The organism is Burkholderia sp. 22088 (assembly GCF_052045915.1).
GTDB lineage: Bacteria > Pseudomonadota > Gammaproteobacteria > Burkholderiales > Burkholderiaceae > Burkholderia > Burkholderia cepacia.
The window spans coordinates 278,843-336,079 of sequence record NZ_JBQEPY010000001.1 but is presented as its reverse complement, the minus strand read 5'-3'; the positions used below and the strand labels follow the sequence as shown (position 1 = coordinate 336,079).

Here is a 57,237-nt window from a genome sequence, read left to right as displayed (position 1 = left end):
GACGGCAGCGCGCGAAATGCATAAAGCCGGCTGAAGCGGAACGTGCGGTCCGCGTAGGCCGTATTGCCCACGTTCGATTGCGCCTGGTAGTCGCCGCGAAAGCGCCATGCATCCCAGTTCGCGCCAACCGTCCCGTAGGCCTGGATCGAATTCGTTTGCCCGCCACCCGTGCCGAAGTTGCGGTTCGTGTTCGCGATCACGCGATAGTCGAGCATCGCGCCGGGGATCCCTTCCGACCAGCGCTCCGGCGGCAGGTAGGTCGTATCGTTGAACTCGAGCGCAGCCTGCGGAATCGTGATCTTGAGCCGCCCGTCGCTTTTCAGGTAGCGCACGGTCGCCCCCTCGATCGCGCCGAGATCGACGCAACGTCCGCCCTGGAAGCGCGGCAGGTCCTTCGCGAGCGACGGCTTCAGCCCGAACTGCGCGACAAGTTCCGGGCGCAGGCACGGTTTGCCGGCCCCCGACGCGTCGACGGCGATGAACTCGATCGCCTGCAGCCCGTAGAACAGGTCGTTGACCTGTACGTCGAGCATGTACTCGCCGGGCAGCGTGAAGTCCGCCTGCGAGAACTGCGACAGATCGACGTTGTTCGAGCCGTCGATGCTCAGGAACGACGAATTGAATTCCGTCGCATGGCTCTGGCTGCCGACAACCAGCACGGAGACGCAAAGGAAGGAATGTCTGATTCGCACGCGGCGCTACCGGAAGTCCAACGAAGGGGGAAATGAGGAAATACGAACGAGGAAGGGTGCGCGCACCCTTCCCCGGTACAGCGGCTTACTGGTAGCGGACGGTGAAGTTCGCCACGCCTTCGGCGGTACCCGGCGTCACGCCGGCTGCGGTCGCTTCGTACATGGCCGCGAAGCGTGCGACGTTCGTGCCGTTTTGCAGCACGGTCGGTGCCTTCTGCTCGGCGCCGTTGTCGAGGTATTCGCCCGACGCTGCCTGCAGGCGGATGCCGACGTTGGTTGCCGAACCGATCGTGGCGAGCAGCTTCGGCTGGCCCGCGCTCGACGTACCCGTGAACGTGAAGTACGCGTTCTGCGCGACGCTCGTGTCGCAGTCGGTCAGCTTGATGTCGAAGTTGGTCGGCGTGGACTTGTCGCCAGCTTGCTTGAACACGTTGGTCGGCACCTTGCCGAGGTTCACGGTCTGGTTGACCGAGCCCGAATCGATGCCGCATGCGCCCGCGACGATCTCGCCCGTGAAGTTGATCGTGCCGGTGCCCGCTGCGAAGGCCGAGGTCGACAGGGCCGCGAATGCGACAGCGGTCAGGATGGATTTTTTCATGACGTTTCCCGAAAGGACTGCAAATGGAATAGATGACGTGGCGGACTCAAACGGTAGCGCGTGGTGGCTCCCGTCCGTCACGAGGCGGCATTATCGAGATAATCGTGAAAGTTTTCTGTAAATCATTGTCAAATGCATCTGACAATGTTCGATTTACCCCTCTAGATCCGCACTATTTCTCGTCAATTTTCAATCCCGGAATTTTTATCCGCAGTCCTTTTTTATTCTTCGGAAACAATTGAAGATTAAGGATATTTTCGATCGATAGCCACAACCTCCCCGCACACCCTTTCTGGCATTGGCTCCGGCAAATCATCCTCGAAAAGGACAAAACATTGTCCAGAGCCGCCATCGTTGTCCGACGACAACGCCAATATCAAATCATTTTCAACAAACAGGAAATTAACCGGCGATTCAATCAATGCAATTTTTTCGCGCAAACGATTGCGACATGAATACAAACGTTTTACCGCGACACTTTGCCGCCCTCATTATTTCCGATATAGGATTAATTCGTTTGTCAATTCCGGATCGTAAATCGCACGCATGAGCGGTCGCCGGAACCCGACATCGGGACCGCATCGCATGGGAGAAAGAAGGCAAAATGACCCGCACACGTTTGCGCGGAATTGCGACACGAGCGGTCGCAAGACGACGGCTGTTCCGCAACGCGCACGCGTGCGTTGCCGCAGGATGAAAAACGTCCCGGCCGGCCTGTCGATGGGAAAAGATATCGCTGGAACCAGCGGTATGGATCGAAGGAAGCGGCGGCAGCACGTCGAAACGTACCGCCGCCGTCATGCCGCCCGACGCGCTGCGGCGTCAGGCGACGGGCATTACGCGGAAGCCGCGGCCTCCGCCGACGCCGGCGACCAGCCGCCGCCGAGCGCGCGGTACAGCGCGATCGCATTCGCGAGCCTGAGCTGCTTGAGCCGGATCAGTTCCTGCCCCGACTCGTACGTGCTGCGCTGCGCGTCGAGGAGTTCGAGATACGTCGCGACGCCGCCCGCGTAGCGGCGTTCCGCGAGCTTCAGCCGCGCGCCGTCGGCCGCATACACGTCCTGCTGCGCGGCGAGCTGGCGATCGATCCAGTCGCGCGCGGCGAATGCGTCGGCCACTTCGCGGAACGCGGTTTGCACCGTCTTCTCGTAATCGGCCACCGCGATGTGCTTGCGCGCGTTCGCGACGTCGAGGTTTGCGCGGTTGCGTCCGCCCGCGAAGATCGGCAACGTGATGCGCGGCGCGAACGTCCACACGCTGGTGCCGCCGGCAAACAGGCTCGAGAACGCATCGCTGACCGAGCCGTAGTCGCTCGTCAGCGTGATGCGCGGAAAGAATGCCGCGCGCGCGGCGCCGATCTGCGCGTTGGCGGCCTTCAGCCGCGCCTCCGCCTGCCGGATGTCCGGCCGCCGTTCGAGCAGCGCACTCGGTGCGCCGGGCGCCACGGGCGCGATCGACAGCCCGTCGAGCGCGGTCGTGTCGCCGGGCACGTTGCGCGCGAAGTCGCCCGCGAGCAACTGCAGCGCCCGCACCGACTGCGCATGCTCGCGCTGCAGCGCGGCCTGCGATGCGCGCGCGGATGCCACCAGCATCTCGGCCGAGCGCAGCTCGATCGCGTCGCTCGTGCCGGCCGCATAACGACGCTGCGTGAGCGCGGCCATGCGTTCGCGCGCGTCCAGCGTGCGCTGCGCCAGCGCGAGCTGCTCGTGCAGCGAGCGCTCCGACACGTACGCGCCCGCCACGTCGGCGATCACGCCGATGCGCACCGTGCGTTGCGCGTCGGCCGTCGCGAAATACTCGGCGAGTGCCGCGTCTGACAGGCTGCGCACGCGGCCGAACAGGTCGAGCTCGTACGCGCTGACACCGACGCCCGCACGATACAGCCCGCTGATCGCGCTTTCGCGCACGACCGGGTCGTACTGGCGCGCACGCTCATAACCCAGATTCGCATCGACCGACGGCATCAGGTCCGCGCGCTGCACGCCGTACAGTGCGCGCGCTTCCTCGAGCCGGCCGGCGGCGACCCGAAGGTCGCGGTTGTTCGCGAGCGCCGCGTCGATCCACGCCTGCAGCGCGGCATCGGTGAAGTACGTGCGCCAGTCGTCGAGCAACGCGGCATCGGCGGGCGATGCCGCGGCCGCCGCCGGCGCGGCACTGCCGTCGACCGGCGCATAGGTCGCCGGCACGGGCGCCGCCGGCCGCTCGTAACGCGGTGCGAGCGTGCAGCCGGCCAGCGCGAGCGCGGCGGCCAGCGCAACCTGAACCCGCAGCGCTGCCTGTGCATTCAGCGCAAACATCATTGAGAACCCTCCATCGCCGCCGGCTGCGCTCCGCCGCGCCGGCGCGGGCCGACGTCGAACAGGCGGCCGACGATCACGAAAAACAGCGGAACGAGGAACACCGCGAGCACGGTCGCCGTGATCACGCCGCCGAGCACGCCGGTGCCGATCGCCATCTGCGCGCCGGACGCCGCGCCCGACGCGAACGCGAGCGGCAGCACGCCGACGCCGAACGCGAGCGACGTCATCACGATCGGCCGCAGCCGCAGGCGCGCGGCCTCGAGCGCGGCGTCGACGAGCGACATGCGCTGCGCGACCAGGTCCTTCGCGACTTCGACGATCAGGATCGCGTTCTTCGCGGACAATCCGATCGTCGCGATCAGCCCCACCTTGAAGTAGATGTCGTTCGGCATCATCCGCAGCGTGACGCCGAGCACCGCGCCGATCAAGCCGAGCGGCACGACCAGCATCACCGCGAACGGAATCGACCAGCTCTCGTAGAGCGCAGCCAGCGCGAGGAACACGACGAGCACCGACAGCGCGAACAGCATCGGCGCCTGCGCGCCCGACAGCCGCTCCTCGAACGACTGCCCCGACCACGCATAGCCGGTGCCGGCCGGCAGCTTCGCCGCGAGTTGCTCGATCGCGGCCATCGCCTCGCCGCTGCTGTGGCCCTGCGCGGCCGAGCCGTTGATCGTGAACGACGGAAAGCCGTTGTAGCGCGTGAGCTGCGGCGGCCCGAGCGTCCAGTGCAGCGTCGTGAACGCCGCAAGCGGCACCATCTCGCCATGCGAGTTGCGCACGCGCAGCTTCTTCACGTCGTCCGGATCGAGCCGGTGCAGCCCGTCGGCCTGCACGATCACGCGCCGCACCTGCGTGCCGTGCATGAAGTCGCCGATATAGTCGGAGCCGAACATCACCGCGAGGGTCGTGTTGATCTCATCCATGGACACGCCGAGCGCGGACGCCTTCGCGCGATCGATGTCGAGCTTCAGCTGCGGCGCGTCCTGCGTGCCGGCGAACATCAGGTCGGTCAACGCGGGATCCTTGCGGCCCGCCCCGAGCAGCTGCTCGCGCGCGGCGCTGAACGTCGCGTAGTCGAGTCCGCCGCGGTTCTGCAGCCGGAAGTCGAAACCGCTCGACGAGCCGAGATCGGGCAGCGCCGGCGAGTTCATCGCGAACACCGTCGTGTTCGGCGTGCCCGCGAAGCGCTCGTTGATGCGCGCGACGATCGCCTGCACGTGCGCGTCCGCGGCCTTGCGCTCCTTCCAGTTCTTCAGCGTGACGAAGATCATCCCGCCGTTCGGCCCTTCGCCGTACAGGTTGAAGCCGCCGAGCGCGAACGTATACGCGGCCGGCTCGTCGTGGCGGATGTACGACTCGACTTCCCGCACGCTCTGCATCGTTTCCGCGAGCGGCGTGCCTTGCGGCCGGATCACCATCACCATGAAGTTGCCCTGGTCCTCGTCCGGCAGGAACGCGGTCGGCAGTTGCGTGAGCATCAGCCCCGCGGCCGCGGTCAGCGCGCCGTACACGACGAGCCAGCGCACCGGCTTCTTCAGCATCTTGCCCACGCGCGTCGCGTAGCGCTGCGTCGAACGCGCGACGAAGCGGTTGAACCAGCCGAAGAAGCCGCGCTTCTCGTGATGTTCGCCGGACACGGGCCTGAGCAGCGTCGCGCACAGCGCGGGCGTGAGCGACAGCGCGAGGAAGGCCGAGAAACCGATCGACACCGCGAGCGACAGCGCGAACTGCCGGTAGATGTTGCCCACCGCGCCGCCGAAGAACGCCATCGGCACGAACACCGACGTCAGCACCACGGTGATGCCGACGATCGCGCCGCTGATCTGCTTCATCGCCTTGACGGTCGCGTCGTACGGCCCGAGCCCCTCCTCGACCATCAGCCGCTCGACGTTCTCGACCACGACGATCGCGTCGTCGACGAGGATGCCGATCGCGAGCACCATCCCGAACATCGTCAGCACGTTGATCGAGAAGCCGGCCGCATACATCACGCCGAACGTGCCCGCGAGCGCGACCGGCACGACGAGCGTCGGGATCAGCGTCGCGCGCAGGTTCTGCATGAACAGGAACATCACGAGGAACACGAGCACGCCGGCCTCGATCAGCGTCGTGACAACCTTGTTCATCGACACGCGCACGAACGACGACGTCTCGTACGGGATCTGGTACTTCACGCCCGGCGGGAAATACGCGGACAGCTCGTCCATCGTCGCGCGCACGCGCTTCTCGGTGGATACCGCGTTCGAGCCCGGCGCGAGCTTGATGCCCATCCCGGTCGCGACCTTGCCGTTCACGTACGACGGGTAGTTGTAGTCGTTGCCGCCGAACTCGACGCGCGCGACGTCGCGCAGATACAGCGCGGAGCCGTCGGCCTGCGTGCGCAGCGCGATCGCGCCGAACTCGGCCGGCGTCTTCAGCGGCGCATCGGCGAACACGGTCGCCGCGATCGGTGCGCTGGCCGGCACCGCGGTGCGGCCGATGTCGCCGATCGTCACGCGTGCGTTGTGCGCGCGCACCGCCGACGCGATATCCGACGCGGTGAGGCCGTGCCCGGCCATCTTCACCGGGTCGGGCCAGATCCGCATCGCATATTCGGCGCCCCAGAACTGCACCCGGCCGACGCCGTCGACACGGCGCAGCGCCTGCACGACGTTCGCCGACGCATATTCGCCGAGCTGCACGTCCGTCATCCGCCCGTCGTCGGATGTCAGCGACACCACGAGCTGGATGTTGTCGGCGGCCTTCTCGACCTGGATGCCGTCGCGCCGCACCGGTTCCGGCAGCCGCGCATCGACCGTCTTCAGCCGGTTCTGCACTTCGACGGCCGCGAGATCGGCGTTGACGCCCTGCTTGAACGTCAGGTACAGCGACGCCGCGCCGGCGCTGCTCGTCGCGGACGTATACATCAGCCCCGGCGCGCCGTTCATTTCGCGCTCGATCAGCGCGGTCACCGATTCCTCGACGACCTGCGCGGATGCGCCCGGGTACGTCGCATAGATGCTGACGACGGGCGGCGCGATGTCCGGGTACTGCGCAACGGGCAGCGAGCGGATCGCGAATGCGCCGCCCAGCATGATGAAGATTGCGATCACCCACGCGAAGACGGGGCGATCGATGAAGAAACGTGCCATGGTGGTGTGGTGTTAACCGGTCAGGTTTGACGGGCGGCCGCCTGCGAAGCGGCCGCTGCCGGCGCCGCTTTCGACGGCGGCGCCTTCTCGACGGGCTTGACGGCCGTATCGGGCGCGAACTGCGCGGCATCGTCGACGATCACGCGCTCGCCGCCCGCGAGGCCGCGCGTGATGCGCCAGTCGTGGCCGCTCATCTGGTCGGCGGCGACCTCGACGTCCTTGACCTTGCCGTTCGTGCCGACCACGCGCACCGACGTGCGGTCGGCCGTGCGCAGCAGCGCATCGCGCGGCACGAGGATCGCCCGCTGGTCGACCGCCGTGTCGAGCGCGATCCGCACGTACGCGCCCGGCAGCAGTTCGCGCTCCGGATTCGGGAACAGCGCGCGCATCGCGACGGTGTCGGTGGTCGGATCGACCGCGAGATCGCTGAACAGCAGCTTGCCCTTCAGCGGATACGCGGTGCCGTCGGCGCGCAGCAGCGTCACCGTGATGTCGTGCTGCGCGATACCCGTCGCGCGCCCGCTCTTCACCGCCCGGCGCAACGCGTCGACGTCGGCGGCCGGCTGCGAGAAGTTCACGTAGATCGGGTCGAGCTGCTCGACGGTCGTGAGCGGTGTCGCCTGGTCCTGGCCGACGAGCGCACCCTCGGTCACGAGCGCGCGCCGTGCGCGGCCCGCGATCGGCGCGGTGACCGTCGCATAGTCGAGCTGCAACTGCGCCCGTGCGAGTTCCGCCTTCGCGGACGCAACGTCGGCCTTCGCCTGCGTGTCGCCTGCAACGGCCTCGGTGTGGTCGCGCTCGCTCACCGCGCGATCGCGCACGAGATCGTCGTAACGGCGGCGCTTGTCGCTCGCCGCGAGCGCGGCAGCCTGCGCCTTCGCGAGCGCCCCCTGCGCGGCGTCGCGCGCGGCCTTCAGCGGCGCGGGATCGATGCGGAACAGCACCGCGCCCTGCTTCACTTCCTGGCCTTCCTCGTAGGTGCGTGCGGTCACGATGCCCGCGACCCGCGCGCGCACTTCCGCCTGCCGATATGCATCGAGCCGGCCCGGCAATTCGACGGTCATCGGCACGGCCGTCGGACGCACCGTCACGACCGTCGCCTGTTTCGCGGCCTCCGGCGCGGTGTCCTTGTCGCCCTTTCCACATCCGGCCAGGGCCAGCACGGCCGCCAGCGCGAACGGCGCCAGCCGGTGGCGCAACAGGGAGCGATTGTTATTCATATGTGACCTCGGATCGTTCGCCGCCGATACAATGCGGCGGCTCAGGGTGGCCGATTATAATCAGTCACGACTGATTAAATACACGCCACTTCAATCTGACCGTCACACTGTCTCAATAAAACGACAGCGAACTGTAAGGAATTTCAGGACATGGCCCGCAAGACCCGCGAAGAATCGCTCGCCATCAAGCACCGGATCCTCGACGCCGCCGAACTCGTGCTGCTCGAGAAAGGTGTCGCGCAAACCGCGATGGCGGATCTCGCCGAGGCCGCCGGGATGTCGCGCGGCGCCGTCTACGGCCACTACCGCAACAAGATGGAAGTGTGTCTGGCGATGTGCGACCGCGCGTTCGCGCGCACGTCGGAAGGCTTCGACGCGGGCGACGGGCTGCCGCCGCTCGCCACGCTGCGGCGCGCCGCCTCGCACTATCTGCAGGAATGCGGCGAGCCGGGCCCGATGCAGCGCGTGCTCGTGATCCTCTATACGAAGTGCGAGCAGAGCGAGGAAAACGGCGCGCTGCAGCGCCGCCGCATGTTGCTCGAATTGCAGATGCTGCGGATCACGAAGGCGCTGCTGCGCCGCGCGATCGCGGCCGGTGAACTCGCCGCCGATCTCGACGTGCACCTGGCCGCCGTCTATCTCGTGTCGCTGCTCGAAGGCGTGTTCGCGTCGATGATCTGGACCAACCGGCTGCGCGGCAACCTGTGGAACGACGCCGAGGCCATGCTCGACGCCGGCTTCGACACCGTGCGCACGTCCGCCGCGTTGCGCGGCCGCGCGCACAAATTGCCGGACTGACGAAATTTGTCGTAATAAATGCTGATTTAACCCGATTTACCGCACTGCGAAACGAATGAGCTGACCCTCTTTAAAATTTTTAACGTTGCGCGGAACACCGGTAGACTGGCGCTGTCATCTTTCTTTAGCGTCTTCGTGATAACCGGGTTCGACCCGGTATGCACGCCGCCGTTCGAAGCGGGCCCGCCCCGCGCGTTGGGTCGAACGGAAACGACACAGGCCCCTGGCGGGGCCTGTTTTGTTGCACGCCCGCCGCCCGCCCCCGTCGCCGCCCGACGGATGTGCCGCCGGCGGCCCCTGCCCACACCCCTTTGAACCGCTTTCCTGGATGTGGACACCTTGGTCAAGTCTGCCGCTACCCCTGATGCTTTCGCGCCCGGCCGCGCGCAGCGCGTCGTGCGCGCGCTCGTGCCGGCCGCCGTGCTCGGCGCCCTCGCCGCACTCGGCCTCGCCGCGCTGCCGGCCGTGTCGCAACTGCCGGGCGCCGTCGACTCGGGCACGGCCGCGCTGCCGCAGCGCGTGCTGTCCGACACGCCGTTTCCCACCGCGCAGCATTTCGTGACGAGCGAGCTCGCCCGCACGATCGGCGAGCGCAACGATTCCGACGAACACCGCGACCGCAGCCAGCAGCCGGGCCTGTTCGCACCGCTCAGCGCGCACCGCAACGACATGCTCGGTTATGCGAACCTGTTCCAGTTCGCGGCCCCCGAAAACCGGCACGGCATGCGCGCGGGCGACATCGAGCTCACGCTGTCCGATACCCTGAACCGTCTCGACGTGCCGCCCGAGGTGCGCATCCAGCTCGGCGATCTCGTCAGCGGCAAGGTCGCGATGCGCGCGAGCGCGCAACGCGGCGACTACTACCGCGTCGCGTTCGATACGAACGACGGCACGCCGCGCCTTACCGCGCTCGAGCTGCGCGTCGCGGGCCGCACGTTCGGCGCGATCTGGTTCCGCGCGCCGGGCGCCGAGCACGGCGCGTACTACGCGCTCGACGGCTCGCCGCTCGAAGCCGCCGCATTCACGATGCCGGTCAAATGGACGCGCATCAGCTCGTTCTTCGGCGAGCGCGTCCATCCGCTGTCGCAGGCGATGGCATTCCACACGGGCGTCGATCTCGCCGCGCCGACCGGCACGCCCGTCGACGCGGCGGCCGACGGCGTCGTGTCGTTCGTCGGCACCGATCCGGGCGGCTACGGCCGCTACGTGATCGTCGATCACGCCGACGGTTACTCGACCTATTACGCGCACCTGTCGGCGTTCGCGCACGGTCTCAAGACGGGCGAAACCGTGAAGCAGGGCCAGCGCATCGGCTCGGTCGGGATGACCGGCGCCGCGACGGGCCCGCACCTGCACTTCGAGGTGCGGGTCGCGAACAACCCGGTCGACCCGCTCGTCACGCTCGCGAGCGCGCAGACGGCGCTGTCCGACATGCAGCTCACCGCATTCCGCCAGGAAGCGGCGCAATGGCGCTTCCGTCTCGCGTCGATCAATACGGCGCCGTTCGCGTTCGCGCAGAACGACGGGCCGCTGTGGGGCGATTTCGCGACCGACACGTCGACGCTGCGCGCGGTCTTCAATACGCACTACGCCGCGTCGTGACGCACCGGCCGCCCGCCGTCGCTCGACGAACAGCGGCGCGCGGCCGCCCCTCCCCCTTCCTTGTGTGTGCTGCCCGCCGGGCCCGACCAGCCCGGCGCGTTGTCCGCCGCGAAGATTCCGCGACACTGCCGCCTCACCGGCACGTCGATGCGGCCGCGGCTCGCCGTTACCGCGCCGGTTCCGTGTACTCGGCCGCCGCGTCCGCGGCGCGTTGCGCGCGCGGGCGGCGTGACAACAGCCAGCGTGCCGCGCCGTCGAGCGACGTACACAGCACCAGGTAGATCAGCGCGACGAACAGGAAGATCTGCGCCGGATACACCATCAGCCGGTTGTTCACCTGCGTCGCGACGAACGACAGTTCAGGCACGCCGACGATATAGGCGAGCGACGTGTCCTTCACGAGCGCGACCCACTGATTGATGAACGACGGCGTCATGATCCGGATCGCCTGCGGCAGCAGCACGTAGCGCACCGTCTGCCAGCGCGTGAGACCGAGCGACAGCCCGGCCTGCCATTGCCCGTCGCCGGCCGCGACGATGCCCGCATGCACCGCGTGCGCGAGATACGCGCCGCCGATCAGCGCGAGCGCGCACACGACCGTCGCGAGCCCCGGCACGTCCATGTGCAGCAGCACGGGCATCAGGAAGTAGGTCCAGAAAATCAGCATCAGCACGGGAATCGCGCGGAAGAAGCCGATGAACGCGAGCAGCAGCACGCGCGCGGGGCCGCGCGCGAGCGCCATGGCAACGCCGAGCGCGATGCCGAGCACGGCCGATGCAACGGCAGACGCGATCGCGAGCAGCAGCGACAGCGCGGCGCCGCCGAGCGGCCCCTCCGGGAATGCGCCGACGAGCAGGTACGGCAGATTGGCGAGCAGCAGCGAAAAATCCATCGTCAGCGCCCCGCTCCCAGCCGGTCGCGCCATTGCGTCGCCGCATACGCGCCCGCTTCGATCGCGGCCACCGCCGCGACGTACAGCACGGTCGCCACGCCGAATGCGGCGAAGGTCTTGAACGTTTCGGTCTCGACCTGCCGCGATGCATACGACAGCTCGGCCACGCCGATCGCCATCGCGAGCGACGAGTTCTTCACGAGATTCATGTACTGGCCGAACAGCGGCGGCAACGCGATGCGCACGGCCTGCGGCAGCACCACGTAGCGCAGCGACTGCATCGGCGTGAGGCCGAGCGCGGCCGCCGCGTCGTGCTGCGCGCGCCGCACGCCGCGCAGGCCGGCTTCGCATTCCTCCGCGACGAACGCGGCCGTATACGCGCTCAGCCCAACCCAGCCCGCGACGAATTCGAACGACGGCCATGCGAGCGTGAACGGACCCATGCTCAACACATGGCGCGCGTTCAGCCATGCGACCCACGTGTCGGGCAGCAGCGACGCGACACCGAAATACCAGAACAGCAACTGCACGAGCAGCGGCGTGTTGCGGAACGTGACGACGTACGCGGCTGCCACCGCGCGCGGTGCCGTGCCGCGCGCATGCCGCATGACCGCGAGCAGCAGACCGCCGGCGGTCGCGGCGACGGCCGACGCGGCCGCGAGACCGAGCGTCAGCAGGAAGCCCTGCCAGAGCCAGGACAGATATTTGGGAGCCAACCCGAGCATGCTGTGTTGCGGGCGCGAAGCGCGCGATCGGAAGAAAACGGAAAGCGCCGCGAGGCCGGTGATCCGGCCGGTCGCGGCGCGCGTGCGATGCGGATCAGGTCTTGTCGCCGATCCGGAAGATGCGCGTGAGCGGCGTCTTCGTCGTCGGCCCGAACCATGCGTCGTAGATCTGCACGGCGCGGCCGTTCGCCTCGAGCCCCTTCAGCGTGTCGTTGACGAAGCCGAGCAGGCGCGTCTCGCCTTTCGGCACGCCGACGCCCATGTAGTCGTTCGAGATCGTGAACGCCGGGATCTCGTAGTTCTGCTTGTCCGGCACGTTCGCGAGCAGGCCGATCAGCTTCGGGCCGTCCTGCGTGATCGCCTGCACGTTGCCGGCGCGCAGCGCGGCGAACGCGAACGGCGTGTCGTCGTACGCGACGATCGTCGCCTTCGGGAATTTCTCGCGCAGCGTGATCTCGTTGGTCGTGCCCTTGTCGGCGCCGACGCGCAGCCCGTTCAGCTGGTCGGCCGATTTCAGCACGCCCTTCTTCGCGAGAAACTGCTGGCCCGACGAGAAATACGGAATGCTGAAGTCGACCTGCTTCGCGCGCTCGTCGGTGATCGTGAAGTTCGCGAGCACGAGATCGACCTTGCCGGACGTCAGGAACGGAATGCGGTTCGCGGGGTTGGTCGGCTGGAGCTGCAGCTTCACGCCGAGCTTGTCGGCGAGCGCCTTCGCATAGTCGACGTCGAGACCGACGATGTGATTGCTTTTGCCGTCGACATAGCCGAACGGCGGGTTGCTGTCGAACGTCGCGACGCGCAGCACGCCGGCCTTCTTGATATCGTCGAGACGGTCCGCATGCGCGACGGTGCCTGCGGTAATGAGCGCAGCCCCGACGAGCCACGTAGCGAGAGTGTGGATTTTCATGAGCACGACCTGATTTGTTATGAAGGCCGCCGCGGATCGCGCGGCGGCCCGGTTCGAAGAACATCGCGACGGAGTGTGTCGTCGCGAAGCCGCTAACGTATCAGCGCGTGCGGCGAATCCGAACCAACAAATGGTGCTTTGCTCAGCGGGTTTCGTGATGAGGCTGGCGGCGCGGTCACGCGCCGTCAGCGCCCTCTTCCCCGTCCGCGGACGCCGCACACAGGAATTCGCCTGCGTCCGTGTCTTGCAGATAATCGAGCGAGCGGTCCATGCTGAGGAACGACAGCGTGCCCGCAGCGCCCAGTGCGTAGAGCGTGCGATGGTCTGGCGCGAAGATCACCTGCGACACGCCGCCCGCCACCGGAAATTCGCCGACCGTTCGGCGGGTCGCCACCTTGATCACGCGCATCGGCGAACCGTCGTACGCGGTCACGGCGATCAGCTTGCCATCATCGCTGCCGTCGAAGCTGTGTGCCGAAGTCTGGCAGACCGGATAGGTCTTCAGCGACGCCAGGCTCGCCGGGTCCACCCATTTGACCGACGACGCGCCGTAGAACCATGTTCCCGCGCCCGGCGCGCCCGGTTCCGCCCGGATGAAACCTGCATCGAGCGGATACGAGCGCAGCGGCTCGTTCGTCGACGTATCGAACGCGACGATCGTGCCTTTCTGCATCGCGTTGACATTCAGTTGCTTGCCGTCCGGCGACAGCCACATCGACAGTGACCGCCCGAACTCGACGCCCGCCCCGTCGCCATCACCCAGTTTCAGCGTCGCGACGACCTGCGGCCAGTGCGTAATGCTGACGACGGACACCGTATCGTCGACGCCGTTCAGCACGTAGAGCCTGTCGTGCGATGCCGATGCGACGATCGCACGCGGAAACCGACCGAGCACCGCACTGTCGACGATCTTGCCGCTCGCCAGATCGATACGTACGACGCTGTCCTCGCGCATCGACGTCACATACGCATAGCGCTCATCCGGGCTGACAACTACTCCGCTCGCGCCGCGGCCGCGGCACATGTTGCTTGGACAACCGTTGAGCCCCGTCTTGAATGGCTCGCCGGCAATCGTTTGGACCACCGTGCGCTTGTCGACGTCGACGACGACGAGCGTGTTCTCGTCGTTGTCGGTGATGTACAGGCGCTTGCCCGACGCTCCCATGACCATTGCATAGGTACCCTTGCCGACCGGGACGACCGTGCCTGCGGCCAGTTCCGCGGACACGGGTGCGGCGCGATGCTGCTCGTCCTCGTGGATCTGCTCGGCGATCGTGTCCGCATCGCGCTTCGCCTGCTGCCGCGCGTCGTCCTGCGCACGCTCGCGATCCACGGCCGTGCGTAGCTCCTGCAGTTCCGCGCTGCCCGCGCGCTGCGCCGCAAACAACATCACGCCGCTACCCAGCACCGCCAGCGTGACCGGCAGCACCGCGCCACGCAGCGAAGCGCCCGAAGGACGAAAACCGTACAGTATCCAGCCGGCGACGAAACCCGTGACGACACCGCCAAGATGCGCAGCCTGGTCGATACCGGAAATGAAGAATCCCGACGCCAGGTTGATGGCGATCACCTGGGCCACCGCGCCGAGATTGATGACGACGCCCGTATCGCGACCGCGGTCCGCACGCCGGTGCAATGCGAGCGCGGCGGCCGCGCCGGCCAGTCCCATCAGCGCGCCCGACGCACCGACGCTGACGACCGGGCGGATGCCGCTCGTCGGCATCACGATGCCGAACGCGACCTGCATTGCGCTGACCTCGTGATGCCCGGACCAGAGCGCGCTCAGCAGCGAGCCGCCGAGCGCCGACAGCAGGTACGCGACGCCGAACCGCAGTGAGCCGCCCGCGCGCTCGAGCACGGTGCCGAGCACGATCAGCATGTAAAGGTTCAGCGCCAGATGCAGCCAACCGCCGTGCAGGAACGCGCTGGTCAGCAGGCGCCACGGCTGCCCGGTCAGCGTATATGGCGCGAAGTTGGCGCCCCAGCCGAGCAGCAGACTGTTCGTCAGCGCACCGTACGATGCCTGTCGCCACATCAACAGGAAGACGGCGAGGTTGACGACGGCCAGCAGGATCGTCAGGCCCGGAACGGATGATCGTTGTTCTTTCATGGATATTTTTTCAATCGTCGATGGCGCCTCGGACAGGCGTTGGCGATTGTATATCCTGGACACGCGAATGATCGGAACAAAAAAAGACGCCCGCTGCACGCAGCGGGCGCGAATCCCAGTCAAGGAGGTGTCACACGAACTACGGGTTCAGGTTACGGAAATCGTCCGCAACGGACAACGAATCGATTTCGATAACGATATGACGCGACACGCTCACGCCGGCTGCTGTTGCGTGGTGCAGTGGATGCCGCCGCCACCCGCGGCGATGCCGTCGATGTTCAGCTGGATGACCTCGCGGCCGGGAAACAGGTCGACGAGCGTGTCGCGCGTATTGCGGTCGGCACGGCTGTCGCCGAATTGCGGCGCGATCACCGCGCGATTGCACACGTAGAAATTGATGTAGCCGGCCGCGAACTCCGCGTTCTCGTATTGGTGCCGGACGGTCTTCGGGCCCTGCAGCACGACGACCTTCAACGGGCGCCCCTTCGCATCGGTGGATTTCCGCAGGATCTCCAGATGCTGCCGCGTCACCGCGTGGTCGTACGACGAAGGGTCCGTGTCGAGCCCGGCCACCACGACGCCCGGGCTCGTGAAGCGCGCGTAGAAATCGGTATGCCCGTCGGTGATGTCCTTGCCGGCGATGCCCGGCAACCAGATGATCTTCTTCAGCCCGAGCAGGCGGCTCAGCTCGGCTTCACACTGCGCCTGACTGACGCCCGGATTGCGGTTCGAATTGAGCACGCAGCTGCGCGTGATGATCGCCGTGCCCTCGCCGTCCACCTCGATACCGCCGCCTTCCAGCACGAGCTTCGTGTCGATCAACCGCGCGCCGGCGCGTTCGGCCACGAACGGCGCGACTTGCGCGTCCTGGTCGTGTTCCTGCTTGTTGCCCCAGCCGTTGAAATTGAAGCTCACGCCGCCGAGCTGGCCCGACGCGTTCTTCACGAACACGGGCCCGGTGTCGCGCATCCACAGGTCGTCGACCGGATGCTGGACGAGCTCGACCGACGAGCCGCACAGGCGCGACGCGACCGCGTAATCCTCTTCCCGCACCAGCATCTTGACCGGCTCGTGCGCGGCGATCGCTTTCGCGACCGCGGCAAGATGCTCGCGCACCACCGGCAGCAGCCGCGCGCCCCAGATGTCCGCGCTCGGGCCGAACGCCATCCAGGTCGCCGTGTGCGGCGCGCCTTCGTCCGGCATGTGCCAGGTGGCGCCCTGCTGCGCATGCGCGGCGCGGCCGAACAACCCGCTCATCGCGCCGGCGGCCAGCGCCGCGCCCGAGACGGACAGGCCGCGTTTCAACAGTTGACGTCGTGTAGTCATGGCATTCCTCTTTCGCTTGCCGGTTATTTCGGTTGTTTCGGTTGTTTCAGGGCGGGCCGTCACGGTCGCGCCGTCTTGAAGCCGAGCCAGGTCCGGCCTTCGAGACGCATCGCGGCCGGCGATTCGGCGATCGGCGTGAACAGCCTGCGCCGCGTCGATTCGTCCGGATAGACGCCCGGATCGCGCACCAGCGCCGGATCCATCAGCTTCAGCGCGCCCTGGTTCGCATTCGCGTAGCGTGTCGAGTTCGAGATCTTCGCGATCACGTCCGGACGCAGGATGTAGTTGATGAACGCATGCGCGTTGTCCGAATGTTTCGCGGATGCCGGAATGACCATCGCATCGAACCACATCAGGGTGCCGAGCCGCGGAATGTCGTACACGACGTCGCGCTTCGGATCGCGCGCCTTCGCCTTCTGCGCGGCCAGGTTGATCGCGCCGGAAAAACCGACCGTTACGCACAGCTCACCGTCGATCAGCTCGTTGGCGTCGGACGAACCCACGAACTCGCGGATGAATGGCCGGATCTTCATCAGCATCGCCTGCGCGGCCGCGTAGTCCTGCGCGGACGGATGCATCGGATCGCGGCCGACATAGCGCAGCGCCAGCGGCAGCACGGTGCTCGCGGAGTCCTGCAGGCCCAGGCCGCACTTCGCGGCGACGCGCGACGCGATCTCCGGCTTGAACAGCAGGTCGAGGCTGTCGGCCGGCATGTCCTTGCCGAGGATCGCGCGCACCCTGGCGCGGTCGTAGCCGACGCCCACGGTGCCCCACATGTACGGCACGCCGTACTGGTTGCCGGGATCGGACTGCGCCATCTGCTTCAGCAGCGACGGATCGAGATACTTCAGGTTCGGCAGCCGGTGCTTGTCGAGCTTGCGAAACACACCTGCCTGGATCTGCCGGGCCATGAAGTCGTTGGTCGGCCACACGAGGTCGTAACCGCTGTTGCCGGTCAGCAGCTTCGACTGCAGCGTCTCGTCGCTGTCGTACGCGTCGTAGCGCACCTTGATGCCGGTTTCCTTCTCGAAACCGGCCAGCGTATCCGGCGCGAAGTAATTGCTCCAGTTATAGAGGTTCAGCACCTTCTCTTCGTCGGCGCGCGCCGTTCCCGCCAGCACGCACAGCGCGAGGCCCGGCGCCGCGACACGCAACCATCCTTGCCGTTTCATCGGGCGTCCCTCATCGATAGCAGGACGATACGCCGTCGCTGGTCAGCAACGTGCGATACATCTCCGGGCGGCGATCGCGGAAGAAGCCCCACGATTGCCGGTCGGCGCGGATCGCGTCGAGATCGAACGTGTGCACGAGCACCGCCTCATCGGTGCGGTTCGCCTCGGCCAGCTTCTCGCCGGTGTGATCCGCGATGAAGCTCGACCCGTAGAACACGCCGGTGAGCGCCTGCTGCTGCGGATTGCCGTTGCCGAAGCCGGCTTCGCGGCCGATCCGGTTGGCCGCCACCACCGGCACCATGTTGGCGGCCGCGTGGCCCTGCATCGTGCGCTGCCAGTGGCCGGACGAATCGAACGCACTGCTGAACGGCTCGGAGCCGATGATGGTCGGAAAGCACAGGATCTCGGCGCCCATCAGCGCGAGGCAACGCGCCGTCTCCGGATACCACTGGTCCCAGCAGATACCGATGCCGATCCGGCCGAAGCGCGTATCCCACACCTTGAAGCCGGTATCGCCCGGTGTGAAATAGAACTTCTCCGTATAACCCGGCCCGTCCGGGATATGCGTCTTGCGATAGACGCCGAGCACGCGCCCGTCCGCGTCCGCCACGGCGATCGAGTTGTACGCGGCATTGCCCGCACGCTCGAAGAAGCCGATCGGCAGCACGACGCCGAGTTCGCCGGCCAGCGCCGCGAAACGGGCGATCTGCGCGTTGCCTTCGAACGGCTGCGCGAGTTCGAGATGGCGCACGTTCTGGTCGAGGCAGAAGTACGGCATCGCGAACAGCTCCGGGCACAGCACGAGATTCGCGCCCTGCGCGGCGGCCGCGCGGATCAGGCGCTCCGCGGTGGCCATGTTGTCTTCGAGATTCCAGCTGCCCGACGCCATCTGGACGGCGGCGACGGTGATGTGTTTGGACGGCATTGCGATTGCTCCTCGATGGAACCGGAAACCGCTGACGGGACGTCGCTCAGTGCGCGACGGACGGCTGCTGCTGCGTCGAACAGTGGATGCTCCCGCCGCCGATCGACAGTGTCGGGATCGGCAGCATCTGCACCTTGCGCGTCGGGAACGCCCGGCTGAAAGCGTCGCGTGCGGCCTCGTCCTGCTCGACGCCGAATGCGGTCACGATCACCGCGCCGTTCACCAGAATGTAGTTCGCATAGCAGTCGCAGTAGCGCTCGGAGCCGAAGCGTTCGCTGACGATCGGCGACGGCAGGTCGAGCAGCTCGAAACGGCGCCCCGCCGCATCGGTCGCGAGCTCCAGCGCGCGGCGGTTTTCCCGCATCACGCGGAAATAGTCGCCCTGTTCCGGCAGTGCGGTCTGGCACAGCATCCGGCCGGGTGCGATGAACGACGCGATGCCGTCCACGTGCCCGTTCGTCTCCACTTCGTCGGGGTTGCCCGGCAGCCACACGATCTTCTCGACGCCCAGCATGCGGCGCAGTTCCGCCTCGATCTCCGCGCGGCTCAGGTGCGGATTGCGGTTGGGATGCAGCAGGCAGCTCTCGGTCGTGACCAGCGTGCCCTGCCCGTCGACGTAGAACGAACCGCCCTCCAGCACCATGTGCGAATTGAAGATCTCGGCGCCGGCCGCGCGCGCGATGTCCTGACCAGCCTGCTGGCAGCCGTCGTACGGCTGGTACTTCTCGCCCCAGCAGTTGAAGCGGAACACGGCCGCGCCCAGACCGTGCCGTTCGCTGACGAGGAAGATCGGCCCGCAATCGCGCAGCCAGTTGTCCTCGGCCGCGACCGGCAGCACGTCGACGCTCGGGCCCACCAGTTCGCGCGCGGCATCGGCCTGGCTGTGGTGCACCGCGACCACGCAGCGCTGATAGCGCGCGATCGTGCGCGCGACCAGCGCGAATTCGCGGCAGACCTGCGCGTAATGCGTCCCCCACAGGTCCTCGCGATTGTCGAGCACCGGCCATCCGAGCCACGTCGCGTACATGGATTCCCATTCGGCGGGCATCCGGTAACCGCGCTGGCGAGCATCAAAGCGACCCATCGATCCGACTCCGTTGTGATTGATGAGCGATTTTCCGCCAGGTTAAACTTGATGAATATTGATATTTTTTGGCCGAATCAATCAATTCACCTCATATCTCGATGCAACGCGTTCCGTCCCTGAAACTACTGACCGGCTTCGAAGCCGCGGCCCGGCTGGGCAATTTCTCGCGCGCGGCCGACGAGCTGCACCTGTCGCAGTCGGCGATCAGCCATCAGATCCAGCAGCTCGAAGCGCAGCTCGGTCAACCGCTGTTCCGCCGGCGCGGCCGCGGCGTCGAGCTGACCATCGCCGGCGAGGTCCTGCAGCGCAGCGTCCAGCGCGCGATGGACACGTTGCGCGGCGGGCTCGACCGCATCGCGACCTACCTGAACCCGGGGCTCGTCGTGCTGGTGTGTCCGGCGCCGCTGCTGCACGGCTGGCTGCAGCCGCGCCTCGAGCAGTTGCAGCAGGCGCTGCCGGACCTGTGCCCGTTGCTGTCGACCGACGAAACCGCGCGCTACGTCGACGAGATCGACGTCGACATGACGATCGGCACGCGGCCGATGCTGCAGCCGGGCCTGGTCGATATTCCGTTCATGCGGGACGAATGGGTGACGGTATGCGCGACGCCGCTGGCCGAGACGCTCGCCCGCGTGCCGCGCGCCGAACACGCGCGGCACGCGGGGCTCGTCTGCCTCGAAGCGAGCCTGACCGACGAGCGCATGGCGACCGTCTTTCGCGAGCAGCTGTCGGATTTCCGGATGCAGGCGATCTACGACGACCAGCGGCTCGTGCTGGACGCCGTGCAGCGCGGCCGCGGCATTGCGTGCCTGCCGCGCCTCGTCGCGCAGGCCGGCCTCGACCAGCACGTGCTGACCGTGCTCGCCGACTACCCGCGCCTGCCCGGCACCACATGGTGGCTGTCGCGGATGGAAGGCCCGTCGCGCTCGCCGATCGTCGAGCAGATGTTCGACTGGCTGGTCCAGCAAGGCATCCTGTCGAGCGTGGCCGACCCGGCGCCCGACCATGCACCGCCTCCGCCCGCGTAATCGAACGTCGAAAAAAAACGTCCCGCCGGTTGGCGGGACGTTCGTCATGATGCGAATGCGTACGACGCGCGGCCGATCACGGCTCGTGACGCAGGTACCCTTCCTTGCTCGGATCGCGCATCCGCCACGACACGATCAGCGAAATCGCGCACAGCACGGTCACGTACCAGTAGAAGGTTTCCTCGCTGTCGATCGACTTGAACCACAGTGCGACGTACTCGGCCGAGCCGCCGAAGATCGCGTTCGCGACCGCATACGACAGGCCGACGCCCATCGCGCGCACTTCCGGCGGGAACATCTCGGCCTTGATCAGCCCGCTGATCGACGTGTAGAAGCTGACGATCGCGAGCGCGACCGTGATCAGCACGAACGCCGCCACCGGACTCGTCACGTCCTTCAGCGCGTGCATCAGCGGCACCGTGCCGATCACCGCGAACGAGCCGAACAGGATCATCGACGTGCGGCGGCCGATCCTGTCGGACAGCGCGCCGAACACCGGCTGCATCAGCATGTAGACGAGCAGCGCGACGGTCATCACGTTGCTGGCCGTCTTCGCATGCATGCCGGCCGTGTTCACGAGGTACTTCTGCATGTACGTCGTGAACGTGTAGAAGATCAGCGAGCCGCCGGCCGTGAAGCCGACCACCGTGAAGAACGCCCCCTTGTGCTGCCACACGCCGCGGATCGTGCCCGCGTTTTTCTTGTCGCGCGATTCGGACGTCGACGTCTCGTCGAGCGACTTGCGCAGGTACAGCGAGATCAACGCGGCCGCCGCGCCGACCACGAACGGAATGCGCCAGCCCCACGCCTTCAGTTCGTCGCCCGACAGCGTCTGCTGCAGGATCACGAGCACGAGCAGCGCGCACAGCTGGCCGCCGATCAGCGTCACGTACTGGAACGACGCGAAGAAGCCGCGGCGGCCCTTCAGCGCCACCTCGCTCATGTAGGTCGCGCTCGTGCCGTATTCGCCGCCCACCGACAGCCCCTGGAACAGCCGCGCAACCAGCAGCAGCGCCGGCGCGAGCGCGCCGATCTGCGCATAGGTCGGCAGCACCGCGATCACGAGCGAGCCGCCGCACATCATCAGCACCGAGATCATCATCGCGTTGCGGCGGCCGTGGCGGTCGGCGATGCGGCCGAACAGCCAGCCGCCGATCGGACGCATCAGGAAGCCGGCCGCGAACACCCCCGCCGTGTTCAGCAGCTGCGTCGTCGTATTGCCGCTCGGGAAGAATGCCGGCGCGAAGTACAGCGCGCAGAACGAGTAGATGTAGAAGTCGAACCACTCGACGAGGTTGCCCGACGAGGCGCCGACGATGGCGAACACGCGCCGCCGGGTGTCATGCGCGGACAGCGCGGCTTGTTCGGTCTGGACGTCCATGGATTGGTCTGTTCCTTGTAGTACTTTCTGGGCGAGGCGGCTGGGCCGCCGCGTGCGATCGAACGTGGCACCGGTTCCGGCGCACGGCGCTACGGGATTTTATCGAAATGTAAAGTAACAGGCTCTCCGGGTTCGTCCGGATGTAGAAAATTTTTCTCCCGCCATGCGTTCGTCATATGAAAACGCCAGCCCGCAGGCTGGCGTTCGATGCAAACTTCCCGCAGACGATGTTCAGATCCGCACCTCCGGCGGCACGTAGCGGCACTCGTAGCGCTTGCGCACGGTACCGGCCTCGTCGACGCTTTCGAGGAACACGTCGAATTGCCAGAGCCGGGCCATGTGCTTGAGCACTTCGTCGCTGTCGTTCGACAGGTGACGGTTGTCGGTCATGAAGTGGCGCAGCGTGAGGCTGCGGTCACCGCGCGTGTTCACCGCCCACACCTGGATGTTCGGTTCGCGGTGATGGATGTCGTACTGCCTCGACAGTGCCTGCCGCACATACTGGTAGCCCGAATCGTCGTGGATCGCCGACACCTCGAGCGAATCGCGCATGTCGTCGTCGAGCACCGAGAAGAGCCGCATGTCGCGGATCAGGCTCGGCGACAGGTACTGCGCGATGAAGCTCTCGTCCTTGAAGTTGCGCATCGCGTAGTGCATCGCCGGCAGCCACGGGGTGCCCGCGATCTCGGGAAACCACTTGTAGTCTTCCTCCGTCGGCGCTTCGCAGATCCGCCGGATGTCGCTCATCATCGAAAAGCCGAGCGCGTACGGGTTGATCCCGCTGTAGTACGGCTTCGTGACGGGCGGCTGGTAGACCACGTTGCTGTGCGAATGCAGGAACTCCATCATGAAGCTGTCTTCCAGCTTCCCCTGGTTGTACAGCGTATTCAGCAGCGTGTAGTGCCAGAACGTCGCCCAGCCTTCGTTCATCACCTGCGTCTGCCGTTGCGGGTAGAAATACTGGCCGATCTTGCGCACGATGCGGATCACTTCCCGCTCCCACGGTTCGAGCAGCGGCGCATTCTTTTCCGCGAAATACAGCAGGTTCTCCTGCGGCTCGGGCGGATAGCGGTCTTCCTGCTCCTCCATCAGCTCGGGCTTCTTGCCCGGCAGCGTGCGCCACAGTTCGTTCACCTGCGACTGCAGGTACGCCTCGCGCTCGCGCCGCAGCGCGGCCTCCTTCGACAGCGAAGGCTTCTGCGGCCGCTTGTAGCGGTCGACGCCGTAGTTCATCAGCGCATGGCACGAATCGAGCAGTTCCTCGACACGATCGAGCCCGTAGCGCTCCTCGCATTCCGCGACGTAGTTCTTCGCGTACACGAGATAGTCGATGATCGCGTGCGCGTCGGTCCACAGCCGGAACAGGTAGTTGCCCTTGAAGAACGAGTTGTGCCCGTACGCCGCGTGCGCGATGACGAGCGCCTGCATCGTCATCGTGTTCTCTTCCATCAGGTACGCGATGCACGGGTTCGAGTTGATGACGATTTCGTACGCGAGGCCCATCTGGCCGCGACGGTAGCTCTTCTCGGTCGACAGGAAGTGCTTGCCGAACGACCAGTGACGGTAGTTGACGGGCATCCCGACCGACGCATACGCGTCCATCATCTGCTCGGCGCTGATCAGTTCGAGCTGGATCGGGTAGATGTCGAGCTCGTATTGTTCGGCGACCTGCGAGATGTGCGTGTCGTATTCCTCGAGCAATTCGAACGTCCAGTCGGACGGGCACGGCAGCGGCTTGCGTTCGGCAACGTTCATACGCGCTTCCTTTTGCCCTGGGCCGGGCAAATCGGCGGCCGGCGGCGGCGGTTCGGCCTGCCCGCGTTGCTGCGGTGCGGCAGGGCCGGCCGTGTCGTCGCCGGAAGGGCGCGGCGCATAGCCGCGCGACTCGTTGTGCAGATGGCGGGTCGTCATGACATTTCCACCTGCTTTTCGAACAATTCGCGAAACACCGGGTAAATGTCGGCAGCCGATTCCACTTTTTTCATCGCGAGATGCGGCTGAGACAGGGCCAGTTGCGCGTATTCCAGCCACAGGTTCTGCTCTTCCGGCGCGACCTGGATATACGCGAAGTAACGCACCTTCGTGAGGATATCCTCTTCCAGGATTTTGCGACACTTGGGCGAATCGTCAGTCCAGTTGTCGCCGTCGGACGCCTGCGCGCCGTAGATGTTCCACTCGGTCGGCGAGTAGCGCTCGTTCATCACCTTGCGCATCAGCTCGAGCGCACTCGACACCACCGTGCCGCCGCTCTCGGTCGAATGGAAGAAGGTGTCCTCGTCGACTTCCTCGGCACGCGTGTGGTGGCGGATGAACACCACCTCGATGCGCTCGTAGTTACGCTTGAGGAACAGGTAAAGCAGGATGAAGAAGCGCTTCGACAGATCCTTGCGCTGCTCGTCCATCGAGCCCGACACGTCCATCAGGCAGAACATCACGGCCTGGCTCGACGGTTGCGGCTGCTTCACGCGGTTGATGTAGCGCAGGTCGAACGGATCGATGAACGGAATCCGCCAGATGCGCCCCTTCAGGTGATGGATCTCGGCCTCGAGCACCGCGATCTCCGCGCGCCGGTCTTCCGGGTCGCTCTTCATCGCCTCGAGCTGCGCCTCCAGCTCGCGCAGCTCGTTGACGAGCGGCGAGCCGAGCGCGATGCGACGCCCGAGTGCGCTGCGCAGCGAACGCACGACATCGATGTTGTTCGGCGTGCCTTCCGCCGACCAGCCCGCGCGCACGTTCTTCCAGCTCGGCACCGTCAGCAGGTGCGTCTTCACGAGGCGAGGCAGTTCGAGATCGTCGAAGAAGTACTGCATGAACTCGTCGCGCGACAACTCGAACACGAAGTCGTCCTGCCCTTCGCCCTCGTTGCTCGCCTGACTGCCTCCGCCGCCCGAGCCGCCCTGCGGGCGCGGGATCTTGTCGCCGCGCACGTAGTCCTCGTTGCCGGGGTGCACGTATTCACGACGCCCGCCAGGCGCGTGCCGGAAATTCGGCTCCGCGATGTCCTTGCGCGGGATCGTGATGCTCTGCGTGCTCTGGATATCCTTGATGCTACGGTCGCGCACCGCGTCGGACACGGCACGACGAATGTAGTTCTTGACGCGACGCAGAAAGCGTTCGCGGTTGGCGATGCTCTTGTTCTTGCCGGCCAGCCTGCGGTCGATGATTTGATGAAGCACTCCCGGTCTCCCGCTCGAAAGTCGATCTGCCGGGGCACTCGCCGCGCATGCCGTCTGCCGTCATGCGGGCGGCGCCTCTGAAAGCGCCCGTACGGTCTCGCCGTACGGGCGCAGTACCGCGCGCGTCATGATGACTTGCGCACGCGCAGGTACCAGTCGCAAAGCAGCCTCACCTGCTTCGGCGTATAGCCCTTCGCGACCATCCGGTTCACAAAGTCCTCATGCTTGCGCTGCTCCTCCGCCGAACCCTTCGCGTTGAACGAAATCACCGGCAACAGTTCCTCGGTATTCGAGAACATCTTCTTCTCGATCACGACGCGCAACTTCTCGTAGCTCGTCCACACGGGGTTCTTGCCGGCGTTCGCCGCCCGTGCACGCAACACGAAGTTCACGATCTCGTTGCGGTAATCCTTCGGATTACTGATACCGGCCGGCTTCTCGATCTTCTCCAGCTCCGCGTTGAGCGCAGCGCGGTCGAAGCTCTCGCCCGTATCGTGATCGCGGAATTCCTGGTCCTGGATCCAGAAGTCCGCATACGTGACGTAGCGGTCGAAGATGTTCTGGCCGTACTCCGAATACGACTCGAGGTAGGCCGTCTGGATCTCCTTGCCGATGAAATCCGCGTAGCGCGACGCCAGTACGTCCTTCACGAAGGACAGATACTTCTGCTCGGTTTCCGGCGGGAACTGCTCGCGTTCGATCTGCTGCTCGAGCACGTACATCAGGTGCACGGGGTTGGCCGCGACCTCGCTCGAATCGAAGTTGAACACGCGCGACAGGATCTTGAACGCGAAGCGTGTCGACACGCCCGTCATCCCTTCGTCCACGCCCGCGTAGTCGCGGTATTCCTGGTACGACTTCGCCTTTGGATCGGTATCCTTGAGGTTTTCGCCGTCGTACACCTGCATCTTCGAGAACAGGCTCGAATTCTCCGGCTCGTGCAGGCGCGACAGCACCGAGAACTGCGACATCATCTTCAGCGTGCCCGGTGCGCAGACGGCCTCGGCCAGCGACGAGTTGCGGATCAGCTTCTCGTAGATCTTGGTCTCTTCCGATACGCGCAGGCAGTACGGCACCTTCACGACGAAGATCCGGTCGAGCAGTGCCTCGTTGTTGCGGTTGTTGCGGAACGCCTTCCATTCCGACTCGTTCGAGTGCGCGAGGATGATCCCGTCGAACGGAATCGCGCCGAAACCCTCGGTGCCCTTGAAGTTGCCTTCCTGCGTGGCGGTGAGCAGCGGGTGCAACACCTTGATCGGCGCCTTGAACATTTCGACGAACTCGAGCAGGCCCTGGTTCGCCAGGCACAGGCCACCGGAGTAGCTGTACGCGTCGGCGTCGTCCTGCGCGTACTGTTCGAGCTTGCGGATATCGACTTTGCCGACCAGCGACGAGATGTCCTGGTTGTTCTCGTCACCGGGCTCCGTCTTCGCGATCCCGATCTGCCGCAGGATCGACGGATAGCGACGCACCACGCGGAACTGGCGGATGTCGCCGTTGTATTCGTGCAGGCGCTTGACGGCCCACGGACTCAGGATGTTTTTCAGGTAGCGGCGCGGAATGCCGTACTGTTCCTCGAGGATCGGACCGTCTTCGTCGTAGTCGAACAGCCCGAGCGGCGATTCGTTGACGGGCGAACCCTTCAGCGAATAGAACGGCACGCGCTCCATCAGTTGCTTCAGACGCTCGGCGATCGACGACTTGCCGCCGCCCACCGGGCCAAGCAGATAGAGGATCTGCTTCTTCTCTTCGAGCCCTTGCGCAGCGTGACGGAAATATGCGACCACCTGCTCGATCACTTCCTCCATTCCGTAGAACTCACGGAACGCGGGATAGACCTTGATGACCTTGTTCGCGAAGATCCGCGACAGGCGCGGATCGTTGCGGGTATCGATGTGTTCAGGTTCCCCGATTGCTGCCAGCATGCGTTCACCAGCCGTCGCGTACGCGGATGGATCGTTCTTGCAGAGCGCGAGATACTCCTCCAGCGAGAGCTCTTCCTCTCGCGTTTTTTCGAAGCGGTTCGCGAAGCTGCTGTAAATATCCATGCTACCTCCCTCGCCTGAGTCTGAAGACGTGCCTGCCTTCGTACGACTGCGCAGAAGCAAGCGCGTTCGAATTCATCCTAAACCCTTTCTTATTTTTTTTCACGAACTCTTCGTATGAAGTTCGTCATTCTCGACAACACCGCTTGGACAACGCATTTCGTCGTTTTACAATCGATCTCCCGAGCCGCAGAAACTGCATCCGTCGCGTCTCGTCGAACAACGGAACGTCTTGTGCGTTGGACACATCCGACGTCGTCACTTCCCCCTTCATCCCTATACGTTCGAGCAGCCGTTTGCGACGACACGTTGCGCGCGCCGTTACAAATTTTTTTCGCAGCGCCCTTACGGAGATACCCGTACGACGGATGCGGGAACTTCACTCGCACCTGTGCGCAACTTCCGTCGATGCAGATCGCTCGATGCACGCAACCCTGCACGATCGTCGTTCATGTACGTCGTCTGTCACATTTCTCCGCCGCAGAAATGACGACGCCCGCGTGTTGCGGGCGTCGTTCGCTACCAAATGGGGATAGATGCGCGGCACGCGCGAATCAGAAGGTTTCCCAGTCGTCCGCGCCACCGGTAGCGGCCGCGACGGGCTTGCGCACCGGTGCCGCCGCAGCCGCGCGTTTCGGCGGGGCATCGCGATCGTCGCGCGCAGCAGCGACAGGCGCGGCAACCGCCGCGGAAGGCGCACGCGGCGCGTGACGCACCGCAACCGGTGCCGCGGCACCCGGCCGCGACGTGTCGTCGGCGAGCTGGAATACCGCTGCCGTTTCACGCAGGCGCCCGGCCTGTTCGTCGAGCGACTGCGCGGCGGCCGCGGCTTCCTCGACGAGCGCCGCGTTCTGCTGCGTGACCTCGTCCATCTGCGCGACCGCGCGCGCCACCTGGTCGATCCCGCCGCTCTGCTCCTCGGATGCCGCCGCGATCTCGCCCATGATGTCCGTCACGCGCTGCACCGCGCCGATCACATCGCTCATCGTGCGCCCTGCCTCGTCGACCAGCGTGGAACCCGACCGGATGCGCTCCACCGACGCGTCGATCAGCACCTTGATCTCCTTGGCCGCGGCCGACGAACGCTGGGCCAGGCTGCGCACCTCGCCCGCGACGACCGCGAAACCGCGGCCTTCCTCGCCGGCCCGCGCGGCTTCCACCGCTGCATTCAGCGCAAGAATGTTGGTCTGGAACGCGATTCCCTCGATGATCGCGATGATGTCCGCGATCTTCGCCGAGCTGTCGTTGATCTCGCCCATCGTGCCGACCACCTGGCCGACCACCGTATTGCCCTTGTTTGCAATCTCCGACGCATTCGCGGCCAGCGAACTCGCCTGGCGTGCATTGTCTGCGTTCTGCTTCACGGTGCCGGTCAGTTGCTCCATGCTCGACGCGGTTTCCTGCAGCGCCGCGGCCTGCTCCTCGGTGCGCGACGACAGGTCGATGTTGCCGGCCGCAATCTGGCGCGCCGCGGTCGCGATCGACTCGCTGCCGCCGCGCACGGTGCGCACCGTCTCGACGAGCCCGCGCTGCATCTTGCCGAGGCCCTCGAGAAGCTGGCCCATCTCGTCACGCCGGTCCACGACGATCGGCCGGCGCAGGTCGCCGGCGGCAATCGCGTCGAAATGCGCGAGCGCGTCGGCAATCGGGCGGCCGATCGCGCGGCTCAGCGTCAGCCACGACACCACCGCGGCAGCGAAGCCGGCCACCAGCGCCACGATGGCCAGCACACGCAGCGTCTCGTACACCGATTCCGCATGATCGAAGTTGGCTTGCGCGTCACTGAACTGGTAGTTGCGCAATGCCTCGCTCGCCGTCGAGAGGTCGGTGTAGCGCGCCTGGAGCTGCTTTGCGCCGTCGCCGATGCGGTCGGCCTGATTCGCCCCGAGCACGCTCGCGAACGCGTCGCACTCGTGCTGCAACGCCTGCCGCTTCGCGGCGACGTCCTGTGCGATGCGATCCTCCTCCGGGCCGCGCGGCAACGCGAGATACTTTTGCCACCAGGTGTCCGACTGCGCGCGCATCCCGCGGCTTCGCTCGATGGCAGCCGCCGCATCGGGCGTGCCGGCCAGGAGCGCCGCCCGGTCGAGGGCCAGGCGTTCGCGCGCCGAATAGATCTCGGCAAGCGAGACATCGACCGCGCTTGGCATCTGATTCTTGAAGATCTCGCGCGTCGTGCCGTTCGCGCGCGTCATTCCATACACGCCGAGCCCACCGATCACACCGAGGAGCACCGCCAGAAACGCCATCGTGAAACCGATGCGCGCACGAATCGTCAGGTTTTTGAACGCCATCATCCTTCCTGTGTTGCGTCGTGATGGACGGGACGGACCCGTCGCTTCGAAGCATTGCTTCACCTGATGCATTTACGACCATGCATCGCACAACTTGATGGCATTTCCGCTATTTTTTCGAATTATTCGTCTGTTTATTACAAATAGCTGAACGAAAATACGTACATCGCCGTGCACTGGCGTGCACATCGATGGAAGGCCCTCCGTCGCCGGCGCGCATCGCGGATACGCGGCCGGCCGTCGTTTGCGACGAACCGGCTGCGATGCGTGATCAGGCCCTATCCGGCCAGTTCGGCAAGCGTGGGAATCGACGGTTGCGCGCCCGCCCGCGTGACCGACAGTGCCGCCGCGCGTTGCGCGAAGCGGATCGCCGTGTCGACGTCCGCGCCGGCCGCGAGCCGCGCGGAAAAGCCGCCGATGAAGGTGTCGCCGGCCGCCGTCGTGTCGACGGCATGCACGGCCGGCGCCGGATAATGCCGCGCGGCGCCGTCGGCCGTCAGCGCAAGCACGCCGCGCGCGCCCAGCGTGACCAGCACGTTGCGCGCGCCGCCAGCCTGCAGCGCGCGGGCGGCGGCTTCCGCCTCCGCCGGGTCGCGCACCGGCAGCGCGGTCAACGCGGCCGCCTCGACCTCGTTCGGGATCAGGTAATCGACGAGCGGCAGCCACCCGTCCGGCAACGGCGCGACGGCCGGGGCCGGATTGAGCACCACCGTGCGGCCGAGCCGACGTCCGGCCGACAGCGCCGCGAACACCGCATCCGGCGGCGTCTCGAGCTGGCAGATCACGACGTCGGCCGACGCCAGCGCGGCCTCGTGCCGCGCGACCGTATCGGTCGTGACCTCGCCATTGCCGCCCGCGACGATCACGATCGCGTTCTGGCTCGCATCGTCGACGACAATCAGCGCGACGCCGGTCGACGCCGACGCGCTCGTCGCGAGCCCCGCGCAGTCGATCCCCTCGGCTTCGAGACCCGCACGCAGTGCCGCGCCGTGCGCATCCGCGCCGACGCAGCCGATCATCGCGACCTGCGCGCCAAGCCGCGCGGCAGCGACGGCCTGGTTGCCGCCCTTGCCGCCCGCCGCCTGCGCGAACGCATGACCGGCGAGCGTTTCACCGGGCAGCGGCAGGCGCGGCGCCCGCACGACGAGATCCATGTTGAGGCTGCCGACCACCGTTACGCGGCCGGCGCCCGCTGCGGGCGCCGTCATGCGCGACCGCCGGAAGCCGGCGGCTCGCGGTAGATCGCCGTCGATTCACGCAGCACGAGACGCGGCGACACGACGCGACGGCGGCTCGGCACGGCCGACGAGCCGCCGCCGATCCGCTCGATCAGGGTCTGCGCCGCCATTTCTCCGAGCGCGCGCACCGACTGGCCGACCGTCGACAGCGCCGGATAGGTGTAGCGGGAGAATTCGATGTCGTCGAATCCGATGATCGAACAGTCGTCGGGCACGCGCATGCCGCGCTCGGCCGCCGCACGCAGCGCGCCGACGCCCATCAGGTCGTTGCCCGCGAAGATCGCGCTCGGCCGCACCGATTCGAACAACCGCGACGCCGCGTGATAACCGCCGAGGCACGAGAAGTCGCTTTCCGCGATCGCGCCCGGCACGATGTCGACACCGCGCTCGGCCATCGCACGGATGAAACCGTGCACGCGCATCGCGCTGACCGCCGTGTCGGTCGGCCCCGTGATGCAGCCGATCTTCGCGTGCCCGAGCTCGAGCAGGTGGCGCGTCGCCAGGTACGCGCCGCGCTCGTGGTCGATCTGCACGAGGTCGGCCGCGAGCCCCTCGATGTTCCGATCGACGACGACGAGCGGCGCATGGATGTCCGCAAGCGTCTGCGCGAGCACCGCATCCTCGCCCGCCGACGCGACGATCAGCCCGTCGATGCGCTTTTCCTGCAGCACGCGCAGGTAGTTGCGCTGCTTCACGGGATCGTCGTCCGAGTTGCAGAAGAACACGCAATAGCCATTGGCCGCGCACTGATCCTCGATGCCGCGCGCAAGTTCCGCGAAATACGGATTCGTGCTGTTCGGCACGACGAGGCCGATGGTCGCCGTCGCACGCGCCTTCAGCGAGCGTGCCACGGCCGACGGCACGTAATTCAGCTCGCGGATTGCGCCCTCGACCTTCGCACGCACATCCGCAGACACCGGCCGCGAGTTGTTCACCACGTGCGAGACGGTCGTAAACGACACGCCCGCCATGGCTGCCACATCCTTGATCGTCGCCATTTCCCGTTTCTCTCTGGTCTGTTCTGTCTGTCTTTCTACCGCACGCGCGTGCGCCGGCTGCGATACGTATCGAGCACGACTGCCACCACGATCACCGCGCCGGTGATGATCCGTTTCGTCGGCTCGTTCGCGCCGATCTGCGCCAGCCCTGCGGCCAGCACCGAGATGATCAACACGCCGAAGAACGTGCTGATCACCGAGCCGCGCCCGCCCATCAGGCTCGTGCCGCCGATCACGACGGCCGCGATCACCTGCAGTTCGAGGCCGACGCCCGCGTTCGGGTCGGCCGCCTCGAGCCGCGAAATCTGGAACAGCGACGCGAGCCCCGCGAGCGCGCCCATCAGCGCGAATACGAGAATTTTATACGGCCTCGGGTTAACCCCGGCAAGTCGGACGGCTTCTTCGTTCGTGCCGATCCCGACGAGATAGCGTCCGAACACGGTGCGCGTCAGCACGAACTGGGCCGCGATCATCACCGCGACCGCGATCAGGAACGCCGGCGAGATGCCGAGCGCGATCGGGTTCGACAGGAAATCGAACGCGTCGCCGATATAGGCGGTGCGCGAATTCGTCAGCTGGTACGCGAGGCCGCGTGCGGCCTCCAGCACGCCGAGCGACACGATGAACGACGGAATGCGCCAGCCGACCGTGACCGCGCCCGTCAGCGCGCCCGTGACGGTCGCGACCGCGATGCCGATCAGCGCGGCCGGCAGCGGCCCCCACTGCCATTTCAGCGCGGCGACGCTGACCATCGACGCGGCGAGCGCGAGCACCGAGCCGACCGACAGGTCGATCCCGGCGATGATCAGCACGAAGGTCATCCCGACCGACATCACGACGAGATCGGGAATCTGGTTCGCGATCGTGCTGAACGTATCGTAGGTCAGGAAATGCGAGCTCAGCGTCGAAAACAGCACGATCATCGCGGCAAGCGCGCCGGCGAGCCCGAGATAGTTCGACAGGCCGAGCCGCGTGCCGGACAGCGTGCGCGCGCGGCGCCCCGTCACGTCCTGCTGCGCGCCTGCGTCGGTCGGGGATACGGGAGGCTGGGTCATTGCTGTCGTCCTGTCGTCGAAGTGCCCGGAGCGGCGCCTTGCGCCTGCCCCGCGTCCGGATGCCGAGCGCCGTCCGGCGGCGTCTCGCGGCCGAAGCCGGCGAACGCCGCGGCCAGCAGTGCATCCTGGGTCCAGTTGCCGCGCTCGAACACGGCGGTCATGCGCCCGGCCGACATCACGCCGATCCGGTCGCAGATCAGCATCAGCTCACGCAGGTCGCTCGACACGACGACGAGCGCGCGGCCTTCGCGCGCGAGCGCGCCCATCAAAGTGTAGATCTCGAACTTCGCGCCGACGTCGATCCCGCGCGTCGGCTCGTCGAACAGCAGCACGCCCATGTCGCGCGCGAGCCAGCGGCCGATCACGACCTTCTGCTGATTACCGCCCGACAGCTCGCCGACCGCCTGCGCCGCACCGTGCGTGCGGATTCGCAGCGCGTCGATCTGCTGCTCGGCGAGCGCCGTTTCACGCGCGCTGTCGACGATGCCGCCGCGCGCCAGCCGGTCGAGCTGGCCGAGCGACACGTTCGCGGTGATCGACTGCGTGAGCAGCAACCCTTCGCCCTTGCGATCCTCGGTGATCAGCGCAATGCCGTGCTTCACCGCCTCGACGGGCGAGCCGATCCGCACCGGCTTCGGCGGCTGGCCGATCGCGATCGTTCCCGCATCCGGCGCATCCGCGCCGTAGATCAGCCGCAGCAGTTCGGTACGTCCCGCGCCGATCAGCCCCGAGATGCCGAAGATCTCGCCCGCGCGCACCTCGAGCGACACGTCGCGCACCGCCGTCCCGCGGGCGAGGCCCGACACGACGAGCCGCGGTGCGCCGATACGGCGCTCGCCGAGATCGATGTGCTCGCCGATCTCGCGCCCGACCATCAGCGTGACGAGCCCGTCGGACGTCGTCGCCGCCATGTCGCCCGCATGGACGAGCCGGCCGTCGCGCAGTACCGCGACCCGCTCGGCGACACGCGCGAGCTCCTCGAGCCGATGCGAGATGTAGATGATAGCGACCCCGCGTGCCTTCAGCCGGTCGATCTGCTCGAACAGCAGCTCGACTTCACGCGCGGTCAGCATCGCGGTCGGTTCGTCGAGAATCAGCACGCGGCAGTCGCCGATCAGGTTGCGCGCGATCTCGACCATCTGCTGATGGCCGATGCCGAGCGCGCCCACCGGCGTATCGGGATCGACCGTGTCGAGCCCGACCTGGGCCATCGCGGCCCGCGCGTCGTCGCGCAACCGCGCGCGATCGATGATCCCGAAGCGCCGCGGCAGGCGGTTCAGGAACAGGTTTTCGGCGACCGTCAGGGTCGGCAGCAGGTTCAGCTCCTGCATCACCATGCGCACGCCGAGCGCCTCGGCCTGCGTCCGGCTCGCCGGCGCATAGGGCTGGCCGCCCAGCTGCATCGTGCCGGCGGTCGGCTCGACGAGCCCGCCGATGATCTTCGACAGCGTGCTCTTGCCGGCGCCGTTCTCGCCCGTCAACGCAAGCGCGTGGCCCGCCTCGAGCGTCAGCGTGACCTCGGCGAGCACGGGTTCGGCATAGGTCTTGCCGATGCCGGATACGGACAGCACGGGAGCGGCTGCGCGGGAGGGTTGGGAAGTCGGGTCCATCGCGATCCTGATTGCGGCCGCGCGCACGCGGCGCGCGGGTATGACGCTCACAAGTGCATGTGCATGCAGTGGCCGTGATCGCGCTCACCCCTGATAACGGCCGCCGCGCCCGATTCTTGAGGGCGGCGGCCGTATCGGGGTTGCGTCACTTCGTCACGAGATCCACCGGCGTCTCGACCACGCCCGACATGTCGGCCTGCTTGCGATGCTCGGAGATCGCCTTGAGCGCCGTGTCGATGCCGAACACGGCCTGCTTCGCCGCGTACTGATCGGCCGTCGCGAGCACGCGGCCGTCCTTCAGCATCGGCTTGATCGCGTTGATGTTGTCGTAGCCGACCACGAACACCTTGCCCTGCTTGCCGGCCGCGCGCACGGCCGACACGGCGCCGATCGCCATGTTGTCGTTGCCGCACAGCAGCGCCTTCAGGTTCGGGTATTCGTTGAGCATCGCGGCCGCGACCGCATTGCCCTTGTCGATCTCCCATTCACCGGACTGCACCGATACGACCTTCATCCCGCCCGCCTTCATCGCATCCTCGAAGCCGGCCGTGCGCTGCTGCGCATTGGTCGTCGTCGACACGCCCTCGACGATGCCGACCTGGTCGCCCGCCTTCAGCCGCTTCGCGAGGTAATCGCCGATCTTGCGCGCGCCCTTGCGGTTGTCCGGGCCGACGAACGGTACGTTCAGGTTCTTCGATTTCAGCACGTCGGGATCGAGCCGGTTGTCGATGTTCACGACGATGATGCCGGCGTCGACCGCCTTCTTCACGACCGGCACGAGCGCCTTCGAATCGGCCGGCGCGAGCACGATCGCGTCGACCTTCGACACGATCATCTGCTCGACGATGCGGATCTGGTTCGCGGTGTCGGTCTCGTCCTTGATGCCGTTGGTGATCAGGTCGAACTGGTTCGCGTTGTGCTTCTGGTATTCCTTCGCGCCCGTTTCCATCGTCAGGAAGAACTCGTTGGCGAGCGACTTCATCACGAGCGCGACCTTCGGCTTGGCCGATGATTGCGCATGGACGGCCGGTGCGGCGGCAACCGCGACGGCGGCGAGCGCGGCGGTCAGGAAGCGACGGCGAAAGAGGACATTCATACACATCTCCTGGCGACCGGCCCCAAGGACCGGACTATTGTTTGACTGTTGTTTTAATGTGAGCAAACGTTTGCGCCACACTACCCGGGCAACGGCCATCGATGCTGCTGTCGGTACCACGGAATGGAAGCGAGGCAGACGGCCGACTGCCTGACGCGTGCTGTTGTTTACGCGCCGCCGCCGGCGGGAAGCCGGCGGAGTGAAGGCTATGCTGTACCGATTCGCGTCGGCGCGCAACCTGTCTGATCAATATTTAAGGGTTTATTCGGAGCGCGTGTCACGCCGGATCCCGCGGCGCCGGCTCGTCTTCATCGGCTGACGGCGGCTCGCCGAAGCGGTTCGCATGCGGCGTGCCGGCGATGAAGCCGTTCATCACGAACAACGCGAGCGCGCCGACGATCGGCACGAACACCAACAGCATCCACCATCCCGACTTGTCGATGTCGTGCAGCCGCTTCACACCGACCGCAATCGACGACCACGCCGCGACGACGGCGACCACGATGAGCACCAGCATCGCCAGCAGCGGCAGATCGTCATCCGGCGAGCGGTGCGAATCCGCATCGAAAAACACGCTGAGCAACGCGGAAACCAGTGCGTAGATCCACCACGGCAGGCGTCCGATCCGGCCTTCGAAGGAAAAGAGAAACCATTTCAGGTTCATTGTTTACCTCGTCGTCACGCGTGTTGCGTGCTGTGCGCCATGCTGCCGAATGTGTCCGAACGGGCAATCCGCGTGCGTTGTGTTGCGAATGCGAACGGGCTGTCGGTCATGTGCCCCGCGCTTCGTTCCGGCGTCGCGAAGGGTGTCGTTGAAGCGGGCCGGCCGGTCGGGATGGTGCCGGAGAGTCGCGGCAACACCCGTCAGCCGGTATTCACGCGCATTGAATCACAGACAAGGAGAAACGGGGCGGCCGGTATGCAGGATGGCAAGGCCCGATGCGAGGCGCTCGAACGTGCCGTCTTGATTTCTCGCTGGCAGGCGAGCGCATATCGTGCGCCGGGTGCGGGGATGAATCGGCGGGAAACCGCGATTGCGGCCGGTGATTCGGTGAGTCTGGGTCGAACAACCAGGCGGCGGCAGATCGCCTGCCGCCTGGTGCATGACGGGACGTCGCGCCATCCGCGGTGATCGCGCGGACGGCGCACGACGTACTGTCGTCAAACGGCTTCGCGCAACAGCCCCGCGATTTCCGCTTCGTTCAGGTGCGGCGCGAACATCTCGATCAGCCGGTACGCATACGCACGCAGGAATGCGCCCTTGCGCAAGCCGACCCGCGTCGTGCTCGCCTCGAACAGGTGCTGCGTATCGAGCGCGACGAGCCCCGTGTCGCGCTGCGGATCGTAGGCCATCGCCGCGACGACGCCGATCCCCATCCCGAGCTCGACATAGGTCTTGATCACGTCGGCGTCGATCGCGGTCAGCACGACGTCGGGCACGGCACCCGCCTGCGTGAATGCCTGATCGATGTGCGAGCGGCCCGTGAAGTCCTGGTCGTACGTGATGATCGGGTACTCGGCGATTTCCTCGAGCGTCAGGTTCGCGCGACCGACGAGCGGATGGCCCTTCGGCACGACGACCGTGTGGTGCCACGAATAGCACGGGAACGTGACGATGTCCGGATAGCGGTCGAGCGCTTCGGTCGAGATGCCGAGATCGGCCTCGCCGTTCAGGATCATCTGCGCAATCTGCTGCGGGCTGCCCTGGCGCAGCGCGAGATGGACCTTCGGGAACACGTCGGTAAACTGCCGGATCACCTTCGGCAGCGCGTAGCGCGCCTGCGTGTGCGTCGTCGCGACGACGAGGTGGCCGCTGTCCTGGTCGGCGAACTGGCGCGCGACGCGGCGCAGGTTCTCGGCATCGAGCAGCATCCGCTCGATCAGCTGGTGCACGGCCTTGCCGGGCTCCGTGAGCCCCGTCAGCCGCTTGCCGCGCCGGATGAAGATATCGACGCCCAGTTCATCCTCGAGATCCTTGATCTGCTTGGACACGCCGGACTGCGACGTGTACAGCACGTTCGCGACTTCCGTCAGGTTCATGTTCTGGCGCACCGCTTCGCGCACGAACCGCAATTGCTGAAAATTCATGGGTATGCCTCTTAGGCTGTCGTTGTTTGATTGTCTGATCGGAGCGCGCTCCGCCCCCTGCCCTGCATTCTGGCGTCAACGCGCGGGAAACACACGCACCGCGCGCGGCACGGCCGTCGCACCGTCGCCGACCTGCAGCGACAGCGCACGCCATGCGTCGCGATCGAGTTCCGCCTCGAGCGCGCCGCCCGCGCGCGCCTCGAGCTCCACGCGCACTGAACCGCCGAGCGGAATCACGCGGCGCACGTCCACCGCGATGCCGTCGCGGTGCCCTTCACCGGCCGGCCAGAGCTGCAGGTCGTGCGGCCGCACGTACGCGTTCGCAGGGCCCGCGAAATCGGCATCGACCTCGATCGGCGCAGCCGCGCCCTCGGCCACGAAGCCGCGCCCGGCGACCGTGCCCGGCAGCCGGTTGGCCGCGCCGAGGAACTCGTAGACGAACGCGCTCTGCGGATGATCGTAGACGTCCTGCGGGCTGCCGACCTGCTCAACGTGGCCGCGGTTCAGCACGACGATGCGGTCCGCGACTTCCAGCGCCTCCTCCTGGTCGTGCGTGACGAAGATCGTCGAGATGTGCAGGTCGTCGTGCAGACGACGCAGCCAGCCGCGCAGTTCCTTGCGGACCTTCGCGTCAAGCGCGCCGAACGGCTCGTCGAGCAGCAGCACCTTCGGCTCGACCGCGAGCGCGCGGGCGAGCGCGATGCGCTGGCGCTGGCCGCCCGACAGCTCCGACGGATAACGCTGCGCAAGCCAGTCGAGCTGCACGAGCTTCAGCAGCTCGTGCACCTTGTCGCGGATCGCGCTTTCCGACGGCCGCTCGCGGCGCGGCTTCACGCGCAGCCCGAACGCGACGTTCTCGAACACGGTCATGTGGCGGAACAGCGCGTAGTGCTGGAACACGAACCCGACCTGCCGATCGCGCGCGCCGACCGACGCGACGTCGAGCCCCTGCAGCACGACCTGGCCGGCGTCCGCGTGCTCGAGGCCCGCGATCACGCGCAGCAGCGTGGTCTTGCCGCAGCCGGACGGCCCGAGCAGCGCGACCAGTTCACCGGGCGGGAAGTCGAGCGACACGTTGTCGAGCGCCGTGAAATCGCCGAAGCGCTTCTGAAGGTTACGGACGGTGATACCCATTCTGGTTGCCTCTTTACGATTTCGACGAAACGGCGGCGGGGCCGGCGTGTGCGGGAACGGTGTCGCTCGCGCCGGCCAGTTCGGCGGCGAGATGACGCTCGGCGATCAGTTTCAGGGCGAGCGTGACGAGCGCGAGCAGCGCGAGCACCGACGCCACCGCGAACGCTGCCGCGAAGTTGTACTCGTTGTACAGGATCTCGACGTGCAGCGGCATCGTGTCGGTCACGCCGCGGATGTGGCCCGATACGACCGACACCGCGCCGAACTCGCCCATCGCACGCGCGTTGCACAGGATCACGCCGTACAGCAAACCCCACTTCACGTTCGGCAGCGTCACGCGGCGGAAGATCTGCCAGCCCGACGCGCCGAGCACGCGCGCGGCTTCTTCCTCGTCGGTGCCTTGCGCCTGCATCAGCGGAATCAGCTCGCGCGCGACGAACGGGAACGTGACGAAGATCGTCGCGAGCACGATGCCCGGCACCGCGAAGATGATCTGCACGTCGTGCGCCTGCAGCCACGGCCCGAGCCAGCCCTGCGCGCCGAACAGCAGCACGTACACGAGACCCGAGATCACCGGCGACACCGAGAACGGCAGGTCGATCAGCGTCGTCAGCAGCGCCTTGCCGCGGAATTCGAATTTCGCGATCGCCCACGACGCGCACACGCCGAACACGAGGTTCAGCGGCACGGCGATCACGGCGACGGTCAGCGTCAGCTTGATCGCCGACCACGCGTCGGGATCGGCCAGCGATTCGAGATAGAAGCCGACGCCTTTTCTCAGCGCCTCGACGAACACCGCGGCGAGCGGCACGACGAGGAAGAACGCAAGGAACGCCAGCGCGATGCCCGTGAGCAGCCAGCGCACGACGCGCGACTCGCTGACGGGGTCGAGCCGCTTCGCGGCGCGCCCTTGCTCGGCCGAAGACGGGGTTTTCAGCACGACGGTGGCCTCCTGGCTCATTGCTGGCCTCCTGCTGCGGCGGCGGTGACGGTAGCAGGCGCGGGACCGCTCGCACCCTTGCTCGTGCGGCGCTGCAGATACCACTGCAGCGTGTTGATCAGCAGCAGCATCAGGAACGACACGACGAGCATCACGACCGCCAGCGCGGTCGCGCCCGCGTAGTCGTACTGCTCGAGCTTCGTGATGATGAGCAGCGACGTGATCTCGGATTTCATCGGCACGTTGCCGGCGATGAAGATCACCGAGCCGTATTCACCGAGCGCACGCGCGAACGCGAGCGCGAACCCGGTGAGGAGCGCCGGCAGCACGGCCGGCAGCACGACGCGGCGGAACGTCAGCCAGCGCGACGCGCCCAGGCACGCGGCCGCCTCTTCCTGCTCGCGCTCGAAGTCCTCGAGCACTGGCTGCACGGTGCGCACGACGAACGGCAGCCCGATGAAGGTCAGCGCAACCAGCACGCCGGCCGGCGTGAACGCGATCTTGATGCCGAGCGGCGCGAGATACTGGCCGACCCAGCCGTTGGTCGCATAGACGGCCGCGAGCGAGATGCCGGCAACCGACGTCGGCAGCGCGAACGGCAGGTCGACGATCGCATCGACGAGGCGCTTGAACGGGAACGTGTAGCGCACGAGCACCCACGCGACGAGGAAGCCGAACACGGCGTTGATCAGCGCGCCGCCGAGTGCGGACGTGAACGTCAGCCGGTACGACGCGAGCACGCGCGGCGACGCGACGGCGGTGACGAACTGGTCCCACGACAGCGTCGCGGTCTTCAGGAACGTGGCGGCGAGCGGTATCAGCACCACGAGGCTCAAATAGGCCACCGTGATGCCTAGCGTCACGCCGAAACCGGGCAGCGCGCTCGGCTTGCGAAAGGTGTACGTCGTCATCGGATGCTCTTGCTGGGTCGATGCTGCTCATGGGTCCGACGCAAACGCCGGCGCGATGCTTTGCGCCGGCGGCCCGCCGAGGGTGCGGCGCGCTGTCGTGGCGCGCCGCTGTCGTTATGGTGTTACTGCGGCTTGTAGATCGAATCGAACACGCCGCCGTCCGCGAAATGCGTCTTCTGCGCATTCGTCCAGCCGCCGAAGGTATCGTCGACCGTGTACAGCTTCAGCTTCGGGAACTGCTTGGTCAGCTCCGCCGGCACGTTCTTCGAACGCGGCCGGTAGTAGTTGCGTGCCGCGATCTCCTGGCCCTGCGGGCTGTACAGGAAGTTCAGGTACGCATCGGCCAGCTTGCGCGTGCCCTTCTTGTCGACCACCTTGTCGACCACCGCGACGGGCGGCTCGGCCAGGATGCTCACCGACGGCACGACGATCTCGAACTTGTCGGTACCGAATTCCTTGACCGACAGGAACGCCTCGTTTTCCCATGCGATCAGCACGTCGCCGATCCCGCGCTGCACGAAGCTCGTGGTCGCGCCGCGTGCGCCCGAATCGAGCACGCCCGCGTTCTTGTAGAGCTTCGTGACGAATTCCTTCGCCGTCTGCTCGTTGCCGCCCGGCTTGTGCACCGCGTACGCCCATGCGGCCAGGTAGTTCCAGCGTGCGCCGCCCGACGTCTTCGGGTTCGGCGTGACGATCGAGATGCCCGGCTTGGTCAGGTCGTCCCAGTCCTTGATCCCCTTCGGGTTGCCCTTGCGCACCAGGAACACGATCGTCGACGTATACGGCGACGCGTTGTCGGGCAGGCGCTTCTGCCAATCCTTGTTGACGAGGCCCTTGTTCGCGAGCGCGTCGATGTCGTACGCCAATGCCAGCGTGACGACGTCGGCCTGCAGGCCGTCGAGCACCGAGCGCGCCTGCGCGCCCGAACCGCCGTGCGACTGCTTGAAGTTGACGGTCTCGCCCGTCTTCGCCTTCCACTCCTTGCCGAACGCCTGGTTGAAGTCCTGATACAGCTCGCGCGTCGGGTCGTACGACACGTTCAGGAAGGTCGTATCGGCCTGGGCGTGCGTCGCGACGCCCAGCGCCGCCGCCGCGCCCAGCGCGAGTGTTGCGATCAGGCGGCCCACTCCGCCCACCAGCCCCGTATTGCGCTTGCCCATCCTTGGTTCTCCAGTGTTGTCGGTATTGCGATGTCGGGCCAGTCTAGCGAACGGGTTACATGATTAAAAATAATCGTTCCTCATTTTTTAATACTCAAAAGTGCTAACGCAGACGGGATGGACGGTTGCGGCAGATGAACCGGCGTCCGGACGTCGCAAAATCACGTCGGAACCGGCGTGATCGCGTCGAACCTCACGTAACACTTGAAATTCGCGAACTACTGTATAAAAATACAGCTCACTGTCTATCCATACAGTTGAGCCATGACCAAACTCACCGCCCGTCAGCAGCAAGTGTTCGACTTGATCCGTCGCGCGATCGAGCGCTCCGGATTCCCGCCCACCCGTGCCGAGATCGCGGCCGAACTGGGCTTCAGCTCGCCGAATGCGGCCGAAGAGCATCTGCGCGCGCTGGCGCGCAAGGGTGTGATCGAGCTGGCCGCCGGCGCGTCGCGCGGCATCCGCCTGCTCGGCATCGACGATGCCCCGCACCAGTTCACGCTCCCGCACGCCGGCCTGATGCAGCTGTCGCTGCCGCTCGTCGGCCGTGTGGCAGCCGGTAGCCCGATCCTCGCGCAGGAGCACATCTCGCAGCATTACGCGTGCGATCCCGCGCTGTTCACCAGCAAGCCCGACTACCTGTTGAAAGTGCGCGGCCTGTCGATGCGCGACGCCGGCATCCTCGATGGCGACCTGCTCGCCGTGCAGAAGCGCACGGAAGCGAAGGACGGCCAGATCATCGTCGCGCGTCTCGGCGACGACGTCACGGTCAAGCGCCTGATGCGCCGGCCGGGCGGTCTCGAGCTGATCGCGGAGAACCCGGATTACGAAAACATCTTCGTCAAGGCCGGCAGCGCGGAATTCGCGCTGGAAGGCATCGCCGTCGGGCTGATCCGCTCGGGCGAACTCTGACATTCCGTCTCGCTGAGGAGAACATCATGGAACGCCTTGCCCGCCTGCTGCCTTTCCGTCAATTCGGTCGCCTGCGTCACCTGCGCGGCCGTACGCCCTGCGCACCGCTGTCCGCGGCGGCGCCTGTGCAAGAAGAAGTCGCAGTCGAACGGCAGGCGTCCCTGCTGCCGTCGGCGCTCCCCGCTTTCGCGCGGGTATCGCTGAACGCCGGCCTGAATCACGCGGAACCCGCGCGTCGCGCGCCGGTGCGCGTCTATCACGGTCGGTCGCGCCTGATCATGGTCGGCACGATCGATGCCGTGTGCCGGATGATCGATCGCTGCATTGCAGAGGAACGATCGGCTACGCCTGGCGGTCTCTGATTGCGGAACATCCCCGCACCGGAGGCAACGTGACCGGATCTTCGGGCCGCGCATGGCGGCTCAAACCCCTGCTGATCATCGTGCTGGCCATCGCCGCCGTTGCGGCGATCGGCTATGCCTACGCGTCGCCGTACGTCGCGCTCGGCCGCCTGAAAACGGCGATCGATGCGCGCGATGCGCAGGCCATCAGTGAATATGTCGATTTTCCGTCGCTGCGCATCAGCCTGAAGCAGCAGGTCACGGAAGAGCTGATGCGCCGGATCGACGCGGTGAAGAAGAGCAATCCATTCGCGGTGCTCGGTGCACTGATCGGGTCGGCATTGATCGGCCCGCTGGTCGATGCATACGCGACCCCGGAGGGCGTGGCCGCGCTGATGAGCGGATTGCCACCGCGTGGCAATCCGGGGGAGCGTCCACCTGACTTGTCGAATCTGCCGCCAGGCAGCGATGCGCCGGGCAACACGCCGGCCGCACCGGTGCCCAATCAGGCTTCGGCAAGCGCAGCCGCTCCGGGCAGCAACGTGGTAGCCGCATCATCGCCGCCCCCTGCTGCTGCCGCGCCGGCCAGCCCGGTCGAAGCACCGCATTCGCCGCATCAGCAGCAAACCAGCGCCGGCTACCGGAATATCGATGAATTCGTCGTGACCTACCAGCGCAGTGCCGACGGCACGCGCTATGCGGCGATATTCCACCGCTTCGGCCTGTTCTCGTGGAAGTTGTCCGCAATCGACCTGCACGCTTGACAGGGCTCGACAGGACTTGACTGGCTCAGGGTCAGCGCCCGAGCCACTGAGGCGGCGTGACTGCCTGACCGGCACGGTTCGCCAGTCAGGCAGTCATCGAATCATTGGATCATTTGCCGTTCGCCGTGGCCGCTTCACGCTCGCGTGCGATTTCGGCCTTCTGCTCTTGCGCCGACGAACACGCAACCAGGATGCTGCAGTTCACGCGATCGAGCAGTTGTGTGTTGCCCGAGCCCATCCACCATCTCGACAGCCCGCTGCGGCACCGGTGGCCGACGACGACGAGATCGGCGTTCAGTTCCGTCGCGAGATTCGCGATTTCGTCGATCGGATAGCCGAATGCGAAATGGCCTTCGGCCTGCACGCCGCGCTCGCGCAGCCAGTTCACCCCTTCCTGCAGGATTTCACGCGCGGTTTCCTCGAACCGGCCGCACGCGACGTCGGTCAGCAAACCCGCGCTCTGTGCAATGCTCGAGCGCATGTCGACGACCGACAGCAAATGCGTTTCGGCCTTCAGGTCCATCGCGAGATTGGCGCCGCAGCGCAGTGCCTTGCGCCCTTCGAGCGTGCCGTCGTAACACAGCAGAATCTTGTTGTAGCTAGCCATGAAACCTCCCTATCGCAACAACGAGCCTACGCATTCATCATGGTGCGCCGCAATTCAGGACGCAAGGGATGGAAAACGCTGATTCGCCCCGCTCGGCGCGTGCGCGATGATGCGGTGCACGATCGGTGCGCGCATGCATCGCACCGCGCAGGCATGCCCTGAAGAGACGCAGCCGATGCACTAGAATGGCCCGTTCGTACTCCAGCGGGCCACCAGGCGCCGGCGTCGTGCGCTTCGGTCATGCCCGTGTGACAGGCAATCGTCCGATCGGTTCGCCTACCGGCAGCGAAACGCTGCCGCGCCCGCATACAACGACAACACACCCATGCTCGTTGCACCGATCGATTTCCGGAACGTCGAAAAGCGCTATGGCGACAAGCTCGTCGTCAACGGCCTGTCGTTCACCGTGCAGGCCGGCGAATGCTACGGCCTGCTCGGCCCCAACGGCGCGGGCAAGACCACCACGCTGAAAATGCTGCTCGGCCTCACGCACCCCGATGCAGGCACCATTTCGCTCTGCGGCGAACCGGTTCCATCGCGTGCGCGGCATGCGCGCCAGCGTGTCGGGGTCGTCCCGCAGTTCGACAATCTCGACCCCGACTTCACCGTGCGCGAGAACCTGCTCGTCTTCAGCCGCTATTTCGGCATGTCGGCGCAGGCTGCGCACGCGCTCGTGAAACCCCTGCTCGAATTCGCGAAGCTCGAGAACAAGGCCGATGCGAAGGTCGGCGAGCTGTCGGGCGGCATGAAGCGCCGGCTCACGCTCGCCCGTGCGCTCGTCAACGATCCCGATGTGCTGGTGCTCGACGAGCCGACGACGGGCCTCGACCCGCAGGCACGCCACCTCATGTGGGAACGCCTGCGCTCGCTGCTCGCTCGAGGCAAGACGATCCTGATCACCACGCACTTCATGGAAGAAGCCGAGCGCCTGTGCGACCGGCTGTGTGTGATCGAGGAAGGCCGCAAGATCGCCGAAGGTGCGCCGCACGCGCTGATCGAATCGGAGATCGGCTGCGACGTGATCGAGATCTACGGGCCCGATCCGGCCACGCTGCGCGACGAGCTGGCGGCGTTCGCGAAGCACACCGAGATCAGCGGCGAGACGCTGTTCTGCTATGTGAGCGACCCGGAACCGCTCAGTGCGCGACTCAAGGGTCGCACGGGGTTGCGCTATCTGCATCGCCCGGCCAATCTGGAAGATGTGTTCCTGCGGCTCACGGGCCGCGAAATGCAGGACTGATCGATCATGGACGTGCGCAACTATTCCGCCACCGCCCCGTCGGCACCGCCGCGCGTGTCACGCTTCGCGATCGCGATGCCCGCGAACGCAACCAACTGGATCGCCGTCTGGCGGCGCAACTATCTCGTCTGGCGCAAGCTCGCGCTCGCGTCGATGTTCGGCAATCTTGCCGATCCGATGATCTATCTGTTCGGTCTGGGGTTCGGGCTCGGCCTGATGCTCGGCCATGTCGACGGCGTGTCGTATATCGCGTTCCTCGCGGCCGGTACGGTCGGCTCGAGCGTGATGATGTCCGCGAGCTTCGAGTCGATGTATTCGGGTTTCTCGCGGATGCACGTGCAGCGCACATGGGAAGCGATCATGCATACGCCGCTTGCGCTCGGCGACATCGTGCTCGGCGAGATCGTCTGGGGGGCCAGCAAGGCGATGCTGTCGGGGGCCGCGATCATGCTCGTCGCGGGGGCGCTCGGCTATGCGCAGTTTCCGTCGATGCTCGCGGCGCTGCCCGTGATCGCGCTCGCGGGCCTCGCGTTCGCAAGCGTCGCGATGATCGTCACGGCGCTCGCACCGTCCTACGATTTCTTCATGTTTTATCAGACGCTCGTGCTGACGCCGATGCTGCTGCTGTCGGGCGTGTTCTTCCCGACCACGCAGCTGCCGCCGATCGCGCGGCACGCGGCGCAGGCACTGCCGCTCGCGAACGCCGTCGAGCTGATCCGGCCCGCGATGCTCGGCCGGCCGGCGACCGACGTCGCGCTGCATGTCGCGGTGCTCGCCGGCTACGCGATCGGCGGGTTCCTGCTGTCCGCCTGGCTGTTCCGGCGGCGGATGATGCGCTGACGGCCGGCGCACCGGGCGCCGGCTTCATGCGACGACGTTACTCGTCGTCGTCGCTCCACGGGATCTCGACGTCGGTCAGGAACGCGACGGTCGCGAGCGGGCCACCTTCCTGGCGGCCAAGCTTGCCGTCCGCGCGATGCCATTCGACGCGGAACTGCGTGCCCGAATCGTCTGCGACCAGATAAACCGAGCGCAGCTCTTCCTTGTCGGCCTCGTCCACCGGGCCGTCGAACGACACCAGCATCTTCTGCGGCCACAGGCCGTTGACCGGATCGTAAATGCGGTCGCCTTGCGGAATGTCGATGCTGGCCTCGACGCCGATCGTTGCGGAGGCCTCGATGATCATCGTGCCGAGTGCGTTCAGCACGGCAGTCGCCCGCGCGGAATTGGCCTGGCGGATCGCGAGATCGCCGCGCGTCAGCGCCTTTTCGAGTCGAGGATGAATCTTCGGTTGGGTCATGCGTTTTCCTGTTTGCTTCTTGTAAATGGCGCCGCACGCGTGAAACGGCGGCGCCGGATGAATACGACGATTGCGCCCGGCCGGCGCACCGCTTGCGCGCGTCAGAACCCGAGCGCGACCGCGAGCAGGCCGCTCGCGATCCCGAACACGACGACGAGGATCGCGACGATGGCCAGCATGTAAGGCTTGAACGAACGCGCGAGCATCGCGAGCGACGGCACGCTGATCGGCGGCAGCGTCATCAGCAGCGCGGCGGCCGGGCCGACGCCCATGCCGAGCGACAGCATCGCCTGGATGATCGGCACCTCGCCCGCCGTCGGGATCACGAACAGCATGCCCGCGACCGCGAAGGCGACGATCCAGCCGAGATGATTGCCGATGTCCGGGCCGATATGCGGGAACAGCCATGCGCGCGCGGCGCCGAGCAGCAGCACGAGCACGATGTATTCGGGCACGAGCCGCACGGCCATGCGCGCGAGCAGCTTCATCCAGCGGACGAACGGATTGCCGGCCGCGGCCTGCTCGGCCGCCAGCGCGGCGAGCTGCGCATCGTCGATGCGGGCGTCTTCAGGGCGCGCGATCCGGTTCAGCAGATAGCCGATCCCGAATACCATCGCGACGCCGAGCACGAGGCGCAGCGCACTCCAGTGCCAGCCGAGCACGAAGCCCATGAAAACCAGCGCCGCCGGGTTCAGCACCGTGTTGCCGAGCCAGAACGCGACCGCGCCGCCCGGCGAGGCATGGCGTGCACGCAGCCCCGCGACGACCGGCGCCGCGCAGCACGTGCACATCATGCCGGGCAGCGACAGCAGGCCGCCCGCGGCGACGCTGCCGAAGCCGGTGCGGCCGAGCACGCGCGCGACCCAGTGCGCGGGCAGCAGCGCCTGCACGGCCGAACCGAGCAGCAAGCCGAGCACCATCGCCTGCCAGATCGCCTTGCCGTACGCCCATGCGTAGTCGAGCGCGGCCTTCAGCGACGGCTCGGGCGCGGCCGCCGACGTGCCCATCAGGATCGACTGTCCGATCGAATGATGCTCGGCGGCAACGAACGCCTTGTTGTAGTACGGGAACCATTTCACATAGAACAGCCCCGCGACCGCGATCAGCAGGAAGGTCATCCAGCCGAGTGCCGGATTGGGTTGGGTGCGTGTGGTCGTCATCGTGTGATCGTCGATTGGTTTTTGTCGGTGGCGGGCTTCACGCCTGCCGCAACGCGGCCGACGCGGGCAGCCCGGCCTGCGCGAGTTGCGCCAGCAGCGTGCGCGCCTGGTCGCACACATCGGCCGCGTTGGGCCGGAAGGTGAACGTCAGCGCCCGGTTCGGCTTGTTGTACGTCGCGCGATAAGTGCGCGCATAGGCGGGATCGTAATGCTTGTCGATCAGTTCGGTGAACAGTTCGGCACGCGCGCCGGCATCGATCAGCGCCTTCCAGTGCGTCACCTGTTCGCGGCTGTGCAGGCCGATCAGCCGGTGCAGCTGTGCCTTGAACGCGTCCGGTTCGTCGAACAGGTGCGCGTAATCGTCGAGGAGGAACGCGATGCGCTCGTCGTGCGCCGCGTCGACATGCACCCACGGCCCTGCGTGAAACGCTTCGATCAACGCGATCGGCAACTGCACGAGCCCGATCCTGCGGCTTTCCGACTCGACAAATACCGGCCATTCGGGGTCGAAACGCCCAAGTGTTTCGACGAGCCCCGAATCGAACCCCTTCTGCGCCGGCTGCGGCTTGCCCGGCAGCGCGCCGAGCAGCGAACCGCGATGGCACGCGAGCGCCTCGAGATCGAGCGTCTGCGCGCCCGCGTCGCGCAGCGCGTTCAGCAGGCGCGTCTTGCCGCAGCCCGTATGGCCGACGAGCGCGATGTAGCGAAAGCGCGTCGGCAGCGAGTCGAGCGTCGCGCACACCGACTGGCGGTATGACTTGTAGCCGCCGTCGAGCTGGCGCGCCTTCCAGCCGATCAGGTTGAACCAAGTCGTCATCGAGCCCGAGCGCTTGCCGCCGCGCCAGCAGTAGATCAGCGGCCGCCAGTTGCGCGGCCGGTCGGCGAACGTCGTGTCGAGATGACGCGCGATGTTGCGTGCCACCATCGCCGCGCCGACGCGCGTCGCCTCGTACGGCGACACCTGCCGGTACATCGTGCCGACGAGCACGCGCTCCTCGTTGCTGAGCACGGGCGCGTTCAGCGCGCCGGGGATATGATCCTCGGCGAACTCGAGCGGCGTGCGCACGTCGATGATCTCGTCGAACTCGCCGGCGCGATCGAGGGTGACAATCAGGTTCTTCAATTTGGCGTCGAACAGGGGCGATGCGGCTCGATGAGCCGCATGGGCACGGAAGGCGGATTGGCGATTATCTCACGGGCCGGCGTCTCGGGCCGCGCGCGGCGGCCGGCGGCGGCGATGCGGCCTGCATCGCGTCGATCAGATGATCGCGGAACGCGCGAACCGACGCGGGCAGATCGCGCCCCGCCATCGTCTGTACCTGGATGCTGCGCTCGCGCAACTGCGGGTTCGTCACGGGCACGACGACGAAGCCGTCCGCGGCGCAGCGGTCGCGCACCGACAGCAGCCCCGTGAACATCACCGCGCCCGTGCGCCGCGCATAACCGTACATCGCCGCCGTGTTGTTGCTCGTCAGTTCAGGCTCGAGCAGCAGCCCGTCGAGCGCGCATGCGATGTCGATCAGCTGGCGCACCGTGGTGCCGGCCTCGGGCAGCACGTGCGGGTGACGCGCGACATCGGCGAGCGACACCGCTTCACGCGTCGCAAGCGGATGGTCACGCCGCACCAGCGCGAAGATCGGCGCGCGCTCGGTATGCTCGACGCGCACGCCCTTCTCCGGCGCGAGGCTGAAGCTCAACGCGATGTCCACGTCGCCGTCGCGCACGCGCCGCGTCGCGTCCGCCGGCGACACGACCCACACCGAGAAATCGACGCCCGGATGGCGCGCCTTGAAGCGCGCGAGCGTGCCGGGCAGGAAATCGATCGCGAACCCTTCCGAGCACGCGATCTTCAGCAGGCTGCCGTGCAGCGCGTCGAGCCCGCCGATGTCCTTCATCACGTGCTCGGCCTCCAGCAGGCTGCGCTGCGCGAACGCCAGAAGCCGCTCGCCGGCCTCCGACAGCGCCATCCCGCGCGGCCGGCGCTCGAACAGCGGTGCCCCGAGCTCGCTCTCGAGTTTCGCGATCTGCCGGCTGATCGCCGAGACGGCCACGTGCAGCCGCGCGGACGCGTCGCTGATCGAACCGGTGCGCGCCACCTCGACGAAATACCGCAACGCCAGGCCATGCAGGAAAGCCGCCATCGTTCTGTCTCCACCCGGCTGCCGGCCGCGTTGCTTTGCCTTTTCGGCAAAGAAAGGTTCGAAATTCGATCATTGTGACAAAAAAAACGGCTTTCTAGAATCGATCGCACTTCACGCTGCACGCACGATCCGCGGCGTGCAGCGAACCCGACAGAGGAGACACGACTTGAGCCGTACCGCCGCCATCCAGCACGCGCTGAACCAGTTCGAATCCGGTGCGTTCTTCACGACCCTGAGCCGCCGCGTCGGCTTGCGAACCGAAAGCCAGGAGAGCGGCAACGGTGCCGCGCTGCGCGCCTACCTGACCGACGAGATCGCACCCGAGGCCGCGCGCCTCGGCTTCACGTCGCGGATCGTCGACAATCCCGTCGACGGCGGCGGCCCGTTCCTGCTCGCATCGCGCCACGAAGACGATGCATTTCCGACCGTGCTGATCTACGGCCACGGCGACGTCGTGCGCGGCTACGACGCGCAGTGGCGCGCACCGCTGTCGCCGTGGACGCTGACGGCCGACGGTGACCGCTGGTACGGCCGCGGCAGCGCCGACAACAAGGGCCAGCACACCATCAACCTGGCCGCGCTGGCGAGCGTGCTCGATGCACGCGGCGGCCGGATGGGCTTCAACGCGAAGCTGCTGATCGAGATGGGCGAGGAAACGGGTTCGCCGGGCCTCGACGCACTGTGCCGTCAGGAGCGCGATGCGCTCGCGGCCGACGTGCTGATCGCGTCCGACGGCCCGCGCATCGCGGCCGCGCGCCCCACGGTGTTCCTCGGCTCGCGCGGCTCGGTCAATTTCAAGCTGAGCCTGCGCGCCCGTGACGGCGCGCATCACTCCGGCAACTGGGGCGGGCTGCTGCGCAATCCGGCGATCGTGCTCGCGCACGCACTCGCGAGCCTCGTCGACGCGCGCGGCGCGATTCGCGTCGCGGGGCTGCGTCCGCCGCCGATCCCGGCCGCCGTGCGCGAGGCGCTCGCCGATCTCTGCGTCGGCGGCGGCCCCGGCGATCCGGCGCTCGACGCCGGCTGGGGCGAGCCCGGCCTCACCGCGCCCGAACGCGTGTTCGGCTGGAACACGTTCGAGATCCTCGCATTCAAGGCCGGCAACCCCGAGCACCCCGTCAATGCGATCCCGCCCGCCGCGTATGCGCACTGCCAGTTGCGCTTCGTCGTCGGCACCGACTGGCAGGCGCTGCATGCGCACCTGCGCACGCACCTCGATGCGCACGGCTTCGCCGACATCGAGATCGACGTCGAGCGCGGTGCACCGGCGACGCGCGTGCCGCCGGACGATCCGTGGGTCCGCTGGGCCGTCGCGTCGCTGGCGCGGACCACCGGCAAGAAACCCGCGATCCTGCCGAATCTCGGCGGCACGCTGCCGAACGAAGTGTTCGCCGACACGCTCGGGCTGCCGACCCTGTGGGTACCCCATTCGTACCCCGCGTGCTCGCAGCACGCGCCCGACGAGCACCTGCTCGCGAGCGTCGTCAGCGAGGGGCTGCAAATGATGGCCGGCCTCTTCTGGGATCTCGGCGACGACGCCCCGACCGTTCGCCGCGCGGCGCCCGCCGCGGCCGGCGCCACCCTGTAACGCGCTTCGCCCCTTTCACGGGACCTGCCCACACGATGAACACGACCACCCTGACCTCGCAGGAAGCCGCCCACCCCAGCGCCGCGAAGATCCGGCGCATCATCTTCGCGGCGTCGATCGGCAACGCACTCGAATGGTTCGACCTGATCGTCTACGGCTTCTTCGCGGTGACGATCGCCAAGCTGTTCTTCCCCGCCACGAGCGAAGCGACGTCGCTGATGCTCACGCTCGGCACGTTCGGGCTGTCCTACCTGATCCGGCCGATCGGCGGCTTCGTGCTCGGCGCGTACGCGGATCGCGCGGGCCGCAAGGCGTCGCTGCTGCTGTCGATCGCGATGATGATGGCCGGCACGCTGCTGATCGCGTCGATGCCGACCTACGCATCGATCGGCATACTTGCGCCGCTCGGGATCATGCTGTCGCGGCTGATGCAGGGCTTTTCCGCGGGCGGCGAATTCGCGAGCTCGACCGCGTTCCTCGTCGAGCACGCGCCGCAGCGGCGCGGTTTCATGTCGAGCTGGCAGTTCGCGAGCCAGGGCCTCGCGACGCTGCTCGCGTCGGGCTTCGGTGCGCTGCTGACGTCCACGCTGACAACCGCGCAACTCGAAAGCTGGGGCTGGCGCGTGCCGTTCCTGTTCGGGCTCGCGATCGGCCCGGTCGGGCTGTACATCCGCCGTTACGTCGACGAAGGCGTCGAGTTCAAGACGCAGGCACGCTCGGAAGCGCCGGTGCGCGAACTGTTCGCGGATCAGAAGCTGCGGCTGCTGCTGTCGATCGGCGCGCTCGTGATCTCGACCGCGATCAACTACATGGTGCTGTACATGCCGACCTATGCGATCAAGCAGCTCGGCCTGCCCGCGTCGACGGGCTTCGCGGCGACGCTCGCGACCGGTTTCGTGCTCACGCTCGTCACGCCGGTCGTCGGCCACCTGTCCGATCGCACGGGGCGGATCCGCATGATGGCGGCCGCGGCCGTGCTGATGCTCGTCAGCGTGTGGCCGACGTTCGCCTGGCTCACGCGCCACGCGTCGTTCGCGACGATGCTCGCCGCACTGGTCTGGATCGGCGCGCTGAAGGCGATGTACTGCGGCGCGCTGCCGGCGCTGATGGCCGAGCTGTTCCCGTCGCAGACGCGCGCAACGGGGCTCGCGGTCAGCTACAACACGGGGGTCACGCTGTTCGGCGGCTTCGCGCCGTTCGTCATCACCTGGCTGATCAGCGCGACCGGCAACCGGCTGTCGCCGGCGCTCTACCTGATGGGGTGTGCGGTGCTGAGCCTCGTCGCGCTGTTCGTCGCGCGCACCCGGCTCAAGATGCGATAACGGAAGAAACGACGGCGCGGCGACGCGCCGCCGGTGCGGCCCGGCGCGGCATCGTCGCCGCGCGGGCCGCGCGCCGTTTACGGCGCCGGGTTCGGCTGCAGCTCGTGCAGTGCGTCGATCTCGGCGAGGATCTCGTCGGACAGCTTCACGTCGACGCTGCCGATGTTCTCCTTCAACTGCTCGAGCGACGTCGCGCCGACCAGGTTGCTGCGCACGAACGGCCGGCTGTTGACGAACGCCAGCGCGAGCTGCGCGGGCGACAGCCCGTGACGCCGCGCGAGCGCGACATAGCGCGACGTCGCCTCGACGGCCTGCGGCTTGCTGTAGCGCTGGAAACGCTCGAACAGCGTAATGCGCGCACCGGCCGGACGCGCACCGTTCTCGTACTTGCCGGACAGCCAGCCGAACGCGAGCGGCGAATACGCGAGCAGGCCGACGCCGTCACGATGCGTGAACTCCGACAGCCCGTTCTCGAACGTGCGATTCACCAGGCTGTACGGATTCTGGATGCTCGCGATACGCGGCAGCCCGAGCTTCTCGGCCGCGCGCAGGAACTGCGCGACGCCCCATGGCGTTTCGTTCGACACGCCGATCGCGCGTACCTTGCCGGCCTTCACGAATTCCGCGAGCACGCCGAGAGTTTCCTCGATCGGCACCGTGTAGGCGTCGTCGACCCACGGATAGGCGGGACGGCCGAACGTCGTCGTGCTGCGGTCGGGCCAGTGCAGCTGATAAAGATCGACGTAGTCGGTCTGCAGGCGCTTGAGGCTGCCGTCGAGCGCTTCGGTCAGGTTCTTCCGGTCGAACTGGTTGCCTTCGCCGCGAATATGGCGCGGATTGTGCGGCTGCCGCGCCGGCCCCGCGATTTTCGTCGCAAGCACGATGCGCTCGCGCTGCGCGCGATGCTGCGCGAGCCACGTGCCGATGTACTGTTCGGTGCGCCCCTGCGTATCGGGCTTCGGCGGCACCGGATACATCTCCGCGGCATCGATCAGCGTCACGCCTTGCCCGATCGCGTAGTCGATCTGCTCGTGCGCATCGCGCTCCGAATTCTGCTCGCCCCACGTCATCGTGCCGAGGCCGATCAGGCTGACCTCGATGCCCGAATCGCCGAGTGTGCGGTATTCCATGCTGTTCCTGTCGCGTCAGTGGAAAGCAAGAACGCTATCACATTGAAGCGACCGCTTCAGACAGGCGCCGCACACGCTTACAGGCGGCCTTCGGTGAAGGTGCGAGCGTTCACGCGCAGGGCCCGAACGAAGGCATAGCAGCCGCCGTTACTGCGGCCGCTGGATGAAACAGGTCGCCGACGCATGCGCGACGATCTTGTCGTCCGGCGTCTTCAGCGTGCCCTCGGCAACGCCCAGCGAACGCGACAGGTGAATCACGCGCCCTTCCGCAACCAGCTCGACGTCGCGCGGCACGGGCCGCAGCATCTTCACATGCAGATCGACCGTACCGTAGCCGACGCCCGCATCAAGCATCGAATGCACCGCACACCCCGTGACAGAATCGAGCACCGTCGCAGCGAACCCGCCGTGCACGCCGCCGAGCGGGTTCAGGTGCCGGCCGTCCGCCCGCGCCGAAAATTTCACATAACCGAGCTCGACGTCGAGCGGACGCATCGGGATCGTCTCGGTAATCGACGCGAGCGGCGCATCGCCCGATACCGCTGCGCGCAGCAGATCGAGACCAGACAGGGAAAGCGGGTTCATCGGGTTGTCTCCGGGTTGAAAGCGCGTCGCCGCGCGAGTAAGTTCCAAATTGGAACTAATTATTCACAACGATCACGGTCGTTGTCAACGTGGCCGGGCTCGTTGCATTCGAAGGCGGGTTCTATAATCGAGCCCGCTATTTCGCTGAACCGCCGCAAGAGACTCGACGATGAAATGGGATGACATCGGCACGCTGAACTGTTCGGTCGCGCGTACGCTTGCCGTGCTCGGCGACCGCTGGACCATGCTGATCCTCCGCAACGCGTTCCTCGGCTGCCGCCGCTTCGACGCGTTCCAGACCCAGCTCGGCGTCACACGCCATGTGCTGGCGGAGCGGCTCGCTCGGCTCGTCGACGAGGGCGTGCTGGCCAAGCGCGCTTATCAGGAACGCCCGCCGCGTTTCGAATATCGTTTGACGGACAAGGGCCTCGACCTCTATCCGACCCTGCTTGCGCTGACCGCATGGGGAGACCGCTGGAAAGACGACGGCCAGGGGCCGCCAGTGCAGTTGCGTCACCGTACCTGCGGCCATCTGATGCACGCGGTCACCGTATGCTCGGCGTGCGGCGAGCCGCTCGACGCGCGCGACGTGCAGCCGGAGCGTGGCCCCGGATGGGTCGCAGCCGAAGCTGCCGGAAGGGCTGCGGCCGAGGACTGACGCATCGCGCATACGGGAGCGCATACGGGAGCGCGTGACGCACACGGATCGTTCGTTGCGTTCGCGTTGCTGTCGCCGGTTCCAGCGAGCCTACCTGGTTGCACTCTCGCACGGCTTGCACGCCGACACCCTGCCGCCGCACGCGCATTCACGCGCTCCCATCGCCCCCATCCGCCGATCGCCCCGATCGCACACACGGATCCCGCACAACGCAACTTTGCGTCACCGCCGCTGCCATCGCCGGTCTTCGCGATGCGTCATCCCGTTGCATCCGCACGTGACCGGGCCGCCACGTGTGCGTTACACTCACGGCCCGCTGTCTCGAAATTATTCGCTGTCCAAGATGTTGTCGCGCAATCGCCTCGCCGCTGCCTGTCTCGCCGCCTCCCTGCTCGCCACACCGTTCACCGCTTTCGGCAAGACGCAAAGCGAATCGCTGCTCCAGCAGGCGATCGACTTCGTGTCGCAGTGGCTACCGGCCCCCACTCACGAAGCGCCCGCAACACAGGTCGTCGAATCGGCATTTTCGCCCGATGGCGGTGCCGAAGCGCTGGTGCTGAAAGCGATCGGCGCCGCGCGCAGTTCGATCCGCGTCGCCGCCTATTCGTTCACGTCGCCGCCCGTCACGCGCGCACTGCTCGCCGCCAAGCGACGCGGTGTGAATGTCGCGGTGGTGGTCGACGACAAGGGCAATCGCGCAAAGAGCAGCAAGCAGGCGTTGAACCTGCTCGTCAACGCAGGCATCCCGACACGCACGATCGACGCCTATGCGATCCATCACGACAAGTACCTCGTGATCGACGCCGAGCACGTCGAAACGGGCTCGTTCAACTACAGCGCGTCGGCGGCCAGCCGCAATTCCGAGAACGTCGTCGTGGTGTGGAACAACCCGCAACTCGCGTCGCGCTATCTCACGCACTGGCAAAGCCGTTTCGACCAGGGCACGCCGTACCGCTCCAGCTACTGACACGCGCCGCGCTCACCCCCGTGTTCGATCCGCCGTATTGCAGATGATCGGCGAGCGTCGCGCGAAGCTCAATTCGGCCGAATGGCCAACGCGTCGCCTGCTTAATGGATTTCAGCCGTCCGCCCCGTCGCGGCACCGGCCTGCGCCATCGGCGCGCAGCGATTCGCATGCGCACCCGCGCCGCGTGCCGACGACGTCGACAAGCCGCTGGCGCCTCCCGGCAGCGCGTTGCTCACACATACGACGCCGAACGCCAACGTGTTCTGGACCATCGGATAAAGCAGATACAGCGCAAACGCGAGATAGCCCGCGTACAGAATTCGAACCATGGTGGAGTGGAAGGCGATGAACGATTGGACTCGCCCTGTTTACGGCACTGCGCCGGGCACCTTGAGACGTCGCGCACCGGATTGCGCATCGGGGCGAAACGCGGGCCCATGACGCCCGCTTCTCACCGCATCTGCAACGATCCGGGCCAGGCCGAAACCGCCCGCTTCCGGATTGCCGGAATGGCGATGCGCCGCGCAATGCGCGATACTGTCCGGCATACGATCCCGTGACCGGCCTCGCAGCCGGGACAAAGGACACGACCCATGCAAATTGCACCGAAACCGGCCGACGAGGCGGCCCGGCTCGATACGCTTCATTCGCTCTCGATCCTCGACACGCCGCCCGAAGAACGGTTCGATCGCCTGACGCGTCTTGCACGCAGGCTGTTCGACGTGCCGATCGCACTCGTCAGCCTCGTCGACGACGATCGCCAGTGGTTCAAGAGCCATGCCGGGCTCGACGTCACGCAAACGTCGCGCGACGTGTCGTTCTGCTCCCATGCGCTGCTCGCGGGCAATACGATGGTGATCCAGGATGCGCTGAACGA

The 57,237-nt window shown here is 66.5% G+C and carries 51 protein-coding genes (2 of these 51 only partly in view); 14 read left to right on the top strand and 37 right to left on the bottom strand.

Annotation, left to right across the window (positions count from 1 at the left end):
• From ACTJLD_RS01715 to ACTJLD_RS01695, 5 genes are all read right to left on the bottom strand, one after another.
• Nucleotides 1–659, bottom strand: partial view of a fimbria/pilus outer membrane usher protein gene (locus ACTJLD_RS01715; protein ID WP_134257840.1) — the beginning only. 1,795 nt of this gene lie to the left of the window's left edge; the window shows 659 of its 2,454 coding nt (coding positions 1–659); it begins with the start codon at nt 657–659; the stop codon falls past the left edge of the window.
• A 118-nt stretch (nt 660–777) separates the two neighbouring features.
• On the bottom strand, nt 778–1,290 hold the full coding sequence (locus tag ACTJLD_RS01710) for a fimbrial protein (protein ID WP_021163594.1): 513 nt from the start codon (nt 1,288–1,290) through the stop codon (nt 778–780).
• Nucleotides 1,291–2,126: 836 nt separating this feature from the next.
• Entirely contained in the window at nt 2,127–3,587 is a 1,461-nt protein-coding gene (locus ACTJLD_RS01705; RefSeq protein ID WP_060205625.1) for an efflux transporter outer membrane subunit, read from the bottom strand.
• The gene (locus ACTJLD_RS01700; protein WP_440657796.1) at nt 3,587–6,724 is read right to left on the bottom strand and encodes a multidrug efflux RND transporter permease subunit; all 3,138 of its coding nucleotides are present in this window, start codon (nt 6,722–6,724) and stop codon (nt 3,587–3,589) included. Before ACTJLD_RS01700 ends, ACTJLD_RS01705 begins: the two co-directional genes overlap by 1 nt.
• Nucleotides 6,725–6,744: 20 nt before the next feature.
• Nucleotides 6,745–7,944: a MexX/AxyX family multidrug efflux RND transporter periplasmic adaptor subunit gene (locus tag ACTJLD_RS01695; RefSeq protein WP_124816595.1), complete on the bottom strand. Its 1,200-nt coding sequence runs from the start codon at nt 7,942–7,944 to the stop codon at nt 6,745–6,747.
• 150 nt (nt 7,945–8,094) lie between these two features.
• Here ACTJLD_RS01695 and ACTJLD_RS01690 point away from each other — a divergent pair, with 150 nt between their 5' ends.
• Nucleotides 8,095–8,742, top strand: a complete 648-nt coding sequence (locus ACTJLD_RS01690) for a TetR family transcriptional regulator (RefSeq protein WP_027787459.1) — start codon at nt 8,095–8,097, stop codon at nt 8,740–8,742.
• 339 nt (nt 8,743–9,081) lie between these two features.
• Nucleotides 9,082–10,344, top strand: a complete 1,263-nt coding sequence (locus ACTJLD_RS01685; protein ID WP_321918299.1) for a M23 family metallopeptidase — start codon at nt 9,082–9,084, stop codon at nt 10,342–10,344.
• A 166-nt stretch (nt 10,345–10,510) separates the two neighbouring features.
• On the opposite strand, the gene ACTJLD_RS01680 is transcribed toward ACTJLD_RS01685, so the two are convergent.
• From ACTJLD_RS01680 to ACTJLD_RS01645, 8 genes are all read right to left on the bottom strand, one after another.
• On the bottom strand, nt 10,511–11,236 hold the full coding sequence (locus ACTJLD_RS01680) for an amino acid ABC transporter permease (RefSeq protein ID WP_322072658.1): 726 nt from the start codon (nt 11,234–11,236) through the stop codon (nt 10,511–10,513).
• Between the two features lie 2 nt (nt 11,237–11,238).
• Complete coding sequence (locus ACTJLD_RS01675; protein WP_060196484.1) at nt 11,239–11,961, bottom strand: amino acid ABC transporter permease; 723 nt, start codon at nt 11,959–11,961, stop codon at nt 11,239–11,241.
• A 94-nt stretch (nt 11,962–12,055) separates the two neighbouring features.
• A complete protein-coding gene (locus tag ACTJLD_RS01670) occupies nt 12,056–12,871 on the bottom strand; it encodes an ABC transporter substrate-binding protein (RefSeq protein ID WP_059682687.1) in 816 nt (271 codons plus the stop codon).
• A 175-nt stretch (nt 12,872–13,046) separates the two neighbouring features.
• Nucleotides 13,047–14,981: a rhomboid family intramembrane serine protease gene (locus ACTJLD_RS01665; RefSeq protein ID WP_440657794.1), complete on the bottom strand. Its 1,935-nt coding sequence runs from the start codon at nt 14,979–14,981 to the stop codon at nt 13,047–13,049.
• Nucleotides 14,982–15,194: 213 nt separating this feature from the next.
• Nucleotides 15,195–16,307, bottom strand: coding sequence for an agmatine deiminase family protein (locus ACTJLD_RS01660; protein ID WP_440657792.1), 1,113 nt, complete (start codon nt 16,305–16,307; stop codon nt 15,195–15,197).
• A 59-nt stretch (nt 16,308–16,366) separates the two neighbouring features.
• Nucleotides 16,367–17,479 carry a polyamine ABC transporter substrate-binding protein gene (locus ACTJLD_RS01655; RefSeq protein WP_119338247.1) on the bottom strand — a complete coding sequence of 371 codons (1,113 nt, stop codon included), beginning with the start codon at nt 17,477–17,479 and terminating at the stop codon, nt 16,367–16,369.
• A gap of 10 nt (nt 17,480–17,489) precedes the next feature.
• Nucleotides 17,490–18,404, bottom strand: a complete 915-nt coding sequence (aguB, locus tag ACTJLD_RS01650; RefSeq protein WP_060358156.1) for an N-carbamoylputrescine amidase — start codon at nt 18,402–18,404, stop codon at nt 17,490–17,492.
• A 46-nt stretch (nt 18,405–18,450) separates the two neighbouring features.
• Complete coding sequence (locus ACTJLD_RS01645) at nt 18,451–19,488, bottom strand: agmatine deiminase family protein (RefSeq protein ID WP_124918374.1); 1,038 nt, start codon at nt 19,486–19,488, stop codon at nt 18,451–18,453.
• 101 nt (nt 19,489–19,589) lie between these two features.
• On the opposite strand from ACTJLD_RS01645, the gene ACTJLD_RS01640 reads away from it, so the two are divergent.
• Nucleotides 19,590–20,519 carry a LysR family transcriptional regulator gene (locus ACTJLD_RS01640; RefSeq protein ID WP_060084836.1) on the top strand — a complete coding sequence of 310 codons (930 nt, stop codon included), beginning with the start codon at nt 19,590–19,592 and terminating at the stop codon, nt 20,517–20,519.
• A gap of 76 nt (nt 20,520–20,595) precedes the next feature.
• Here the strand turns inward: ACTJLD_RS01640 and ACTJLD_RS01635 are convergent, their stop codons facing one another.
• From ACTJLD_RS01635 to ACTJLD_RS01585, 11 genes are all read right to left on the bottom strand, one after another.
• On the bottom strand, nt 20,596–21,900 hold the full coding sequence (locus ACTJLD_RS01635) for an MFS family transporter (RefSeq protein ID WP_440657790.1): 1,305 nt from the start codon (nt 21,898–21,900) through the stop codon (nt 20,596–20,598).
• A 231-nt stretch (nt 21,901–22,131) separates the two neighbouring features.
• Entirely contained in the window at nt 22,132–23,811 is a 1,680-nt protein-coding gene (locus tag ACTJLD_RS01630) for a SpoVR family protein (protein ID WP_027787471.1), read from the bottom strand.
• Entirely contained in the window at nt 23,808–25,076 is a 1,269-nt protein-coding gene (locus ACTJLD_RS01625) for a YeaH/YhbH family protein (RefSeq protein ID WP_021163180.1), read from the bottom strand. The genes ACTJLD_RS01630 and ACTJLD_RS01625 overlap by 4 nt, the downstream gene beginning before the upstream one ends.
• 125 nt (nt 25,077–25,201) lie before the next feature.
• Nucleotides 25,202–27,124 carry a PrkA family serine protein kinase gene (locus ACTJLD_RS01620; RefSeq protein ID WP_021163181.1) on the bottom strand — a complete coding sequence of 641 codons (1,923 nt, stop codon included), beginning with the start codon at nt 27,122–27,124 and terminating at the stop codon, nt 25,202–25,204.
• Between the two features lie 551 nt (nt 27,125–27,675).
• Nucleotides 27,676–29,415: a methyl-accepting chemotaxis protein gene (locus tag ACTJLD_RS01615; RefSeq protein WP_334033896.1), complete on the bottom strand. Its 1,740-nt coding sequence runs from the start codon at nt 29,413–29,415 to the stop codon at nt 27,676–27,678.
• 278 nt (nt 29,416–29,693) lie between these two features.
• Nucleotides 29,694–30,623, bottom strand: coding sequence for a ribokinase (gene rbsK, locus ACTJLD_RS01610; RefSeq protein WP_334033897.1), 930 nt, complete (start codon nt 30,621–30,623; stop codon nt 29,694–29,696).
• Complete coding sequence (locus ACTJLD_RS01605; protein WP_027787474.1) at nt 30,620–31,651, bottom strand: LacI family DNA-binding transcriptional regulator; 1,032 nt, start codon at nt 31,649–31,651, stop codon at nt 30,620–30,622. Before ACTJLD_RS01605 ends, rbsK begins: the two co-directional genes overlap by 4 nt.
• A gap of 35 nt (nt 31,652–31,686) precedes the next feature.
• On the bottom strand, nt 31,687–32,706 hold the full coding sequence (locus ACTJLD_RS01600; RefSeq protein ID WP_027787475.1) for an ABC transporter permease: 1,020 nt from the start codon (nt 32,704–32,706) through the stop codon (nt 31,687–31,689).
• Nucleotides 32,703–34,316, bottom strand: a complete 1,614-nt coding sequence (locus ACTJLD_RS01595; RefSeq protein WP_027787476.1) for a sugar ABC transporter ATP-binding protein — start codon at nt 34,314–34,316, stop codon at nt 32,703–32,705. Before ACTJLD_RS01595 ends, ACTJLD_RS01600 begins: the two co-directional genes overlap by 4 nt.
• A 145-nt stretch (nt 34,317–34,461) precedes the next feature.
• Nucleotides 34,462–35,412 (bottom strand): sugar ABC transporter substrate-binding protein, encoded by a 951-nt coding sequence (locus ACTJLD_RS01590; protein WP_027787477.1) that lies wholly within the window; start codon nt 35,410–35,412, stop codon nt 34,462–34,464.
• Between the two features lie 277 nt (nt 35,413–35,689).
• Nucleotides 35,690–36,076, bottom strand: coding sequence for a DUF805 domain-containing protein (locus ACTJLD_RS01585; protein ID WP_049098223.1), 387 nt, complete (start codon nt 36,074–36,076; stop codon nt 35,690–35,692).
• Nucleotides 36,077–36,115: 39 nt separating this feature from the next.
• Between ACTJLD_RS01585 and ACTJLD_RS01580 the strand changes: the two genes are divergently transcribed.
• On the top strand, nt 36,116–36,544 hold the full coding sequence (locus tag ACTJLD_RS01580; RefSeq protein ID WP_440657788.1) for a hypothetical protein: 429 nt from the start codon (nt 36,116–36,118) through the stop codon (nt 36,542–36,544).
• A gap of 29 nt (nt 36,545–36,573) precedes the next feature.
• Here ACTJLD_RS01580 and ACTJLD_RS01575 read toward each other — a convergent pair whose 3' ends face one another.
• The 5 genes from ACTJLD_RS01575 to ACTJLD_RS01555 all read right to left on the bottom strand — a co-directional run bounded on the left by ACTJLD_RS01575 (nt 36,574) and on the right by ACTJLD_RS01555 (nt 41,645).
• Nucleotides 36,574–37,500 carry a CysB family HTH-type transcriptional regulator gene (locus tag ACTJLD_RS01575; protein ID WP_006476072.1) on the bottom strand — a complete coding sequence of 309 codons (927 nt, stop codon included), beginning with the start codon at nt 37,498–37,500 and terminating at the stop codon, nt 36,574–36,576.
• A gap of 75 nt (nt 37,501–37,575) precedes the next feature.
• Nucleotides 37,576–38,634, bottom strand: a complete 1,059-nt coding sequence (locus ACTJLD_RS01570; RefSeq protein ID WP_027787478.1) for a sulfate/molybdate ABC transporter ATP-binding protein — start codon at nt 38,632–38,634, stop codon at nt 37,576–37,578.
• A gap of 13 nt (nt 38,635–38,647) precedes the next feature.
• A complete protein-coding gene (gene cysW / locus ACTJLD_RS01565) occupies nt 38,648–39,595 on the bottom strand; it encodes a sulfate ABC transporter permease subunit CysW (RefSeq protein WP_027787479.1) in 948 nt (315 codons plus the stop codon).
• A complete protein-coding gene (gene cysT, locus ACTJLD_RS01560; protein ID WP_027787480.1) occupies nt 39,592–40,485 on the bottom strand; it encodes a sulfate ABC transporter permease subunit CysT in 894 nt (297 codons plus the stop codon). Before cysT ends, cysW begins: the two co-directional genes overlap by 4 nt.
• Before the next feature lie 122 nt (nt 40,486–40,607).
• Nucleotides 40,608–41,645: a sulfate ABC transporter substrate-binding protein gene (locus tag ACTJLD_RS01555; protein WP_011351893.1), complete on the bottom strand. Its 1,038-nt coding sequence runs from the start codon at nt 41,643–41,645 to the stop codon at nt 40,608–40,610.
• Nucleotides 41,646–41,909: 264 nt separating this feature from the next.
• Between ACTJLD_RS01555 and lexA the strand changes: the two genes are divergently transcribed.
• From lexA to ACTJLD_RS01540, 3 genes are read left to right on the top strand one after another with little or no spacing between them, the layout of a single operon-like run.
• Nucleotides 41,910–42,557: a transcriptional repressor LexA gene (lexA, locus tag ACTJLD_RS01550; RefSeq protein ID WP_006754655.1), complete on the top strand. Its 648-nt coding sequence runs from the start codon at nt 41,910–41,912 to the stop codon at nt 42,555–42,557.
• 26 nt (nt 42,558–42,583) lie between these two features.
• A complete protein-coding gene (locus ACTJLD_RS01545) occupies nt 42,584–42,919 on the top strand; it encodes a hypothetical protein (RefSeq protein ID WP_006476078.1) in 336 nt (111 codons plus the stop codon).
• 29 nt (nt 42,920–42,948) lie between these two features.
• The gene (locus ACTJLD_RS01540; RefSeq protein WP_440657951.1) at nt 42,949–43,662 is read left to right on the top strand and encodes a DUF2939 domain-containing protein; all 714 of its coding nucleotides are present in this window, start codon (nt 42,949–42,951) and stop codon (nt 43,660–43,662) included.
• A 109-nt stretch (nt 43,663–43,771) separates the two neighbouring features.
• On the opposite strand, the gene ACTJLD_RS01535 is transcribed toward ACTJLD_RS01540, so the two are convergent.
• Nucleotides 43,772–44,269, bottom strand: coding sequence for a universal stress protein (locus tag ACTJLD_RS01535; RefSeq protein WP_021157010.1), 498 nt, complete (start codon nt 44,267–44,269; stop codon nt 43,772–43,774).
• 325 nt (nt 44,270–44,594) lie between these two features.
• Between ACTJLD_RS01535 and nodI the strand changes: the two genes are divergently transcribed.
• Both nodI and ACTJLD_RS01525 read left to right on the top strand, forming a co-directional pair.
• A complete protein-coding gene (gene nodI, locus ACTJLD_RS01530) occupies nt 44,595–45,509 on the top strand; it encodes a nodulation factor ABC transporter ATP-binding protein NodI (protein ID WP_021157008.1) in 915 nt (304 codons plus the stop codon).
• Nucleotides 45,510–45,515: 6 nt separating this feature from the next.
• Nucleotides 45,516–46,349 carry an ABC transporter permease gene (locus ACTJLD_RS01525; protein ID WP_027787482.1) on the top strand — a complete coding sequence of 278 codons (834 nt, stop codon included), beginning with the start codon at nt 45,516–45,518 and terminating at the stop codon, nt 46,347–46,349.
• 37 nt (nt 46,350–46,386) lie between these two features.
• On the opposite strand, the gene ACTJLD_RS01520 is transcribed toward ACTJLD_RS01525, so the two are convergent.
• The 4 genes from ACTJLD_RS01520 to ACTJLD_RS01505 all read right to left on the bottom strand — a co-directional run bounded on the left by ACTJLD_RS01520 (nt 46,387) and on the right by ACTJLD_RS01505 (nt 50,110).
• The gene (locus ACTJLD_RS01520) at nt 46,387–46,809 is read right to left on the bottom strand and encodes a hypothetical protein (protein WP_440657787.1); all 423 of its coding nucleotides are present in this window, start codon (nt 46,807–46,809) and stop codon (nt 46,387–46,389) included.
• Nucleotides 46,810–46,910: 101 nt separating this feature from the next.
• On the bottom strand, nt 46,911–47,969 hold the full coding sequence (locus ACTJLD_RS01515) for a permease (protein WP_059700154.1): 1,059 nt from the start codon (nt 47,967–47,969) through the stop codon (nt 46,911–46,913).
• A 37-nt stretch (nt 47,970–48,006) separates the two neighbouring features.
• On the bottom strand, nt 48,007–49,092 hold the full coding sequence (mnmH, locus tag ACTJLD_RS01510; RefSeq protein ID WP_440657786.1) for a tRNA 2-selenouridine(34) synthase MnmH: 1,086 nt from the start codon (nt 49,090–49,092) through the stop codon (nt 48,007–48,009).
• Nucleotides 49,093–49,156: 64 nt separating this feature from the next.
• Complete coding sequence (locus ACTJLD_RS01505) at nt 49,157–50,110, bottom strand: LysR family transcriptional regulator (protein WP_060172132.1); 954 nt, start codon at nt 50,108–50,110, stop codon at nt 49,157–49,159.
• Nucleotides 50,111–50,276: 166 nt separating this feature from the next.
• Between ACTJLD_RS01505 and ACTJLD_RS01500 the strand changes: the two genes are divergently transcribed.
• Both ACTJLD_RS01500 and ACTJLD_RS01495 read left to right on the top strand, forming a co-directional pair.
• Nucleotides 50,277–51,698, top strand: a complete 1,422-nt coding sequence (locus ACTJLD_RS01500) for a M20 family metallopeptidase (RefSeq protein ID WP_440657785.1) — start codon at nt 50,277–50,279, stop codon at nt 51,696–51,698.
• A gap of 35 nt (nt 51,699–51,733) precedes the next feature.
• Nucleotides 51,734–53,020 (top strand): MFS transporter, encoded by a 1,287-nt coding sequence (locus tag ACTJLD_RS01495; protein ID WP_060358163.1) that lies wholly within the window; start codon nt 51,734–51,736, stop codon nt 53,018–53,020.
• A gap of 77 nt (nt 53,021–53,097) precedes the next feature.
• Here ACTJLD_RS01495 and ACTJLD_RS01490 read toward each other — a convergent pair whose 3' ends face one another.
• The gene (locus ACTJLD_RS01490) at nt 53,098–54,150 is read right to left on the bottom strand and encodes an NADP(H)-dependent aldo-keto reductase (protein ID WP_059623479.1); all 1,053 of its coding nucleotides are present in this window, start codon (nt 54,148–54,150) and stop codon (nt 53,098–53,100) included.
• A 147-nt stretch (nt 54,151–54,297) separates the two neighbouring features.
• Complete coding sequence (locus ACTJLD_RS01485; protein ID WP_059700144.1) at nt 54,298–54,735, bottom strand: PaaI family thioesterase; 438 nt, start codon at nt 54,733–54,735, stop codon at nt 54,298–54,300.
• A 169-nt stretch (nt 54,736–54,904) separates the two neighbouring features.
• Between ACTJLD_RS01485 and ACTJLD_RS01480 the strand changes: the two genes are divergently transcribed.
• A complete protein-coding gene (locus ACTJLD_RS01480; RefSeq protein ID WP_060084825.1) occupies nt 54,905–55,393 on the top strand; it encodes a winged helix-turn-helix transcriptional regulator in 489 nt (162 codons plus the stop codon).
• Nucleotides 55,394–55,736: 343 nt separating this feature from the next.
• Nucleotides 55,737–56,360, top strand: a complete 624-nt coding sequence (locus ACTJLD_RS01475; RefSeq protein WP_060172125.1) for a phospholipase D family protein — start codon at nt 55,737–55,739, stop codon at nt 56,358–56,360.
• A 101-nt stretch (nt 56,361–56,461) separates the two neighbouring features.
• Here ACTJLD_RS01475 and ACTJLD_RS01470 read toward each other — a convergent pair whose 3' ends face one another.
• A complete protein-coding gene (locus ACTJLD_RS01470; protein ID WP_060196514.1) occupies nt 56,462–56,689 on the bottom strand; it encodes a hypothetical protein in 228 nt (75 codons plus the stop codon).
• Between the two features lie 264 nt (nt 56,690–56,953).
• Here ACTJLD_RS01470 and ACTJLD_RS01465 point away from each other — a divergent pair, with 264 nt between their 5' ends.
• On the top strand, nt 56,954–57,237 hold the start of the coding sequence (locus tag ACTJLD_RS01465) for a diguanylate cyclase domain-containing protein (RefSeq protein ID WP_440657781.1). The gene runs 688 nt beyond the window's last position; 284 of the gene's 972 nt are visible here — the first part of the coding sequence; the start codon lies at nt 56,954–56,956; the stop codon falls past the right edge of the window.

Coding starts and splice junctions, on each gene's coding strand:
- ACTJLD_RS01605 (WP_027787474.1), bottom strand. CDS start 31,651: ATGGCGACGATCAAGGATGTGGCAGCCATGGCGGGCGTGTCGTTTACG.
- ACTJLD_RS01710 (WP_021163594.1), bottom strand. CDS start 1,290: ATGAAAAAATCCATCCTGACCGCTGTCGCATTCGCGGCCCTGTCGACC.
- ACTJLD_RS01490 (WP_059623479.1), bottom strand. CDS start 54,150: ATGGAATACCGCACACTCGGCGATTCGGGCATCGAGGTCAGCCTGATC.
- ACTJLD_RS01680 (WP_322072658.1), bottom strand. CDS start 11,236: ATGGATTTTTCGCTGCTGCTCGCCAATCTGCCGTACCTGCTCGTCGGC.
- ACTJLD_RS01595 (WP_027787476.1), bottom strand. CDS start 34,316: ATGGACCCGACTTCCCAACCCTCCCGCGCAGCCGCTCCCGTGCTGTCC.
- ACTJLD_RS01645 (WP_124918374.1), bottom strand. CDS start 19,488: ATGGGTCGCTTTGATGCTCGCCAGCGCGGTTACCGGATGCCCGCCGAA.
- ACTJLD_RS01520 (WP_440657787.1), bottom strand. CDS start 46,809: ATGACCCAACCGAAGATTCATCCTCGACTCGAAAAGGCGCTGACGCGC.
- ACTJLD_RS01675 (WP_060196484.1), bottom strand. CDS start 11,961: ATGCTCGGGTTGGCTCCCAAATATCTGTCCTGGCTCTGGCAGGGCTTC.
- ACTJLD_RS01660 (WP_440657792.1), bottom strand. CDS start 16,307: ATGACTACACGACGTCAACTGTTGAAACGCGGCCTGTCCGTCTCGGGC.
- ACTJLD_RS01705 (WP_060205625.1), bottom strand. CDS start 3,587: ATGTTTGCGCTGAATGCACAGGCAGCGCTGCGGGTTCAGGTTGCGCTG.
- ACTJLD_RS01620 (WP_021163181.1), bottom strand. CDS start 27,124: ATGGATATTTACAGCAGCTTCGCGAACCGCTTCGAAAAAACGCGAGAG.
- aguB (WP_060358156.1), bottom strand. CDS start 18,404: ATGCCGTCCAAACACATCACCGTCGCCGCCGTCCAGATGGCGTCGGGC.
- ACTJLD_RS01580 (WP_440657788.1), top strand. CDS start 36,116: ATGCTGCCGAATGTGTCCGAACGGGCAATCCGCGTGCGTTGTGTTGCG.
- ACTJLD_RS01590 (WP_027787477.1), bottom strand. CDS start 35,412: ATGAATGTCCTCTTTCGCCGTCGCTTCCTGACCGCCGCGCTCGCCGCC.
- ACTJLD_RS01655 (WP_119338247.1), bottom strand. CDS start 17,479: ATGAAACGGCAAGGATGGTTGCGTGTCGCGGCGCCGGGCCTCGCGCTG.
- ACTJLD_RS01630 (WP_027787471.1), bottom strand. CDS start 23,811: ATGACGACCCGCCATCTGCACAACGAGTCGCGCGGCTATGCGCCGCGC.
- ACTJLD_RS01545 (WP_006476078.1), top strand. CDS start 42,584: ATGGAACGCCTTGCCCGCCTGCTGCCTTTCCGTCAATTCGGTCGCCTG.
- ACTJLD_RS01515 (WP_059700154.1), bottom strand. CDS start 47,969: ATGACGACCACACGCACCCAACCCAATCCGGCACTCGGCTGGATGACC.
- ACTJLD_RS01525 (WP_027787482.1), top strand. CDS start 45,516: ATGGACGTGCGCAACTATTCCGCCACCGCCCCGTCGGCACCGCCGCGC.
- ACTJLD_RS01665 (WP_440657794.1), bottom strand. CDS start 14,981: ATGAAAGAACAACGATCATCCGTTCCGGGCCTGACGATCCTGCTGGCC.
- ACTJLD_RS01700 (WP_440657796.1), bottom strand. CDS start 6,724: ATGGCACGTTTCTTCATCGATCGCCCCGTCTTCGCGTGGGTGATCGCA.
- ACTJLD_RS01585 (WP_049098223.1), bottom strand. CDS start 36,076: ATGAACCTGAAATGGTTTCTCTTTTCCTTCGAAGGCCGGATCGGACGC.
- ACTJLD_RS01495 (WP_060358163.1), top strand. CDS start 51,734: ATGAACACGACCACCCTGACCTCGCAGGAAGCCGCCCACCCCAGCGCC.
- ACTJLD_RS01480 (WP_060084825.1), top strand. CDS start 54,905: ATGAAATGGGATGACATCGGCACGCTGAACTGTTCGGTCGCGCGTACG.
- cysT (WP_027787480.1), bottom strand. CDS start 40,485: ATGACGACGTACACCTTTCGCAAGCCGAGCGCGCTGCCCGGTTTCGGC.
- ACTJLD_RS01695 (WP_124816595.1), bottom strand. CDS start 7,944: ATGAATAACAATCGCTCCCTGTTGCGCCACCGGCTGGCGCCGTTCGCG.
- ACTJLD_RS01690 (WP_027787459.1), top strand. CDS start 8,095: ATGGCCCGCAAGACCCGCGAAGAATCGCTCGCCATCAAGCACCGGATC.
- lexA (WP_006754655.1), top strand. CDS start 41,910: ATGACCAAACTCACCGCCCGTCAGCAGCAAGTGTTCGACTTGATCCGT.
- ACTJLD_RS01485 (WP_059700144.1), bottom strand. CDS start 54,735: ATGAACCCGCTTTCCCTGTCTGGTCTCGATCTGCTGCGCGCAGCGGTA.
- ACTJLD_RS01575 (WP_006476072.1), bottom strand. CDS start 37,500: ATGAATTTTCAGCAATTGCGGTTCGTGCGCGAAGCGGTGCGCCAGAAC.
- cysW (WP_027787479.1), bottom strand. CDS start 39,595: ATGAGCCAGGAGGCCACCGTCGTGCTGAAAACCCCGTCTTCGGCCGAG.
- ACTJLD_RS01555 (WP_011351893.1), bottom strand. CDS start 41,645: ATGGGCAAGCGCAATACGGGGCTGGTGGGCGGAGTGGGCCGCCTGATC.
- nodI (WP_021157008.1), top strand. CDS start 44,595: ATGCTCGTTGCACCGATCGATTTCCGGAACGTCGAAAAGCGCTATGGC.
- ACTJLD_RS01635 (WP_440657790.1), bottom strand. CDS start 21,900: ATGGACGTCCAGACCGAACAAGCCGCGCTGTCCGCGCATGACACCCGG.
- ACTJLD_RS01640 (WP_060084836.1), top strand. CDS start 19,590: ATGCAACGCGTTCCGTCCCTGAAACTACTGACCGGCTTCGAAGCCGCG.
- ACTJLD_RS01470 (WP_060196514.1), bottom strand. CDS start 56,689: ATGGTTCGAATTCTGTACGCGGGCTATCTCGCGTTTGCGCTGTATCTG.
- ACTJLD_RS01615 (WP_334033896.1), bottom strand. CDS start 29,415: ATGGCGTTCAAAAACCTGACGATTCGTGCGCGCATCGGTTTCACGATG.
- ACTJLD_RS01670 (WP_059682687.1), bottom strand. CDS start 12,871: ATGAAAATCCACACTCTCGCTACGTGGCTCGTCGGGGCTGCGCTCATT.
- ACTJLD_RS01475 (WP_060172125.1), top strand. CDS start 55,737: ATGTTGTCGCGCAATCGCCTCGCCGCTGCCTGTCTCGCCGCCTCCCTG.
- ACTJLD_RS01535 (WP_021157010.1), bottom strand. CDS start 44,269: ATGGCTAGCTACAACAAGATTCTGCTGTGTTACGACGGCACGCTCGAA.
- ACTJLD_RS01505 (WP_060172132.1), bottom strand. CDS start 50,110: ATGGCGGCTTTCCTGCATGGCCTGGCGTTGCGGTATTTCGTCGAGGTG.
- ACTJLD_RS01570 (WP_027787478.1), bottom strand. CDS start 38,634: ATGGGTATCACCGTCCGTAACCTTCAGAAGCGCTTCGGCGATTTCACG.
- ACTJLD_RS01600 (WP_027787475.1), bottom strand. CDS start 32,706: ATGACCCAGCCTCCCGTATCCCCGACCGACGCAGGCGCGCAGCAGGAC.
- rbsK (WP_334033897.1), bottom strand. CDS start 30,623: ATGACGGCGCCCGCAGCGGGCGCCGGCCGCGTAACGGTGGTCGGCAGC.